At 59.5% G+C, this 54,399-nt stretch carries 57 protein-coding genes and 1 pseudogene (2 of these 58 cut by a window edge); 24 read left to right on the top strand and 34 right to left on the bottom strand.

Features of this window, described 5'->3' with window-relative positions:
• Positions 1-2,573, bottom strand: partial view of a bifunctional aconitate hydratase 2/2-methylisocitrate dehydratase gene (gene acnB / locus SynMEDNS5_RS12890; RefSeq protein ID WP_186586023.1) — the 5' portion only. It extends 10 nt beyond the left edge of the window; only the first 2,573 of its 2,583 coding nucleotides appear in the window; its start codon is at positions 2,571-2,573; its stop codon lies off the left edge, out of view.
• A gap of 113 nt (positions 2,574-2,686) precedes the next feature.
• Here acnB and SynMEDNS5_RS12885 point away from each other — a divergent pair, with 113 nt between their 5' ends.
• Positions 2,687-3,751, top strand: coding sequence for a 3-deoxy-7-phosphoheptulonate synthase (locus SynMEDNS5_RS12885; protein ID WP_186583720.1), 1,065 nt, complete (start codon positions 2,687-2,689; stop codon positions 3,749-3,751).
• A 119-nt stretch (positions 3,752-3,870) separates the two neighbouring features.
• The gene (locus SynMEDNS5_RS12880; RefSeq protein ID WP_186583719.1) at positions 3,871-4,191 is read left to right on the top strand and encodes a hypothetical protein; all 321 of its coding nucleotides are present in this window, start codon (positions 3,871-3,873) and stop codon (positions 4,189-4,191) included.
• Here the strand turns inward: SynMEDNS5_RS12880 and SynMEDNS5_RS12875 are convergent.
• The 4 genes from SynMEDNS5_RS12875 to SynMEDNS5_RS12860 all read right to left on the bottom strand — a co-directional run bounded on the left by SynMEDNS5_RS12875 (position 4,188) and on the right by SynMEDNS5_RS12860 (position 9,492).
• Positions 4,188-4,832, bottom strand: a complete 645-nt coding sequence (locus SynMEDNS5_RS12875) for a diacylglycerol/polyprenol kinase family protein (RefSeq protein ID WP_255440189.1) — start codon at positions 4,830-4,832, stop codon at positions 4,188-4,190. The genes SynMEDNS5_RS12880 and SynMEDNS5_RS12875 overlap by 4 nt on opposite strands.
• 4 nt (positions 4,833-4,836) lie before the next feature.
• On the bottom strand, positions 4,837-5,856 hold the full coding sequence (locus SynMEDNS5_RS12870; protein WP_186583718.1) for an RpoD/SigA family RNA polymerase sigma factor: 1,020 nt from the start codon (positions 5,854-5,856) through the stop codon (positions 4,837-4,839).
• Positions 5,857-6,032: 176 nt separating this feature from the next.
• Positions 6,033-8,171, bottom strand: a complete 2,139-nt coding sequence (ppk1, locus tag SynMEDNS5_RS12865) for a polyphosphate kinase 1 (RefSeq protein ID WP_186583717.1) — start codon at positions 8,169-8,171, stop codon at positions 6,033-6,035.
• Between the two features lie 97 nt (positions 8,172-8,268).
• Positions 8,269-9,492: an MFS transporter gene (locus SynMEDNS5_RS12860; protein ID WP_186583716.1), complete on the bottom strand. Its 1,224-nt coding sequence runs from the start codon at positions 9,490-9,492 to the stop codon at positions 8,269-8,271.
• A gap of 46 nt (positions 9,493-9,538) precedes the next feature.
• On the opposite strand from SynMEDNS5_RS12860, the gene SynMEDNS5_RS12855 reads away from it, so the two are divergent.
• The gene (locus SynMEDNS5_RS12855) at positions 9,539-9,997 is read left to right on the top strand and encodes a GNAT family N-acetyltransferase (protein WP_186583715.1); all 459 of its coding nucleotides are present in this window, start codon (positions 9,539-9,541) and stop codon (positions 9,995-9,997) included.
• On the opposite strand, the gene SynMEDNS5_RS12850 is transcribed toward SynMEDNS5_RS12855, so the two are convergent.
• On the bottom strand, positions 9,967-11,028 hold the full coding sequence (locus tag SynMEDNS5_RS12850; protein ID WP_186583714.1) for an anthranilate phosphoribosyltransferase family protein: 1,062 nt from the start codon (positions 11,026-11,028) through the stop codon (positions 9,967-9,969). The two genes, SynMEDNS5_RS12855 and SynMEDNS5_RS12850, sit on opposite strands and share 31 nt — an antisense overlap.
• A gap of 84 nt (positions 11,029-11,112) precedes the next feature.
• The gene (locus SynMEDNS5_RS12845; RefSeq protein WP_186583713.1) at positions 11,113-11,283 is read right to left on the bottom strand and encodes a cyanate hydratase; all 171 of its coding nucleotides are present in this window, start codon (positions 11,281-11,283) and stop codon (positions 11,113-11,115) included.
• A gap of 151 nt (positions 11,284-11,434) precedes the next feature.
• Between SynMEDNS5_RS12845 and cynS the strand changes: the two genes are divergently transcribed.
• The gene (gene cynS, locus SynMEDNS5_RS12840) at positions 11,435-11,917 is read left to right on the top strand and encodes a cyanase (protein WP_186583712.1); all 483 of its coding nucleotides are present in this window, start codon (positions 11,435-11,437) and stop codon (positions 11,915-11,917) included.
• Between the two features lie 74 nt (positions 11,918-11,991).
• Here cynS and SynMEDNS5_RS12835 read toward each other — a convergent pair whose 3' ends face one another.
• The 5 genes from SynMEDNS5_RS12835 to SynMEDNS5_RS12815 form a co-directional block, all read right to left on the bottom strand.
• On the bottom strand, positions 11,992-12,717 hold the full coding sequence (locus SynMEDNS5_RS12835; protein ID WP_186583711.1) for a HEAT repeat domain-containing protein: 726 nt from the start codon (positions 12,715-12,717) through the stop codon (positions 11,992-11,994).
• Positions 12,718-12,722: 5 nt separating this feature from the next.
• Complete coding sequence (locus tag SynMEDNS5_RS12830) at positions 12,723-13,610, bottom strand: formate/nitrite transporter family protein (RefSeq protein WP_186583710.1); 888 nt, start codon at positions 13,608-13,610, stop codon at positions 12,723-12,725.
• A gap of 30 nt (positions 13,611-13,640) precedes the next feature.
• A complete protein-coding gene (locus SynMEDNS5_RS12825) occupies positions 13,641-13,835 on the bottom strand; it encodes a hypothetical protein (protein WP_255440188.1) in 195 nt (64 codons plus the stop codon).
• 29 nt (positions 13,836-13,864) lie between these two features.
• Positions 13,865-15,406, bottom strand: a complete 1,542-nt coding sequence (locus SynMEDNS5_RS12820; RefSeq protein WP_186583709.1) for a ferredoxin--nitrite reductase — start codon at positions 15,404-15,406, stop codon at positions 13,865-13,867.
• A gap of 250 nt (positions 15,407-15,656) precedes the next feature.
• Positions 15,657-15,872 (bottom strand): hypothetical protein, encoded by a 216-nt coding sequence (locus SynMEDNS5_RS12815; RefSeq protein ID WP_370593548.1) that lies wholly within the window; start codon positions 15,870-15,872, stop codon positions 15,657-15,659.
• A 27-nt stretch (positions 15,873-15,899) separates the two neighbouring features.
• On the opposite strand from SynMEDNS5_RS12815, the gene SynMEDNS5_RS12810 reads away from it, so the two are divergent.
• Positions 15,900-16,559: a DNA mismatch repair protein MutS gene (locus SynMEDNS5_RS12810; protein ID WP_186583708.1), complete on the top strand. Its 660-nt coding sequence runs from the start codon at positions 15,900-15,902 to the stop codon at positions 16,557-16,559.
• The gene (cobA, locus tag SynMEDNS5_RS12805; protein WP_186583707.1) at positions 16,556-17,344 is read left to right on the top strand and encodes a uroporphyrinogen-III C-methyltransferase; all 789 of its coding nucleotides are present in this window, start codon (positions 16,556-16,558) and stop codon (positions 17,342-17,344) included. Before SynMEDNS5_RS12810 ends, cobA begins: the two co-directional genes overlap by 4 nt.
• Before the next feature lie 5 nt (positions 17,345-17,349).
• Here cobA and moaB read toward each other — a convergent pair whose 3' ends face one another.
• The gene (gene moaB / locus SynMEDNS5_RS12800; RefSeq protein WP_186583706.1) at positions 17,350-17,880 is read right to left on the bottom strand and encodes a molybdenum cofactor biosynthesis protein B; all 531 of its coding nucleotides are present in this window, start codon (positions 17,878-17,880) and stop codon (positions 17,350-17,352) included.
• A gap of 45 nt (positions 17,881-17,925) precedes the next feature.
• Here moaB and SynMEDNS5_RS12795 point away from each other — a divergent pair, with 45 nt between their 5' ends.
• Together SynMEDNS5_RS12795 and SynMEDNS5_RS12790 are read left to right on the top strand one after the other, a co-directional pair.
• Positions 17,926-18,189: a MoaD/ThiS family protein gene (locus SynMEDNS5_RS12795; RefSeq protein ID WP_186583705.1), complete on the top strand. Its 264-nt coding sequence runs from the start codon at positions 17,926-17,928 to the stop codon at positions 18,187-18,189.
• 4 nt (positions 18,190-18,193) lie between these two features.
• Positions 18,194-18,646, top strand: coding sequence for a molybdenum cofactor biosynthesis protein MoaE (locus SynMEDNS5_RS12790; protein ID WP_186583704.1), 453 nt, complete (start codon positions 18,194-18,196; stop codon positions 18,644-18,646).
• Between the two features lie 12 nt (positions 18,647-18,658).
• Here the strand turns inward: SynMEDNS5_RS12790 and glp are convergent, their stop codons facing one another.
• From glp to SynMEDNS5_RS12770, 4 genes are read right to left on the bottom strand one after another with little or no spacing between them, the layout of a single operon-like run.
• Complete coding sequence (gene glp / locus SynMEDNS5_RS12785) at positions 18,659-19,930, bottom strand: gephyrin-like molybdotransferase Glp (RefSeq protein WP_186583703.1); 1,272 nt, start codon at positions 19,928-19,930, stop codon at positions 18,659-18,661.
• Positions 19,911-20,387, bottom strand: a complete 477-nt coding sequence (gene moaC, locus SynMEDNS5_RS12780; RefSeq protein WP_186583702.1) for a cyclic pyranopterin monophosphate synthase MoaC — start codon at positions 20,385-20,387, stop codon at positions 19,911-19,913. Before moaC ends, glp begins: the two co-directional genes overlap by 20 nt.
• A gap of 22 nt (positions 20,388-20,409) precedes the next feature.
• Positions 20,410-20,634: a hypothetical protein gene (locus SynMEDNS5_RS12775; protein WP_186583701.1), complete on the bottom strand. Its 225-nt coding sequence runs from the start codon at positions 20,632-20,634 to the stop codon at positions 20,410-20,412.
• Between the two features lie 26 nt (positions 20,635-20,660).
• On the bottom strand, positions 20,661-20,822 hold the full coding sequence (locus SynMEDNS5_RS12770; RefSeq protein WP_186583700.1) for a hypothetical protein: 162 nt from the start codon (positions 20,820-20,822) through the stop codon (positions 20,661-20,663).
• A gap of 107 nt (positions 20,823-20,929) precedes the next feature.
• Between SynMEDNS5_RS12770 and SynMEDNS5_RS12765 the strand changes: the two genes are divergently transcribed.
• Positions 20,930-21,397 (top strand): nitrate reductase associated protein, encoded by a 468-nt coding sequence (locus SynMEDNS5_RS12765; RefSeq protein ID WP_186583699.1) that lies wholly within the window; start codon positions 20,930-20,932, stop codon positions 21,395-21,397.
• Here SynMEDNS5_RS12765 and SynMEDNS5_RS12760 read toward each other — a convergent pair.
• On the bottom strand, positions 21,378-23,606 hold the full coding sequence (locus SynMEDNS5_RS12760) for a molybdopterin oxidoreductase family protein (protein ID WP_186586019.1): 2,229 nt from the start codon (positions 23,604-23,606) through the stop codon (positions 21,378-21,380). The genes SynMEDNS5_RS12765 and SynMEDNS5_RS12760 overlap by 20 nt on opposite strands.
• 80 nt (positions 23,607-23,686) lie before the next feature.
• Positions 23,687-25,255 (bottom strand): NarK family nitrate/nitrite MFS transporter, encoded by a 1,569-nt coding sequence (locus SynMEDNS5_RS12755; RefSeq protein WP_186583698.1) that lies wholly within the window; start codon positions 25,253-25,255, stop codon positions 23,687-23,689.
• On the opposite strand from SynMEDNS5_RS12755, the gene SynMEDNS5_RS12750 reads away from it, so the two are divergent.
• The 4 genes from SynMEDNS5_RS12750 to SynMEDNS5_RS12735 all read left to right on the top strand — a co-directional run bounded on the left by SynMEDNS5_RS12750 (position 25,234) and on the right by SynMEDNS5_RS12735 (position 27,709).
• Positions 25,234-25,473 (top strand): hypothetical protein, encoded by a 240-nt coding sequence (locus tag SynMEDNS5_RS12750; RefSeq protein WP_186586037.1) that lies wholly within the window; start codon positions 25,234-25,236, stop codon positions 25,471-25,473. The genes SynMEDNS5_RS12755 and SynMEDNS5_RS12750 overlap by 22 nt on opposite strands.
• 36 nt (positions 25,474-25,509) lie before the next feature.
• Positions 25,510-26,094, top strand: coding sequence for a molybdenum cofactor guanylyltransferase (locus SynMEDNS5_RS12745; protein WP_186583697.1), 585 nt, complete (start codon positions 25,510-25,512; stop codon positions 26,092-26,094).
• Positions 26,091-27,134 carry a GTP 3',8-cyclase MoaA gene (gene moaA, locus SynMEDNS5_RS12740; RefSeq protein WP_186583696.1) on the top strand — a complete coding sequence of 348 codons (1,044 nt, stop codon included), beginning with the start codon at positions 26,091-26,093 and terminating at the stop codon, positions 27,132-27,134. The genes SynMEDNS5_RS12745 and moaA overlap by 4 nt, the downstream gene beginning before the upstream one ends.
• 83 nt (positions 27,135-27,217) lie before the next feature.
• On the top strand, positions 27,218-27,709 hold the full coding sequence (locus SynMEDNS5_RS12735) for a redox protein (protein ID WP_186583695.1): 492 nt from the start codon (positions 27,218-27,220) through the stop codon (positions 27,707-27,709).
• On the opposite strand, the gene SynMEDNS5_RS12730 is transcribed toward SynMEDNS5_RS12735, so the two are convergent.
• Genes SynMEDNS5_RS12730 through SynMEDNS5_RS12720 form a run of 3 tightly spaced genes read right to left on the bottom strand, consistent with a single transcriptional unit; the run spans position 27,697 to position 31,030 of the window.
• Positions 27,697-28,596 carry a transglutaminase family protein gene (locus tag SynMEDNS5_RS12730; protein ID WP_186583694.1) on the bottom strand — a complete coding sequence of 300 codons (900 nt, stop codon included), beginning with the start codon at positions 28,594-28,596 and terminating at the stop codon, positions 27,697-27,699. The genes SynMEDNS5_RS12735 and SynMEDNS5_RS12730 overlap by 13 nt on opposite strands.
• Complete coding sequence (locus tag SynMEDNS5_RS12725) at positions 28,581-29,564, bottom strand: alpha-E domain-containing protein (RefSeq protein ID WP_186583693.1); 984 nt, start codon at positions 29,562-29,564, stop codon at positions 28,581-28,583. Before SynMEDNS5_RS12725 ends, SynMEDNS5_RS12730 begins: the two co-directional genes overlap by 16 nt.
• Positions 29,558-31,030, bottom strand: a complete 1,473-nt coding sequence (locus tag SynMEDNS5_RS12720; protein ID WP_186586018.1) for a circularly permuted type 2 ATP-grasp protein — start codon at positions 31,028-31,030, stop codon at positions 29,558-29,560. The genes SynMEDNS5_RS12725 and SynMEDNS5_RS12720 overlap by 7 nt, the downstream gene beginning before the upstream one ends.
• Positions 31,031-31,229: 199 nt before the next feature.
• On the opposite strand from SynMEDNS5_RS12720, the gene SynMEDNS5_RS13225 reads away from it, so the two are divergent.
• From SynMEDNS5_RS13225 to SynMEDNS5_RS13220, 8 genes and pseudogenes are all read left to right on the top strand, one after another.
• On the top strand, positions 31,230-31,355 hold the full coding sequence (locus SynMEDNS5_RS13225) for a hypothetical protein (protein ID WP_255440182.1): 126 nt from the start codon (positions 31,230-31,232) through the stop codon (positions 31,353-31,355).
• Positions 31,345-32,775, top strand: a complete 1,431-nt coding sequence (locus SynMEDNS5_RS12715) for a sodium:solute symporter family protein (protein ID WP_186583692.1) — start codon at positions 31,345-31,347, stop codon at positions 32,773-32,775. Before SynMEDNS5_RS13225 ends, SynMEDNS5_RS12715 begins: the two co-directional genes overlap by 11 nt.
• A 10-nt stretch (positions 32,776-32,785) precedes the next feature.
• Entirely contained in the window at positions 32,786-32,926 is a 141-nt protein-coding gene (locus SynMEDNS5_RS12710; RefSeq protein ID WP_186586036.1) for a hypothetical protein, read from the top strand.
• A 176-nt stretch (positions 32,927-33,102) separates the two neighbouring features.
• On the top strand, positions 33,103-34,218 hold the full coding sequence (locus tag SynMEDNS5_RS12705; RefSeq protein WP_186583691.1) for an aspartate carbamoyltransferase: 1,116 nt from the start codon (positions 33,103-33,105) through the stop codon (positions 34,216-34,218).
• 9 nt (positions 34,219-34,227) lie between these two features.
• Complete coding sequence (asnB, locus tag SynMEDNS5_RS12700) at positions 34,228-36,252, top strand: asparagine synthase (glutamine-hydrolyzing) (protein ID WP_186583690.1); 2,025 nt, start codon at positions 34,228-34,230, stop codon at positions 36,250-36,252.
• A 104-nt stretch (positions 36,253-36,356) separates the two neighbouring features.
• Positions 36,357-37,637: a Zn-dependent hydrolase gene (locus tag SynMEDNS5_RS12695; RefSeq protein WP_370593598.1), complete on the top strand. Its 1,281-nt coding sequence runs from the start codon at positions 36,357-36,359 to the stop codon at positions 37,635-37,637.
• Positions 37,634-38,308: a DUF1028 domain-containing protein gene (locus tag SynMEDNS5_RS12690; RefSeq protein WP_186583689.1), complete on the top strand. Its 675-nt coding sequence runs from the start codon at positions 37,634-37,636 to the stop codon at positions 38,306-38,308. Before SynMEDNS5_RS12695 ends, SynMEDNS5_RS12690 begins: the two co-directional genes overlap by 4 nt.
• A 204-nt stretch (positions 38,309-38,512) precedes the next feature.
• Positions 38,513-38,608: pseudogene (locus SynMEDNS5_RS13220) on the top strand (ABC transporter ATP-binding protein); the annotation flags it as partial.
• Positions 38,609-38,627: 19 nt separating this feature from the next.
• Here the strand turns inward: SynMEDNS5_RS13220 and SynMEDNS5_RS12685 are convergent.
• Complete coding sequence (locus SynMEDNS5_RS12685) at positions 38,628-38,885, bottom strand: DUF1830 domain-containing protein (RefSeq protein WP_186583688.1); 258 nt, start codon at positions 38,883-38,885, stop codon at positions 38,628-38,630.
• 118 nt (positions 38,886-39,003) lie between these two features.
• The gene (locus SynMEDNS5_RS12680; RefSeq protein ID WP_186583687.1) at positions 39,004-40,299 is read right to left on the bottom strand and encodes a glycosyl transferase; all 1,296 of its coding nucleotides are present in this window, start codon (positions 40,297-40,299) and stop codon (positions 39,004-39,006) included.
• A 68-nt stretch (positions 40,300-40,367) separates the two neighbouring features.
• Between SynMEDNS5_RS12680 and SynMEDNS5_RS12675 the strand changes: the two genes are divergently transcribed.
• Positions 40,368-42,098 (top strand): alpha-amylase family glycosyl hydrolase, encoded by a 1,731-nt coding sequence (locus SynMEDNS5_RS12675; protein WP_186583686.1) that lies wholly within the window; start codon positions 40,368-40,370, stop codon positions 42,096-42,098.
• Entirely contained in the window at positions 42,095-42,916 is an 822-nt protein-coding gene (locus SynMEDNS5_RS12670) for an HAD-IIB family hydrolase (RefSeq protein WP_186583685.1), read from the top strand. The genes SynMEDNS5_RS12675 and SynMEDNS5_RS12670 overlap by 4 nt, the downstream gene beginning before the upstream one ends.
• On the opposite strand, the gene SynMEDNS5_RS12665 is transcribed toward SynMEDNS5_RS12670, so the two are convergent.
• The 4 genes from SynMEDNS5_RS12665 to queC form a co-directional block, all read right to left on the bottom strand.
• Positions 42,904-44,481 (bottom strand): APC family permease, encoded by a 1,578-nt coding sequence (locus SynMEDNS5_RS12665; protein ID WP_186583684.1) that lies wholly within the window; start codon positions 44,479-44,481, stop codon positions 42,904-42,906. The genes SynMEDNS5_RS12670 and SynMEDNS5_RS12665 overlap by 13 nt on opposite strands.
• Before the next feature lie 128 nt (positions 44,482-44,609).
• Positions 44,610-45,446 carry an aminotransferase class IV gene (locus SynMEDNS5_RS12660; protein ID WP_186583683.1) on the bottom strand — a complete coding sequence of 279 codons (837 nt, stop codon included), beginning with the start codon at positions 45,444-45,446 and terminating at the stop codon, positions 44,610-44,612.
• On the bottom strand, positions 45,443-46,756 hold the full coding sequence (locus SynMEDNS5_RS12655) for an anthranilate synthase component I family protein (RefSeq protein ID WP_186583682.1): 1,314 nt from the start codon (positions 46,754-46,756) through the stop codon (positions 45,443-45,445). The genes SynMEDNS5_RS12660 and SynMEDNS5_RS12655 overlap by 4 nt, the downstream gene beginning before the upstream one ends.
• On the bottom strand, positions 46,753-47,433 hold the full coding sequence (queC, locus tag SynMEDNS5_RS12650) for a 7-cyano-7-deazaguanine synthase QueC (protein WP_186583681.1): 681 nt from the start codon (positions 47,431-47,433) through the stop codon (positions 46,753-46,755). Before queC ends, SynMEDNS5_RS12655 begins: the two co-directional genes overlap by 4 nt.
• A gap of 33 nt (positions 47,434-47,466) precedes the next feature.
• On the opposite strand from queC, the gene SynMEDNS5_RS12645 reads away from it, so the two are divergent.
• A complete protein-coding gene (locus SynMEDNS5_RS12645; protein WP_186583680.1) occupies positions 47,467-48,009 on the top strand; it encodes an ecotin family protein in 543 nt (180 codons plus the stop codon).
• A gap of 30 nt (positions 48,010-48,039) precedes the next feature.
• Here the strand turns inward: SynMEDNS5_RS12645 and SynMEDNS5_RS12640 are convergent, their stop codons facing one another.
• From SynMEDNS5_RS12640 to SynMEDNS5_RS12615, 6 genes are all read right to left on the bottom strand, one after another.
• A complete protein-coding gene (locus tag SynMEDNS5_RS12640) occupies positions 48,040-49,287 on the bottom strand; it encodes an HlyD family secretion protein (protein ID WP_370593597.1) in 1,248 nt (415 codons plus the stop codon).
• Between the two features lie 7 nt (positions 49,288-49,294).
• Positions 49,295-52,168 (bottom strand): ABC transporter transmembrane domain-containing protein, encoded by a 2,874-nt coding sequence (locus SynMEDNS5_RS12635; protein WP_255440179.1) that lies wholly within the window; start codon positions 52,166-52,168, stop codon positions 49,295-49,297.
• Between the two features lie 99 nt (positions 52,169-52,267).
• A complete protein-coding gene (locus tag SynMEDNS5_RS12630) occupies positions 52,268-53,011 on the bottom strand; it encodes a peptidylprolyl isomerase (protein WP_186583678.1) in 744 nt (247 codons plus the stop codon).
• 45 nt (positions 53,012-53,056) lie between these two features.
• Positions 53,057-53,644, bottom strand: a complete 588-nt coding sequence (locus tag SynMEDNS5_RS12625) for a M23 family metallopeptidase (protein WP_186583677.1) — start codon at positions 53,642-53,644, stop codon at positions 53,057-53,059.
• A 39-nt stretch (positions 53,645-53,683) separates the two neighbouring features.
• On the bottom strand, positions 53,684-54,310 hold the full coding sequence (locus SynMEDNS5_RS12620; RefSeq protein WP_186583676.1) for a 7-carboxy-7-deazaguanine synthase QueE: 627 nt from the start codon (positions 54,308-54,310) through the stop codon (positions 53,684-53,686).
• A protein-coding gene (locus tag SynMEDNS5_RS12615; protein WP_186583675.1) for a CTP synthase crosses the window boundary here: on the bottom strand, positions 54,307-54,399 show its 3' portion. Its footprint extends 1,539 nt past the window's final position; the window shows 93 of its 1,632 coding nt (coding positions 1,540-1,632); its start codon lies off the right edge, out of view; its stop codon occupies positions 54,307-54,309. Before SynMEDNS5_RS12615 ends, SynMEDNS5_RS12620 begins: the two co-directional genes overlap by 4 nt.

Here is a 54,399-nt window from a genome sequence, read left to right as displayed (position 1 = left end):
GCCAGCACTTCGGCTTCATCGTCCGCGCTGATGGTTCGGCCCTGATCCTCGAAACCGGAGATCTGGTCAAAGTTGAGGTAGCGGTAGAGCTCATCGGAGAGCGGGTCGATCTTCTCTGCCGCGATGCTGCGGTACTCCTGAGGGCTTGGGATCCGGCCCAGTTGGGCGCAAACCGCTGCCAGTTCGGCACTGCCCAGGTAAACCTGGGCGCCCTTGCCAAGACGGTTGTTGAAGTTACGGGTGCTGGTGGAGAACACGGTGGTGTTGTCGTCCACCCGTGCCTGGTTGCCCATGCAGAGGGAGCAGCCCGGCATCTCCATCCGGGATCCGGCGGCTTCGAAGGTGGCGTAGTAGCCCTCGGCTTTGAGGGTTTCTTCGTCCATGCGGGTGGGGGGACAGACCCAGAGGCGGGCCTGGTTCGGGCTGGCGCCTTCCAGCACTTTTGCCGCGGCGCGGTAGTGGCCGATGTTGGTCATGCAGGAGCCGATGAACACCTCCTGCACCGGATCACCGGCCACCTCGCTCAAAAGCTTCACGTTGTCGGGATCGTTGGGGCAGGCCACCACCGGTTCGGTGAGCTCGTCGAGGTTGATCTCCAGCACCTCGGCATACTCCGCATCGCCGTCGGCACTGAGGAGCTGTGGATTGGCCAGCCAGGCCTCCATCTCCTTGATGCGGCGAGCCAGGGTGCGGGCATCGCTGTAGCCGCGGGCGATCATGTTCTTGAGCAAGGCCACGTTGCTGCGCAGGTATTCGCTCACGGTTTCTTCCGAGAGCTTGATGGTGCAGCCCGCGCAGGAGCGTTCGGCGCTGGCGTCGGTGAGTTCGAAGGCCTGCTCGAGCTTGAGGTCGGGGAGACCTTCGATCTCCATGATCCGGCCATTGAACAAGTTCTTTTTGTTGGCCTTCTCCACGGTGAGCAGCCCGCGTTGAATGGCCACCCAGGGAATCGCATTCACCACATCCCGCAGGGTGACGCCCGGTTGCAGGGAGCCGCTGAAGCGCACCAGCACCGATTCCGGCATATCCAGCGGCATGGCGCCGATGGCCGCGGCGAAGGCCACCAGGCCCGAACCGGCGGGGAAGGAGATGCCCAGGGGGAAGCGGGTGTGGCTGTCACCGCCGGTGCCCACTGTGTCGGGCAGCAGCATGCGATTGAGCCAGCTGTGGATGATCCCGTCACCGGGGCGCAGGGCCACACCACCGCGCTGGGCGAAGAAATCAGGCAGATCCTTCTGGGTTTGCAGGTCCACCGGTTTGGGATAGGCCGCGGTGTGGCAGAAGCTCTGCATCACCAGGTCGGAGGAGAAGCCCAGGCAGGCCAGTTCCTTCATTTCATCCCGGGTCATCGGCCCAGTGGTGTCCTGGGAGCCAACGGTGGTCATCAGCGGCTCGCAGCTGGTGCCGGGGCGCACGCCGGGCAGGCCGCAGGCCTTGCCCACCATCTTCTGGGCGAGGGTGAAGCCTTTACCGGTGTCGGCCGGTGCCGAGGGCCGGATGAACAGATCGGAGGGAGCGAGACCGAGCTTGGCGCGCACTTTGTCGGTGAGGGCCCTGCCGATCATCAGGGGAATGCGGCCACCGGCCCGCACCTCGTCGCTGATGGTGCTGGGCTTCAGCGCGAACCGGCTCACCACCTCACCATCCCGTTCGATCGTGCCCGCATGGGGCCGGATGGTGATCACATCACCGGTGTTCAGCACGGTGACATCGCATTCGATCGGCAGGGCGCCGGAGTCTTCGGCGGTGTTGAAGAAGATCGGCGCGATCTTGCCGCCGAGGATGACGCCGCCGCCTCGTTTGTTGGGTACGTGGGGGATGACATCGCCGGTGTGCCAGAGCACGGAGTTGATGGCGCTTTTCCTGGAGCTGCCGGTGCCCACCACGTCGCCCACGTAGGCCACGGGATGGCCCTTTTCTTTGAGGGTTTCGATCGTCTTCAGGCCGTCTGGATCGCGGGTCTCCAGCATCGCCAAGGCGTGCAGAGGAATGTCTGGTCGGGTGGTGGCGTGGGTGGCGGGCGAGAGGTCGTCGGTGTTGGTTTCTCCTTCCACTTTGAACACCGTCACCGTGATCGTGTCGGCCAGCTCCGGCTTCGAAGTGAACCATTCGGCAGTCGCCCAGCTGTCCACCACCTGCTTGGCGAAGCGGTTGCTGGTGGCCAGCTCCATCATCTCGTTGAAGGCGTCGTACACCAGCAGGGTTCGGCTAAGGCCTTCAGCGGCGCAGCCGGCCAGCTGCGCGTCGCTGTGTTGGAGCAGCTCGATCAAGGCCGCCACGTTGTAGCCGCCCACCATCGTTCCAAGCAGGCGGGTGGCCTCCAGTGGCGACACCAAGGGACTGCTGGACTGGCCTTGAGCGATGGCGCTGAGCCAGGTGGCTTTCACGTAGGCCGCTTCGTCGACGCCGGGCGGGATGCGTTCGATCAGTAGATGTAGAAGCTCCTGCTCTTCCCCTGACGGTGGATTCCCCAACAGCTCCGTGAGTGCCTTGGCCTGGTTTGCGTCCAGGGGCAGCGGCGGAATCCCAAGGGCCAAACGTTCGGCAGCGTTCTCGCGGTAGGTGCTCAGCATCAGAATCAGCACAGGAACGGACTTGCAGGCCATTCTCCTGCGTCACCGTCCCGATTCGGAAGCCGGCGGGTTTCCTTAGTTTGCGTAACCTGATTCAACCTAATTCTTTTGGTATGACCACCACACACGATCTCCACGTGGTGGATACCAGACCTCTGGTCCCTCCCGCCCTGCTGCATGGAGATTTGCCGATTGATGCCAGGGCAACGGAGACCGTTGCCACGTCGCGCAGTCGGATTCAGGCCATTCTCAGGGGTCTTGACCGGCGACTGTTGGTGATCGTTGGCCCCTGCTCTGTCCATGATGTGGATGCAGCGAGGGAGTACGCCAGCAGATTGGCTCCCCTGCGTGAACGTCATGCTTCTGAGCTCGAGGTTGTGATGCGTGTCTATTTCGAGAAGCCACGCACCACCGTGGGTTGGAAGGGCCTCATCAATGATCCAAATCTCGACGGCTCCTACGACATCAACACGGGGTTGCGCATGGCGCGCTCGTTACTGCTCGATTTGGCAAGGGATGGAATGCCCTGTGCCACAGAACTGCTCGATCCTGTGGTTCCCCAATACATCGCCGATCTGATCAGCTGGACGGCGATTGGCGCCCGGACCACCGAAAGCCAGACGCACCGCGAGATGGCTTCAGGCTTGTCGATGCCGATCGGCTACAAAAACAGCACTGATGGCAGCGCCACCATTGCCATCAACGCCATGCAGGCCGCGTCCAAACCCCATCATTTTCTAGGTATCAATCGCGAGGGGCATGCATCGATCGTGAGCACCACCGGTAATCCGGATGGACATCTCGTGTTGCGGGGAGGCAACCGGGGTACGAATTACCACCTCGAGGCGATTCAGGACGCTGCTGAAGAATTGAAAGCTGCGGGACTGCCTGATCGGTTGATGGTGGATTGCAGCCATGGCAATTCCAACAAGGATTTCCGCCGTCAAGGTGAGGTGTTGAAATCTGTGGCAGCTCAAGTGGAGGAGGGTTCAGCGCACGTGATGGGGGTGATGCTGGAAAGTCATCTTGTTGAGGGCAATCAAAAGATCAGCGCGGATCGATCAGCGCTGACCTACGGCCAGAGTGTCACTGACGCTTGCATCAGTCTTGAGACGACAGCCGAACTGCTGGAAGGTTTGGCTGATTCGCTGAAAAAAGTTGGCACTCGAGCTGCATGAGTGCCAACTTTCTGACAGCTTCGGGCTTGAAATAGACCTTGTTGTTGTTCAGTTCATCGTGAACTTTTCATCTGTTCGATTATTTTAATTTTGGGCAACTTCATCAAGAAGCTGTCGGCATGTTTGGGATTCGTATTCTCGGTTTTGGCGATTTGATGCGCCTGTACGAACTGGAGCGGGAAACCGGGCTCTGGGTTCAGGGTTTTCGTCCGCTTCAGCTCGATGCTCTTCTCGATTGGTCCGGTGGCGTTGCTGATCAGCAGCGTTGGGATCTGGATGCCTTGCATCAGCAGGTGATGCACTTCTGGGTTGATCGAGCAGGCGAGATTCAGACGTGGCAGGTCAGGCTCCGTTCTTTGCCGGATGATCAGTGTCTTGTTGCAGCCCTTGGCAGCAGCCGTGACTGGGGCCTGCATTTGGAACGGTTGCTGCGTGTCTAAGAGATCATCCAAGACCAGCTCAAGCCCACAGCGATCGGCACGCTGAGGTTGTCGATCCCCCATCGACTCAGTTGCTCTAGGCCAACGGCCAGAACACACACGATCAAAACGCGAATCGGCTGGAATGCGCTGTCACTGACCAACACGAGCATGGTCAGCACAGCAGCCGTGACCAGGGCCATTGTGAGTGTTCCAGCGACAGATTTCCGCTGTTGCCAGAGGCTCCAGGTTGGTGAGTGGAGACCGCGCCCAACCAAGCCTGCAAAGCCGTCTCCCAGGGCCATCACCAGCACTCCAGCACAGGCTGCGATGGCCTGCTCGGGCCAGAAGAGGATGAGAAGAAGAGTGATTGCCAGTCCATACGCCACTGTTCCATAGCTGTGTCGGTCGATATCCTCAACAGCCGGGAGTAGTCGCCAGCGATGGTTGATCGCGGTGATGACGGTGACTGACAGTGCGGCTGGAACAGCTACCCAGGCTGGAAGTTGCAGCCACCAGGCCAGGGGAACGACAGGTCCGGTACCGATATGAACGATTTTGCGACTGAGTTCCTTTTGCTCCGGCAAGACGCGTCGGCAAAGCACCGCAGCTGAGAGAACCAGAGCCATCCAGGCCCCAATCACCAGCAGCGACGGCACCAAAGGATCAGGCTGCCTGTTGCTGGTCGGTCATGGTGCGCAACTTGAGGATTGCTTTCGCTTCCAGTTGCCTGACGCGTTCCCGGGAGACATTGATCTGTCGACCGATTTCGGCCAGGGTCAATGGTTCGGCTCCATCGAGTCCAAAGCGCAGGCGAAGGATTTTCTGTTCCCGCTCGTTGAGTTGGGCCAGCCAGCCTCCGAGGTGTTCTTTCTGAATGCTGCGATCCATGCCCTCCATCGGCTCATCACCGTTGGGGTCTGGAATCAATTCTCCGAGCGTGCTGCGATCTTCTTCTCCCCTGGCGTGGGCATCGAGGGATGCGCAGGGTGCACTTTGAGAGATCAGTTCTTCGAGATCGCGTGGTTCGATCCCCATCGCGTTGGCAAGCTCGAGGCGATTGGGTTGACGACCGAAACGATGGGATAGCTCCCTGGTGATGCGGCGCATCTTCGAGAGCTTTTCGCTGATGTGAATCGGCAGACGAATGGTCCGTGCACTGTTGTCGATAGCCCGGGTCATTCCCTGACGGATCCACCAATAGGCATAGGTCGAGAATTTGTAGCCCATGGCGGGGTCAAACTTGTCGACCGCTCTCTCCAGGCCGATGGCTCCTTCCTGGACGAGATCTAGCAACTCCAATCCCTGGTTCTGATACTTCTTGGCAACACTCACCACGAGGCGAAGGTTGGCCGCCATCATCCGATCTCTGGCCCGTTTGCCCATGCGGATGCGATGACGCTGCCGAGGGGTGCGTTCATCATCCGGAACATCCAAGAGTTCCTTCATGGCCTGCACGTGATGCGCAAGCTCTATTTCCTCTGCAGCAGTGAGCAGGGGCACGCGGCCAATGCTGCTGAGGTAATAGCCAATGGAATCGGTAGAGAGTCGACCTGTTTGTCGACTCGAGCGATTTGACGTTGAGCGTGAACGTGACCCTGGATTGCGCTGGCTTGTGGCCGGCAAAACAGGTTCTTTGGAAGAGACCGCGGAGGCCTCAACCTCAGACTCCAGAGGGATCCCCATCACCCTGGCCTCCTGAAATTAGATTTGCGCGCAATTTAGCACTCGTTTAGGGGTGTGACCTCTGTGAATCGAAAGTCTTTCCGTAACTGCAAATGCATCGGCAAGGGTTTGATCATTCAACAAGCAGATGCGCAGTCTCCACTGGGTTTTTTGTTGCCGATTTAACTGAATTTCGCTCATTCATTCTGAGCGGGAACACCTTTTTTCCAGGTTTCAATGAGTTGAAGTTGAGAATTCCGCTCTGTGCCTTCGGGATGACGCTGCGTGAAATCGCCGTTGCTCTGCATATCAAAGGCGCCGCGGTTGTCGTCGAGGTAAACCTGCAGCAGTCGTTCGAGTTGTTCGCGTAGCGTCGGTTCTTCCACTGGAGTGACCGCTTCGACGCGTCGATCAAGATTGCGGGGCATCCAGTCAGCACTGCCGATGTAGACCTCAGGGTTGCCACCATTTCCGAACCAGAAGATGCGTGAGTGTTCAAGGAAACGCCCAATAATGCTGACCACGCGGATGGACTCACTGAGCCCTTTGCGGCCTGGGTAGAGGCAGCACATTCCACGGATGATCAATTCGATCGTGACCCCGGCTTGTGAGGCTTCATACAGCAGGGCAATGATTCCAGGGTCCACAAGGGAATTCATCTTGGCCCGGATGTGACCTCCCCGGCCCTGTTGGGCATGCTCGATCTCTCTGCGGATCAGATTTTCCATTCCCTTGCGCAGGGAAACGGGCGCCACCAGAAGCTTGCGGAACCCCTGCTGTTTGGAGAATCCCGTGAGGTAATTGAACAGCTCCACGAGGTCTTGGCCCAGTTCCGGTCGCGCTGAAAGAAGTCCGAGGTCGGTGTAAAGCCGCGAGGTTTTGGAGTTGTAATTTCCAGTTCCGATATGCACGTAGCTACGCAGGCGCTCTTTTTCCTTGCGGACCACCAGAACGATTTTGGTGTGGGTCTTCAGACCAAGAACGCCATACACAACATGCACGCCGGAACGTTCCAGATGCTTGGCCCATTGAATGTTGTTGTCTTCATCGAAGCGGGCCTTCAGTTCCACCAGGGCCATCACTTGCTTGCCATTCTCAGCGGCGCGAATCAATGCGGCGATGATCGGTGAATCCTTGGAGGTGCGATACAGGGTCATCTTGATGCCCATCACCAGGGGATCATCGGCCGCCTGGTTGATGAATTCCTCCACGGATGTGGAGAAGAGGTCGTAGGGATGGTGAAGCAAAACGTCGCGGCGCCGCACCACCGAGAAGATGCTTTCGAACTCTTCTTCTTTAAGGGACCCGTCCTCCAACATGCTCCGCTGCGCACGCCCGAGGATGGCGGGAGTCAGTCCTGAGTGGCTCTCATCCTTGATTTGCGGCAGGGGAATCCCCATCAGACCGAAGAGGTCGTCCAGGCCTAAAGGACCATCGACCCTGTAGAGGTCTTCCTCCTCAACGGACATTCCCTCCATCAGCATCTCGACCACGTCCTGGGGCATTTCATCGGCAACCTCCAGGCGTACGACCTCGCCACCCATCCGCCGTTTGCGCAAGCCCTGTTCGATGGCGATCATGAGGTCATCAGCCTCGAGATCCCTCAATTCCAGGTCCGCATCGCGGGTGACTCGGAAGAAATAGTGCCCTTCGATGGCCATGCCAGGGAAGAGCAAGCCCAGGTTGAATGCCACCACCTGCTCCAGAGGCACGGCGGTGTGAATCGGTTCACAATCACCGCTCGCGAGATCGGTGGGAATGGTGACGAAGCGGGGCAGGATCTTTTGAGGGACCTTCACTCGGGCGAGTTGGCGTTGACCGCTTTGGGGGTCGTGGATCAGAGCTGCCACATTCAGGCTCAGATTGCTCACGAACGGGAAGGGATGAGCCGGATCAACGGCCAGGGGGGTGAGGACAGGAAAGATCGCTGTCTGGAAGTAGTTGTCAACCCAGAGCCGCTGGCGTTCGTTGAGCTGTTCGTAATCCAGCAGATGGGCGCCGTGGTCGAGAAGCTGGATCTTCAGGCGGGAGCGGTAATGCTCCTGTTGCTTGTGCAGCAGTGGGGTGAGCTGCTCGCGGATCGCGAGCAGCTGCTCGATCGGTGTGCGTCCGTCTTCGCTGAGTTTTTCGATGCCGGCTTCAACCTGGGCCTTCAGGGAGGCCACCCTCACCATGAAAAATTCATCGAGGTTGTTGCTGAAAATGGCGCTGAATTTCGCTTGTTCCAGCAGTGGTGTCCGCTCGTCCAATGCTTGAACGAGAACCCTTTCGTTAAAAGCGATCCAGCTGAGCTCCCGGTTGATGTAGAGATCGGGAGAAAGAACTTTGTCACTCATGGCGTGACCAGTAAGGGAGCCGGTGCGCGCAACGTAGCAATCGTGGATTAACCGGAATGTGTTCTAGGAATCGAGCTGAGGCCGTTGTGGCGTCCGTTCAGACACTTCGACGGAGACGAGGCGTTCCGCCCACCAGCAGGGTCACGGCGATCAGCAACCCGGCACTCCCTAGGAAAGGACTGGTCTGTCCCAGCAGGTCATAGCTGAGTCCCGCAAGGGGAGGTCCGAGAAAACTGCCGAGACTCTGCAGGGCCTGCAGGCTGCCGAGGGCAGCTCCCTGACCTTCTGAGTTCAGACGCCTGGACACCAGGCTGCGCAGGCTTGGTGTCACCAACCCGGTGCCCGTTGCCAAAATCGCCACGGCACTGAAAACTCCTCGTTCCGCTTGTTCAACGGTTGTTGACGGAATCAGCAGGCAACCCGTGATCACTAGGCTGAGCCCGATCAGGGTGAGTCGCCACTCGCCAAGACGTTTCACCAGCGGGCCGATCAATCCACCCTGCACAACGGTGGCCACGATGCCAACGATCAGAAATGCCGTGCTGGCCAGTTCGGGACCCCAGTTGAAACGTTGTTTGAAATAGAGGACAAGGATGGCGGTGAAGCCGTTAAATGCTAGGAAAAACAGGAAAAAACTCAGACAGAGCCTTCCGACGGCGGGATTGGCCGTCACTTTGATGACTTGGGCCAACGGATTGAGCTCCCGTTTGCGCGGCATAGCCCTGCGTGCATCGGCAGGATGCGTTTCTGGAAGGAGCCCCAGAACCACCAAGAGATTCACCACTGCGAATCCAGTGGCGGCCCACACTGGCACGGTCACGTTGATGCGCGCGAGCTGCCCGCCCAGGAAAGGCCCCACGATGAAGCCGAGTCCGAAGGCCACACCGATGAGGCCGAAGGCTCGGGCCCTCTGCTCGGGAGGTGTGATATCGGCCAAGACCGCACTGGCGGTAGCGGCGGTTCCACCGCTCACGCCATCGATCAACCGCGCCAGAAACAGCAGCATGAGGGGCAATGAGGCACCGGCTGGCCAGTCGAGGCTTACGGTGAGGGCGAATAAACCCAGGCCCAGCACGGATCCGCTGACGCAAGTGGCGATCACGGGCCGACGGCCGAAGCGGTCACTAAGGGCTCCGATCAATGGGGTCGCGGCGAACTGGGCGAGGGCATAGCTTCCTGCCAGCAGTCCAAGGGTGCGTCCGTCTGCATTGAAGCTCGCCAGTAGGAAGGGCAGCAGCGGAAACACGATGCTTTCGCTCAACCTGTCGTTCAGGAGTGTCAGGAAGGCACTCAGCAGGGTGGGGATCCGAGGACGCTGCAATCTGGCTGCTCTTCAGAGGAGACTCACATTCCCACAGGCCCTGCTGATGGCTTTGCGACGCATTCGGCCCGCCGATGCCTTTCTGCTTCGAGAGATCTTTGCGGATGCCATTGAGAGTCAGGCCTCAGGGCTGTACACACCACAGCAGATCAGGGCTTGGATCTCTTTGGCCTGGCTCCCCGGCGTGCTGGATTGTGTGTTTCAACACGGTGACGGTTGGATCAGCGGCGATGGTGCTGCTTTTGCCATGCGGCAGCCGCAGGATCGGCTGGCGTTGTTGTACTGCCGTGGACGGGCGTCACGCCAGGGCCATGGCGCGGCACTGGTGAAACGGATTGAGTGCGATGCCCGTGCCGATGGGCTTGTGCACATCCACGCTGAGGCGAGTCTGTTAAGTCTCCCTCTGTTGGAGCGTTGTGGCTGGCGGTTTCTGAGGCTCGAGACGTTTACGGTCGCAGGCGTGCCATTCGAGCATCACCGGATGGAAAGGCAGCTGCACAACTGATCAAGCTGGTGCAGGGCTTTGCCTTCGTCCATCACGGTCGTGGCTGTCTCCAAAGCCGTCTCCAGACTGTCGCTGAGGCCTGCAAACCAGAGGTAAACGCCGGCGTTCCAGCGCAGGGAATCCTGCAGCGGTCCGCGGTTCTGCAAAGCGTCCATGGCCTGGGCCTGCCAGGTGGTGAGGTCCGTCCACTCCACATCGGTGGCATGGCAGCCATGATCTCTTGGATGCAGGATCAGCCGTTCTGTTTGTTCCCCAAGAACACGGGCTGTGATGCAGGCCCGACCAATCGGCAGATCGGTGCCACCTTCCAACCCTTTCACGGTGAAGAGATCGCTTTCACCGGCGAGTTTCAGGGCTTCCCAGGCTCGACTTTCGGTTGGGGGGTGGACAAATCCGCTGATCAGACGATGGTCCCCTTGATGGGCGGTCCAGAGCAGTTCCAGACTGGCCACAGGGGGGCGCTTGCCCAGTTCATCCCTGTAACTGATCAGGCTCTCGGCGATGGCGAAATGATCAGGCTGATGGATGAGGGCAAATCCTTGGTTGTGAAAGCCGTCTTGAACGGTTTCCAACGGCAGTCCACGTAGATCGAGCCCGAGGCTGCGGAACAGCTCAATGGCCGTGATGCCGTATTTGATCGGCATGCGCTCACCACCCTGCAGCACCACCGGCTGATTGCAGGCCAGCAGAACCAGGGTGGTGAGGGGATAGATCGGTGCTGTTCGGGTTCGTCCGTCGTAGGGCATGCCGAAGCACAGCGGCGGACGTTGTCCGGGGGCACTGCGCAGAACCGGCCCAAGTTTCCGGTAGGTGTCGAGCATTCCCGTGAGTTCCTGGGGCTCGGGACGTCGGATCCGGTGTGCAATTAAAAAGGCACCGATTTGGGCAGGAGTTGCATCCTGATGAAGCATGAGTTCAAGGGCGTCCGCTGCTTCTTCGCGACTCATGCCCTTGCTGGTGTGTTCACCGCTGCCAACCTTGCGAAGGTGCTGTTTGAACCGTTCACGACCGCTAAGAGCAGTGCTTGTCACGCGCGTTCAAGCAGATTGAATCAGTGTTCTGTAGCGCAGAGGGCATGGAGGTAGTCGTTGATACCAAAAACTAGAGGCGGAGACTCACGGAGAGTCAAAATAGGACAATCCAGAGAAGCTGCCGTGGAGAGGGTGATCAGGATTTTGGCGTCCATCGGCGTAATACAGCCGCTCGAGCACCAGGCTTGAAGCACCACTGGATTCAAGTTGCTGGCTGAACAGAAGGGAACTGAAGGAACGGAACAGTGCGCTCATAGCGGCGAGTCAGATGATTTAAATACAGCAGGGTTGCTTTGGCAATGCTGTGTCCAATGCGTCAAAATCAAATTGTCATTTTGGTCGTCATTGATGCATTTTGTGGGGCAGTGGTTGCGTGAGCCTTGCAGTTGCAAATTGCCTTTCCGGCATGACCTCCTCCACACTCTCGACCGCATCGCTCTCGGCTCCTTCTCAAAGCACTGTCACATCCAGTTTGATGGCAGCAAAGAAAGCCAAAGGCATGAGTTTCACAGATCTTGGATCAGCGCTTGGGCTCGATGAAGTCTGGGTAGCTTCCTTGTTTTATGGACAGGCCACAGCATCACCGGAGGAAGCTGAAAAACTCTCGTCACTGCTTTCGTTGGATCCCGCGATCACAGCGGCAATCCAGGAGTTCCCCACAAAAGGCAGTCTGGAGCCGGTTATTCCCACCGACCCTCTGATTTATCGCTTCTACGAGATCATGCAGGTATATGGAATGCCCCTGAAGGATGTTATCCAGGAAAAATTCGGTGATGGCATCATGAGCGCGATTGATTTCACCCTTGAGGTTGACAAGGTTGAGGATCCGAAAGGTGATCGAGTAAAGATCACCATGTGCGGAAAGTTCCTCCCGTATAAAAAGTGGTGAATCGGTTTTTAATACTGTGAGCTTTTAAAGGACATCGAGAGGATTAAAGCCCGGCATTGCCGGGCTTTTTGTTGTCAAGTTCGGAATTGTTGGTTCAGCTCACGATGTGCCAGCTTGCGTCGTTTTGGATCATCCACTGATTCACTGAGTTCGACGAGTAATTCTTGACTGGTGGAGGTGGCAATACACCCGAGGGCTCGGAAGGCCGCGTCGGCAATCACTTCGGAGTTGCTCATGCACAGCGCGGCCAGGCGATGACTAATGGCTCCGCCATCCCGGCGTTGCAGGACCCGAATGGTGGAGATCACAATCGGATCGCGACAATCATCCAGCAGATCAGAGCAGAGAGCGAGAAGTTCTTGATCCGTAAGTGTGTGAGCACGGAAGCTGATCAGTTGCAGGCCTATCTGACGGTGTTGCATTCCGGGGTGTCTGAGGCATGTGAGCAGGACTGAGTCAGGAACGTCGGCGCCCCAGCAGGACAAGGCCTGGAGCACACAAAGATGGTCATCGTCAAGATGGCTGGGTTCATTCAGCCGATGAAGTAGCCAGTCGCGTGCTTCACGTTGATGGCATAACCCTGCAGCAAGCACGAGCTCTTTCTGCTCACCATGTTGTTGCATGAGGCGCATGATGATCGGCCAGCCATTGGCCGCCAAAGATCCCAGCTTTTCGCAGAGCGCCTGACGCAGATCAGCAGAAAGGCTGGAGGAGTAAGACTCCTCCAGCCAGGAAGGCTCCAATGGAGCTCTGCGTGATCGCGCCAGCCGTTCCCAGAGGATGGCTTCGTCAACACTCATTGGGCTCAGCGCGCTCCCAGTTCAGCAGCAAGTTCGCGCTCCAGTTTTTCATCGTGTTCCTGCGGAAGCACGTTATCCATGGTGGTGCGGTGGGTGCTGTAGAAGAGCATGCCGATGAACACCATGCCGCCCACGATGTTGCCAATGGTGACGGGTAGGAAATTCCAGAAGATCACCTTGGTGTAAGGAACGCCAGAGCCAAGTATTGGTCCCGCTGTGTGCAGAAACTGATTCACCACGATGTGTTCCATTCCCATCGATTGGAACGCAGTGATTGGAAGCCAGCAGGCCAGGATCTTTCCTGGAACGCTTTTGCTGACCAGTGCCATGGTGACGCCGAGGCATACAAGCCAGTTGGCAACTACGCCGCGAAGGAACGCCAGGAAGAAGCCCATGCTTCCCAGTGCTTCATACTTTTTCTCAACGTTGATCTTGTTGAGAGCCATGATTTTCTGAGCCACAAGGTCCCAGATCGGCGCGCCGACATTATCGGCTGCTCCATCCATGGTCCCGCTGGTCAGGCTGATCGCCATGATCAGTGCGACGACAGCAGTACCGATCCAGTTACCGATCCACACCCAAGTCCAGTTGCGGAATGTGGCTCCCCAAGTGCAGCGACCTGCCCAGGTGGCCATGGGCAGCAGAGCGAAATTACCGGTGACCAGTTCCATGCCGAAGAGCACGATGCTGGCGAAGCCGAAGGGAAACAGCAAGGAGCCGACAAAGGGCGCCTTCACGGTGATGCCAACGGTGAGGGCCAGGATCACTGCCAAACCAAGGATGGCGCCTGAATAGAAACCACGCAGCAGCAGATCTTTGATGCTGACGCTCGACTTTTTGCCGCCGGCGGCAATCATGCCGTCGACAAGTTCATTGGGGAGAACGTAATCCATCAGTCTGTTTCAGAAGTTGGGTGTGTGAATTCAGCTAGAGATGCGGTTCATCAGCTTTGAGAAAAGGTCCTTGCCACCATCGTTGTGAGTGATGGTTTTTGGTGCAGTTCCTTGTGCGCTTAGCCAATTAACGAACTTGGAGAAGATGTCTGTTGGTTGTGCCATGGTGAAAGAGAGCGATCCGTTTTGAAGCGTGACGGCCGTGACTTCAAAAGGAAGCGTCACGGCATAGCAGCTTCATTCGTAAAGGGGGCTCAGCCTTTGACTGTTGCTCCGAATTGCTCGACCAGCAGATCCTTCAAAACAGTTTTGATCTGATCGGCAGGAATCGCTTTCTCTTTCACTTCACCCACCGTTGGGTTTTCTCCTTGGGAGCCTCCAGTGGTGAGCATGTATCCCTCACCCATTACCCCCTCGCTGTTCTTGGCCTTGGTCCCGGTGAGCCCGATGGCGCCCATAAAGGCCTGGCCACAGGTGTTGGGGCATCCGGTCCAGTGGATCTTCACTTCTTCTGGGAGGTTGAGCTCCTGGTCGAGCTCTTGGGCGATCATTCGGGCCTGGTCCTTGGTGTTGGTGAGGCCGAAGCTGCAATAGGTGTTTCCCGTGCAGGACACCGTTCCCGCTGCAATTAATCCTGGCTCTAAAGGAAAACGTTGCAGCAGGGGATCCGCTTTGAACGCTGGAATGGTCTCATCAGACAGGCCCACGACGATCACGTTCTGATCTTCGGTGAGCCGCACTTCTCCACTGCCGTAGTTCAAGCTCGCGGTCGCAAAATCGTGCAGATCCTGAGCCGTCAGGCGACCCACTGGTACGTGCAGGCCTGCAAACGATAATCTCTCCTGTTTCTGTGGATGGATTCCGTAATGGGAACGGGGCGTAGTGGCAAAAACGGAACCTGGATCCGGGGTTAAAGGTCCGAACAGTGTCTCCACTTTGGATCGGAAGGCATCAATTCCCACTGCATCCAAGTAGAAGCGGAAGCGACCTCTGGGACGCTTGTCTCTCTCGCCGTTGTCTCTCCAGAGTGAAATCACAGCATCGGTCATCCGGCAGATTTCGCTTGGCTTCACCCAGGCATTGAGGGGAATGGCGTAGGCATTCATTTGTGATGAAAGAATGCCGCCGATCCACACGCCAAAGCCCATCTCACCATTTCGTTCAACGGGATGGAAGACGATGTCGTTGTGAAGGAGGAAATTATCTTTGGCGCCTGCGACGGCCGTATTCCATTTGCGCGGCAGGTTGGAGTAATCGGAATTGCCTTGACAGTTGTTGGTTAGAAAGTTCTGGAGGTCCGTGGTGTATTGACGGGTGTCAACAATCTCATTGGGATCGATTCCAGCGAGCGGGTTTCCAGTGACATTGCGTGGGTTGTCGAATCCTGATTGGATTGAACTGAGACCTGCTTCCTTGAGACGCTTCAGGATTTCGGGCAAATCATTAAGGAGAACCCCGCGCAGTTGCAAATTCTGACGCGTGGTGATGTCGCAACTGCCGCTGTCGCCGTAGCGCTCAACAATCGATGCGACGACACGCAATTGCTGTGCTGAGAGAACACCGTTTGGAACCCTCAGGCGAAGCATGAACTGTCCTGGCGTTTTGGGGCGCCAGAACATTCCGTACCACTTCAAGCGAAGTTGGAGGTCTGTTTCATCAACTTGTTCCCAACCGATTTCTGCAAATTTATCGATCTCAGGGCCGACCAGAAGACCATCCTTCGCGGCCTTGTTCTGCTCGATCTTGTTGAGCTTCTTGCCATCCAGATAGGGCCTGGAGGGAGAGCTGATCGTCATGATCTTTGTAAAGAAGGGACAGACTGATCACTTCAAACAATGCGTGAATCAATCGATGTTGGACCCATGGTCCGAGAGCGTGTCAAAAAGAAAGTGACGCCCATGTGTAGTGAACCGGTTCGTTGTGTTGCTGTCGGTAGCAGTTCAAACACTTTTAGGCCCTGTTTGCCTCGGCGTCTGGACGGCCAAAGTGTCACTTCAGCTACAGCTTGGACGCAGCTGCAGCCGTAGAAGGCACCCTGCTGCGTCTTCAGTATTGGCGTCCAACTTCGCCAAGCATCCGCACAGCTCCGTGCCTCAACATCTGCCAGACCCGCTTCATGGCGGCGAAGTCCCGATCCAGTTCGCTCTGAAACCGGTCCCTGTTCATTCGATGCTGAGTCTCCGGGAGATAGCGTTCACTGATGCGCATTCGTTCGGAACGCGCCTCCATTGCGGCACGGTTGGAGTATCGACGAGGGGTCATGGAACTGAATTTGGTCATCACACAACGATGACAACAGCCTCTTCTGCCTCCAGGGCGTGGCCATTGCTACCAAATAGCGTTTTGCAGCCTCAGCGTGCAATCCGTTTGGTTGTTCATGGCCGTGCCGGTGGCGAGGTTCCAGAGGCCTTGCGACGGCTTTGTCAGAGTGTTCAGGCGCGTCGCCATGCACCTGTCGAGCTTGAAGTTCTCACCGGAACTCCATCTCCGGGCCGATCAGACGAGTCCCTGTGGCTGGTGCCCATGTTGCTGTGGCCTGGCGCGCATGCGCGCGTTGATGTTCCGATGATCCGCAGTCGCCTCCAGAGAGAAGGCCAGACCGTGACACTCCTGCCATTTCTGGGTGCGTGGACGAGCTGGTGGAGCCTGGTGAATCAGGCGCTTCAACTGCATGTATCAACAACGGGTGTGTTGATTCATCACCCCCTCCGCCCAGGATTGGCTGATCGCTTCTTAGCCCAGCTCTCCGTCCGGTTGGGACGTCCACTGGTGTCGTTTGATCAATGGCCCGAGTACCAACAACGCCACCCTGGTTCCCAGCCGCTCACCCTGGCGCTGGCTCCAAACCGGATGACTGAGTCCTTCGGAGACGCTGGAGAATGGCCCCCTTTGCTGCACCATCCCCTGATCCGTCAGGGCCTGATCGATTTGCTTGTTTCCCTGCCGTGACTACTGCTGATCATTCTGGAATCGTTTATCTCGTTGGTGCTGGTCCGGGAGACCCGGAGCTGCTCACGCTGAAGGCTCACCGCTTGTTGAGCTCCTGTGATGCGCTGGTTTATGACTCGCTCGTGCCACGAGAGGTTCTGGATCTTGTGCCAGAGCACTGTGAACGTCATTTCGTGGGGAAGCGGAGGGGGCACCATTCCGTTCCGCAGCCGAGCACGAACGCAGTGCTTGTGGAGCTGTCGGCTCGTCACGCTTGTGTGGTCCGCCTGAAAGGTGGCGATCCTTTCCTCTTCGGTCGGGGTGGTGAGGAAGCAGCGCATCTCGTTAAACACGGCGTGCGGGTGGAGGTCGTGCCTGGGGTGACCGCGGGGATTGCAGCACCGGCCTACGCGGGAATTCCCGTCACCCACCGGCGCGCAGGGTCTTCGGTCACGTTCGTGACCGGCCACGAGGAGATTGACAAGCGCCGACCCTCGGTGAACTGGCGTTCCCTGGCGTCTGCGAGCGACGGCCTGGTGATTTACATGGGGCTTCACAACCTGCCACGCATCGCTGATGAGCTGATGGCTGGAGGGCTCAGCCCCGACACTCCTGTGGCCGTGATCCAACAGGGAACTGTGGCTGGACAGCGTTGTCTGGAGGCCGTGCTGTCGGAAATCGCTGAACGGGCGCGTCAGGAACAGTTCGCATCCCCGTCCATCGTGGTGGTCGGCGATGTGGTGAAGGAGCAGATCAGCGCCTGTGCACCTGAGCCTGCGGCCGTCACCATGCCCATTCCCTTTTAAGGGGATCAGGCTGGATGGTCGGCAGATTCTTTGAGGCGTTCCCGAATTTGCGCCAGGTTGCAGGGTCGGGTCTGCGCATTGAGCTGCGCTGCGATCAGTCGGTCCCAGGCTGTGGTGACGGCATCGAGGGATCCGGGCAACACGAACACAAAGGTTCCGTTGGCGACGCCAGCGAGGCAGCGGCTCTGGAGTGTGCTGGTTCCGATTGATTCAAACGAGAGCACACGGAAGAGTTCGCCAAAGCCTTCCATGTGTTTGTCCAGAAGCGGGCTGATCGCTTCCGGGCTCCCATCCCGTCCCGTGAGTCCTGTGCCACCGGAGCTGATCACCACATCCACGGTCGGATCGGCGATCCACTGGCTCACCGTTGCTCTGACCTGATAACGGTCGTCGGCACAGAGCTCCCGGCAACACAGTTGATGGCCTGCGTTGACCAAACGTTCCTGCAGCCGGTCTCCACTTGGATCCGTTGCGAGAGTCCGGCTGTCTGAGATCGTCAACAGGGCGATGGACAGCACGCGGATCCTGCGGGGCATCGGACGTAATCAACGCTAGAACCTTGTCGGTGAACAGTTGTGCTCATGGGTGAGACGCGATTCAGCGGTGCGTGCACGGTGCAGGTGCTTCTCTTCGCGTCTCTGCGTGATCGAGCAGGTTGGTCGAGTCGACCGTTCACCCTTTCATCGCAGACGGAGTGCACGGCCCGCGACATCTGGCAGCTGCTCGATCTCGGCGCTTGGCCCGATGGTGTGCGTGTCGCCGTTAATCAGAGCTTTGTCACTGCGGATCATCCGTTACAGGAAGGAGACGAGTTGGCGTTTCTTCCCCCATTCACAGGAGGTTGAAGGGATGGAGAGTGCACACGATGCCGTGCAGGTTGCAATACATTCCCAACCTTTTTCTGCAACCGATCAGCTGGATGGCTGGCTTCAACGCGCAGCTTCAGCTGCTGCGGCCACGGCCGTGTTTATGGGGCATGTGCGGCCTGAAACCATGGATGGTGCTCCGCTTGAGGCTCTGGAACTCAGCCACTACCCAGGCTTGTGCGAGCGCTTGTTGCTGAGCTTTACCCAGCAACAACTGCGCGATCACGGCGCACAGTCCGCCCTGGTGTTGCATCGTGTCGGCCGACTGTCCCCAGGCGAGCTGATCGTGTTGGTGGCTGTCAGTGGAGATCGTCGGGGACTGGTCCAGCGTTGCTGCTCTGACTTGCTCGAGTCGTTGAAACACGAGGCACCGTTTTGGAAACGGGAGTGGAGTGGTGGAGTTGGCACGTGGCTCGCTGCGAACACTCCGCTCTGAACCGTTAACGCGTCAAAGAATCCGTCGTCGCAGCAGTTGGCCCCACACGTGTTGACCGATTTCTAAGGAGCCTGAGTCCGCGGGGATCTCCACGAGGAGATCCGCGTTTTGAAGAGATCCGATGCGCGAAGAGGCTTGGGACCCATCGATGCGCGCGAGCAGTTGTCCGTCTGGGCTGCAGTCCAGTGATGCCCGTGCCAGTTCCGGTCGTCCGGGTTTCCGCCGGTAGGGGGTCGCCAAGCGCACGTGCACTCTGGGCAACAGTTCAGGATTTTGCTGACCTTCAAGGATTTGCAAGGCTGGCCAGAGCAGCTGAAGAGCGGTGATGGTTGCTGCGACTGGGTTACCAGGCAACCCGAAAAAAGGCACCGCATCGCCGATCCAGCCGAAGGCGAAAGGGCGCCCTGGCTTAAGAAAAAGTTTCCAGAACTCCACCTGGCCCAGTTTCTGCATCAGAGGTCGGATCCAGTCGCTATCGCCTGCCGACACGCCACCGGTGCTCACGAGCACGTCGCAGCTTGCGGCCATATCCAGGATGGCTTGTTTGAGCAGGTGGCATTCATCGGCGACCAGCCGGCAGTCCACCGCTGGGTAGCCGAGACGTTCAAGCATGCCTCGTATCAGCGTGCTGTTGCTCTCCCAGATGGCTCCGTTGCTGCGTTCCTCTCCTGGTGGAACGAGCTCATCGCCCGTGACCAGAACGCCGATCCGAGGCCGTCGATGCACGTTCACGTGGGAGATACCGCAACTCGAGGCACGTCCAATGTCGGCCACACCGAGGCGTTCACCAGGGGCGAGGAGCAGGGAACCTTGGCTGCATTCCTCGTCTGCGGGTCTGATCCAGGGGTTCGAGGATGCGTCCCTGACCAGGCGGATGGTGCTGTTCTGATTGGCAATCAATTCCTGGGGAAGAACCCATGCAGCTCCTTCCGGAAGCGGCGCCCCCGTGAGGATCCGGATCGCTTCGCCGCCATGCAGCGTCTGCTGGTAGGGATCAGCAGGCGCTGAGCGCCCTACCACTGTCCAGCTGTCTCCGGCGTTGGGTTGGCAGTCTTGGCCCAAGGCATACCCGTCCATGATCGACGCGCGAAACCCAGGCACATCGGCCGGGGCCTGGACGGCGTCGGCAATCACCCGACCTAGAGCGCCTCGAAGCGGCATCACCTCTGACGTGACGGTTGTCAACCGGGTTGGTCTGGCTCTCAGCGCATCCAGGATCCGTTGACGTGCTTCGTCGAGTGGAAGGCCCTCACGGCCATAGGGCTCAGCGCCTCCAGTGGCCATGGCGACCCCCGTCTTTTTCGAGCAGCTGAATCTGCCGGATCGACATGCCTGGATCCACCGACTTCAACATGTCGTACAGGGTGATCAGCGCGGTTGACACGGCGGTGATGGCCTCCATTTCCACACCGGTCTGCCCGGTGGTGCTGCAGGTGGCCTGGACACGCAGTCCAGGCAACTGCTGGTCGGGTTTGATCTCCACCGACAGTCCACTGAGCGGAAGTGGATGACAGAGAGGAATCAACTCAGCTGTTTTCTTGGCTCCCTGAATGCCAGCGATGCGGGCAACGGCGAAAACATCTCCTTTGGGACTGCTTCCGTCTAATACCGAGTCCAACGTTGAGGCCTTCATCAGCAGCTCACCGGAGGCTGTAGCCGTGCGCTTGGTGAGGGCTTTCTCGCCCACATCCACCATATGCACCTCACCGTTGCTGGTGAGGTGCGTGAGTCGGTCAGACATGCAGGCTGAAATCAGATGGAATTCAGTTGGATTCGCTGGTACCCAGTACGGACCACATCGCGGCCTGAGAAGCGATCACAGGCTCAACATTGCTTGCCTGGCCAGCGTTCACCGAAGGGCGGGCTGCCGAGGTTTGGCTGCGAACCATCTGAACAGCAAGGGAAGCAACGATGAAGGCTCCAATGAATCCAGCAGCGATGGTGATCGGGCTGCGAGTGGCTTGGCCGGAGGAGGTGCTGAAGGTCATCCTTTGAGTTGATGCGAATCAGACCATCATGGAGACACGCTGTAGGAACCGTTACCGAACGCACTGAAAGTTTTCAAAGTTGTTCCCTGCTCCTGATTGATCACAAACAGGCCGGAGGCCAGTCCTTCGGATGCGAGCCAGCCATGGGCAGAGCCAAACAACAATCCAAGGGAGAGGGCGAAACGCATCCGGCTAACCAACGAGATACTGAAGTTTCGATGGTTTGGATCAAACGCTTCGTCGTGGATGTCACTGTTTTGAGCTAAAGAAGAAAAAACGGTTGTTCCTGATACCAATGCGCAGGCAACTTGATCAGTCGCGGCATTGTTATGCCTTTGAACAGGATTTCATTGGCTCCTGGCGCTGCATTCCTCTGTGTGTCCGCCGCAAACTCGATCTGGCTGGCGTCAAGCTCAGGCTCAGCCACTGGCTTGCGATGTCTCATGCGCAACGCCAGGTGTTGGTGGATTGGGACGATGGGCCCCAGGAGCTGAAGCGGATGCGCGATCACTTGCGCCTCTGCACCGCTGCCATGGCTGATGGGGTTGTGAAGGATCTCCCGCCATGCACGCAGGAATCCTGGCAGCAATCCGAGGCTCTGCCTGAGTCTCTTCTGGAGGCTGCGAGGACGAGGAAGGTTGACCTTTCACTGCATCACTGGAGGGATCTCTGCGAATTGGACCGTTTTGCGCTCTGCAAGTTGGCGCGGCCAGGCCATGATCACCACAACCTGGACGCTGCATTCAACGAAGTGCTGGGGTGAGCCGCCGCCGCAGGTTCTCCAGAACGCCTGTGTCCTGTTGCGTCGGTTTCACCACCGACACCGCTGGGGCGACGATCACGGCAGAGGCTTTCAGTTCCGGTTGTTTGGAGATCGGGCAGGCCTGATTGTGCATGAGTGCATTGGCTTCGCAGGCTTCGGCCTGGGTAAAGCCCCAATGCATTGGTAAGAACACCGATCCCACGCGGATCCGTTCCGACACGCAGACCCGCGCGGTGAGCGTGCCTCGACGGGATGTGATGGCTGCCAAGCCGTTGTCTTCCAGACCAAAGCGCATGGCATCGCTGGGATTCATTTCAAGGCTGGGTTCGGGATGCATGGCGTTCAGGCGCGGGACTTTGCCCGTGCGCGTCATCGTGTGCCATTGGCCGAGATAGCGACCCACTGTGAGCACCAGCGGGTACATCTCGCAGGGGGGTTCTGCCAGACCCAGGGGTCTGTCTTGTTGAAATCTGGCCCGACCACTGGCCGTTGGGAATCGTTTCTTTTCGTAGAGACGTTTGGAGGTTCTGGATGGGCCTTCACCCTTGGGATAGGGCCATTGCTGCGGGCCATGCTCCTTCAGCAGGGAATGACTCAGTCCCGACATGTCGCAAACGCGGGCCGCCGTGAGCGAGGTGAACTCCTCATACACCTCTGCAGCTGAGTTGTAGGAAAACTGGTCGACGAAGCCGAGTCGTCGTCCGAGTTCTGCAAACACTTCCCAGTCCGCTCGGCTGTCGCCATGGCGGGGCCTGAACGCTGGGCACAAGGTGACCCGCCGTTCTGAATTGGTCATCGCTCCGCTCTTTTCACTCCATTGGGCTGCCGGCAGAAGCAGATGGGCGTAATGAGACGTTTCGGTGTCGGCATAGGCTTCGCTCACTACCACGAGCTTGCAGCGTTGCATCGCGGTTTTGACGCGTTCGAGGTCCGGCATGCTCACCAGTGGGTTCGTGGCAGCCACCCACCAGAGATCGAGCTCCCCCTGTTCCATCGCTTCAACTTGCTTCCATGCATCCAGTCCTGGTTGGGCAGCGATGGATCCAGGGGCAAACCCCCAGGCCTTCTCAACCGTATTGCGGTGCTCCGCATTGGTGACCAACCGGTAGCCGGGAAGCAGATGGGCGAGGCCGCCGGCTTCGCGTCCACCCATGGCATTCGGTTGACCAGTGAGTGAAAAGGGGCCTGCACCGGCTTTGCCGATCTCCCCAGTGAGCAGGTGCAGATTGATCAGCCCTCCCACAACGGCGGTTCCTTCGCGCCGTTGGTTCACGCCCATCGACCAAAGGCTCAAAATTCTTTCCTTTCGGCTCCAAAGCCTGGCCACTGCACGCAGGTCCTTCTCGGCGATGCCGCAGAACTTGCTGGTTTTTCCTGGTGTCCAGGCCTTGATTGTTTGGGTGAAGGCTGCGAAGCCTTCGGTGGCGCTATCGATGAAGTCGCTGTCGAAGCCGTTGTCTTGAAGCACCAGCCGCGCCAGGCCATGCAGCAGGGCAAGGTCGGTGCCAGGGGCAAGCGCGAGGTGGTGATCGGCAATTTTGGCTGTGTCAGTGCTTCGGGGATCGACCACCACGATGGTGAGTCCCTTGGGATCACGCTTTTTGCGTTTCAACAGGCGTTGGAACAGCACCGGATGGCAGTCGGCTGTGTTGGTGCCGATCAAGAAGGCCACGGAGCAGTGATCGAGATCCTCGTAACAGCAGGGTGGACCGTCGGAGCCGAGGCTGCGGGTATAGCCGGCCACGGCTGAACTCATGCACAGCCGCGAATTGGCATCGAAATTATTGGTGCCGAGGGCGCCCTTCAGCAGTTTCTGAGCGATGTAGTAATCCTCGGTGTGAAACTGCCCGGAGCCGTACATGGCAATGGCATCAGCCCCCTTGCTGGCCAAGGTGGAGCGAATGCGTTCGGTGAGGAGGTCGAACGCACTGTTCCAGCTGATGGCCTGAAACGGATCAGCCAGTGTTGCTCGGTATAGAGGCTGGCTGAGGCGTCCTTGTCCCAGGGTCTCTCCAACCGTGGCACCTTTGATGCACACCTGTCCGTGGCTGGATGGGTGCTCGCGATGACCGCGTGCACTCCACATCGGATTGCCTTCGGCGTCTCGTTTTACCGCTTTTCCGGCTTCTCCTGGAGGCAACAGGTCCAGCCCGCAGCCAACGCCGCAGTAAGGACACTGACTTTGCACAGACGCGGTGATAGGCGACATGGCAGCAATCCGATGAATTGAGAAACCCCCAATGCCAGTGGCATCGGGGGTGGTCACCATCCGAAGATGGAGCTGAGGTGTTAGCCAGCCATCGAGGGAGTGCCCTCAGTGGCGTTTTCACCTTCGTGCAACTCAGCGAAGGAGCCCTTGGGTTCCTTCAGGAAGAAGAAGCAGAAGAACGCGACGATCAAACCAGCAATTCCCAGGATCTGGAAGAAGGCGCTGTTGGAAGCTGCAATCGTTTCAGGAGTGGGTTCACCAGCACCCCCCATCCAAAGTGGAAGCAGGCTGAAGATTGTGAGGTAGGTCACTGCACCGACGTTTCCGTAGGCACCAACAAGGCCAGCAACCTGACCGGTGACGCGACGCTTCACCAGAGGCACAAGAGCAAATGTGGCGCCTTCTCCTGATTGCACGAAGAAGGAAGCGAGCATGGTGATTGCGACGGCGATCACGATGCCCTCGGTGCCAGTAAAGGTCCCGGGCTTGATCAGACTCATGATCAGATAACCGACACCAAGACCTGCTGTGAGGAAACCCATGGTGTTTTTACGACTGCCAAGTTTGTCGGAAATCAGTCCGCCGGCCGGGCGAGCCACCAGGTTCACAAAAGCGAAGCAGGAGGCAAGAATTCCAGCCGTTGCTTTCGGCAGATCGAATGTGGTCTCGAAGAAGGTTGGCAGCATGGAGACCACGGCCAATTCAGAACCGAAATTAACGATGTAAGTCAGCTCAAGAATAGCAACCTGTTTGAACTCATAACGATCCTCCTTGGGGTACACCTTGGTCCCCATAATCAGCTCTCTGTTGGTGCGGATGATTCCCCAGGTTTGAAAGACAAACCAGATCAAAACTGCGAGGAGAGCGAGAGGATAGGTGGATGCGTTGAGGAAACCTACTTTTTGAAGTCTCCAGCACAGCACGCAGAGAATGGCTGCGAAAGGAATATTCATGCCCAGAAGTCCCCAGAAATCACGCATGCTGGTTACTTCGAGACCTGCGGTTCGCTCAGGGCGCTGATACACCTTTCCGGGTGGTGTGTCCGTTACATTGCAGTAATAGATCACGCCATAGACGGCTGAAATAATGCCCGTCAGAGCAATTGCGCCACGCCAGTTCAGAACATCTCCAGTTGGCAATGTGAAACCGCCGGAGAAGGAGAGCCAACCAGCAAGGCCTACCAGGGTGAGAGCAGAGAATGCGGATCCGAAGTTACCCCAGCCTCCATAAATTCCTTCAGCGAGACCAATTTCCTTGGGGGGAAACCATTCGGCAACCATGCGGATGCCGATCACAAATCCTGCGCCAACGATGGATAGCAGCAGACGGGCTACGACCAGCTGGTTGAAATCCTGCGCCGATGCAAACATCAAGCAGGGAATCACCGAAAACACCAGAATGGCGGAATAGGTGAGTCGGGGACCAAATTTGTCGAGCAGCATGCCGATCAGCACGCGTGCAGGGATGGTGAGTGCCACATTGCAGATGGCCACGGTTCTAATCTGACCAACCGTCAGCCCGAGATCGGCTTTCACGGTGGTTGCTAGAGGAGCGAGATTGAACCAGACAACAAAAGTAAGAAAGAAGGCAAACCAGGTGAGATGCAGTGTTCTGTATCTCCCCTGAAATGACCAAAGTTCGCCAAGCATGGGGTTTGGTTGGGATGAAGAGTCAAACCCCGGCTTCAAAAAGAATGCGCTCAGGATTCAAAATGCGGCGCTCATGCAGACCGCTGCCTTATTGCACCATCCGTGATGGCGTTCTTCGGTTGCATTTGCTACGAAATCTGGGGGTTGCTCAGTTGCTGCAGGCGTCACAGAAAGACATTGCTGGCAAAGGAGTAGTTGTTGTTACAGAAGTGGCTTGACAGAGGAGGGATAGGTAGTTGGTTGAATAGCTGTCTATGGCTCGTTTGCTTCGTGCTGTGGTCTTCGCAGGAGGCGCCAGCCAGAGAATGGGATCAGACAAAGCCTTGCTTCGCCATCCCAATGGAGACAGCTGGTTGGTCGCAACGGTCAACCTTCTGCGCTCAGTGGATCTTGAGGTATGGGTGCTCAGTGGTCATGGCAGCCACCGGAATTGTCTTGCCGGCCAACCCGGCGTGACCGTTCAGGCTGAGCCTTGGGCACCGGCAGGCCCTTTGCAGGCCTTCAGTTGTGTGTTGTCCGAACGGGAGGATGAAGCATGGCTCACCCTTCCTGTGGATATGCCCGGTCTTCGCCGCAGCACGCTGCTGTCGCTTTTGGGGCATTGGCATCAGGCCGAAGGCTTGGCCTTGGTTGCAGAGGGTGGTGATCGCTTGCAGCCGTTGTTCGGTGTGTATCCCTGTGGAGCGCGCAGTAGAAGCACGCTCGATCAGGAGCTGGCCGAGGGACGCGGTCGATGGTTTGGTTGGTTGGAACGGATTGACTACACCACGTTCACCTGCCCAGACAGGGATCTGATCAATGTGAACCGGCCAGACGATCTGGCAGCGTTGATGCGATGAGCGCCACACCAGCTGAGTTCGATCAATGGGGCCGACCGTTCGGCGTTCTGCGGATCTCCTTGACCGCCCGCTGCAACCTGGCCTGTTCGTATTGCTGCCCGGATGTGAAAGATCCACCGGGATTATTGGATCTAGATCAGCAGCTTCGTCTGATTCGTGTTGCCTGTGGTTTAGGCCTCCAGACGTTGCGCCTGACGGGAGGTGAACCCCTTCTCAGCAATCGCTTGTTGCCACTGCTTGAGGCGTTGGCGGCAGGCCGTGCTGACGCCGCCGATCCCCTCGCTCGCTTGCGGGACGTGGCGTTGACCACCAATGGGGTGTTGTTGACACTGGAGAAGGCCCTGGCCTTGCGGGCTGCCGGTTTGGATCGCATCACGGTGAGCTTGGATGCCCTGGAAGGAGAGGTGGTGGCCAAGATGGCCGGTCTGCGCGGCGGGACTCGCGCTGGCGAGCAGCTGGTTGAGCAGGTTCTCGGTGGACTCACGGCAGCGCGAGACGCTGGATTTGACCCTGCATGCGGAGGGCTCAAGCTCAATGCCGTGATGCGACGAGGACTGAATGACGCTCAATTGCTGCCACTGGCTCAGCTGGCCCGGGACCGAGGGGTGGAGCTGCGTTTGATCGAATACATGGACGTGGGGAACCGCAATGGCTGGGCGCCGGATCAGGTGATCTCTGCGGAGGAGATGATTCAGTCCATCGATGCACGATGGCCATTGCAGTCGATGCCGCGTCGGGCGGGTGCCACGGCCCGCCAATGGCGCTACGTAGATGGCCGTGGTTGCATCGGAGTGATCGCTTCGATCACAGAGCCCTTCTGCGGGGATTGCAATCGTTTGCGTGTGACCGCCGATGGTCAGGCTTACACCTGTCTGTTTGCCTCTGAGGGCACGGATCTTCGTCCCTTCCTTCAGAGCGAGGAGGCCTTGGAGGCTGTTCTTCGAGGACTCTGGCGGCAACGCCGTGATCGCTACAGCGAGGAGCGTCAGGGGATCACCGCTTCAGCCCGTCATGCGGAGATGGCGTATCTGGGTGGCTGAAACGTTGCCGATGCCACCGTTTTCCTTAGCGGAGGCCTGTACAACACGAACGTCGTTGTTTGCCGTTAGCGGACACATCAGGGATGTTCGAATTGCTGTCCTACGAGCGCTTCCGCGACACACCTGCGGTGCGTTTCTTTGACGTGACGGTGGACACGTCCAATGCCCGTGATCTGGTGATCCACAGCGGGCCAGCGATCAGCCCACCCGATGATCCAGATAGCGGTGCCTGGCAGTTCTATTTGCACCCTCATCAGGAAGACAATCTTCTAGCGGCCAGTGGTGGTCGTACGTTTTATCTGGTGAATCTGGCTTGGACGAAGCCGTTCCACATCGTTCGTCTCCAAAGTGGCGGCGATATTTTGCGCATTCCCCCAGGGACCTTTCATCGCTCGGTGTCGGACCCCGACGGCTCCGTGGTTCTTAATCAGGCGGTTCGGGAGGAGGGGGTGTCGTTGCTGCAGGAGTTCCGCGTTTACAACAGTGCGCGCATTCCGGCTCTGATGGCTGTGACATCGATCCAGGCCCAGCCTCCACGTCTTCATGGTGTGGAGCCCCTGCTTCAGGCGGCCTGAACCACTGTTTCGATGGAAGCAGCGCGAGGTTTCGGCTCCACAACGGCTTCGATGCTCCATGTGAGTTGGCTTCCTATGGCCATGGGGCCGGTGAAACTGCCCTGTACAGCTGCACTGAGATCCGGTTTTGAGGAACTGGCCAGCACGATGTAGCGCTCGTCGATCTCGGCTCCTGCACTTGGATCAAAGCCGCGCCAGCCGGCTCCGGGAAGATAGATCTCGGTCCAGGCGTGCAGGTCGTACTGCTCAGGAGCTGGCTCCGCCAAGTGGTATCCACTCACGAATCGGGCCGGCAGTCCGACGCTGCGGCAGCACTCCATCATCAGCATCGCCAGATCGCGGCAGGATCCAACCCGCTCGCGCAGGGTGCGGCCCGCTGGCCAGGCCGGGCCCACATGCCGCTGGGTGTATTTGACCCGGTCCTGAATCATCTCCATCAGCTGGTGGAGAAAAGGCAGCACTTGCTGGTTGCCTCCCATCAAGGCGTCCTGAGCCAGTTCCACCGCTGAAGGATCATGCTGTCCGTTGGGTAACCAACCCTCCAGGGCACCCAACAGGTCATGGTTCAACTGACCTCTGGGGTAGGGAAGCGGAGGCTCAAGACCGTTGAAGCAATCGAGCAGGGGAGCGGCTTGGCGGGTTTCCACCAGGCTCCTGGCTTCCAGCTGAAGCGAAGCGGTCGCACCTTGGAAGCGCACTCGCTCGATCGCATCACCACTGGCTGCCAACAGCTCATGGCTGTGAACAGGAACCGGTGAGATCTGCAGGGAATGCTGAATCAGGCGTTGATGGCCCTGGGCACGGGGTCGCAGACAGAGGCGGTGTTCCCCCAGTTGAACCGGTGCCTCGTAGCGATAGTTGAGACGGTGGATCAGCTCAGCGCGCATGACGGGTCGGTGGGAATGGAGCCGAAGTCGGTGGTGGTGAAGTAACGACGGTGGATGAGTTCATGCAGCTTGTTGAGGTCGCTCTGCAGTTGATCCACAGCCTCATGCAGTCCCCGTTCGATCACAGCATCGATGCGGACATAGCTCCATTGGGCCAACAGCTGGCCGCGTAGGCACTCCAGATCATCCGGAGGACCTGCATGGGGTCCTGGCCGGATGCGTTCCAGCGTGGCGTTGATCTCCTGCAGACAGAAGCGGACCGAGCGGGGAAAGATCGGATCCAGCAGCAGGAATTGTGCCACCGATGCTGGTGTGATCGCCTGCTGAACGCTCTGGCGATACATCTGATAAGCCCCAGCTGTGCGCAGCAGGGAGATCCACTGCAATTCATCGAGAACGCCGCCCACCTCCGTTGGCGTCGGCAACAGCAGGAAGTACTTCACATCGAGGATGCGTGAGGTTTTGTCCGCCCGTTCGATCAGCCGTCCCAGCTGGCTGAACAGCCAGGCCTGATCGCGACTGAGAGTCACATTGGTGATGCCGTAGAAGAGCTGACATCCACGTCGGATGCTGCGCAGTTGCTCTTGATCCGGTTCCTGCCAGAGCGCTTCACCGTCTTGAACGTTCCAATAGAGATCATTGAGTTGTTCCCACATTTCTGTGGTGATCACATCGCGGATTTGGCGAGCGTTCTCGCGGGCATTGGCGATGCAACTGACGATGCTGTTGGGGTTGTTGCGATCCAGCAGCAGAAAGCTGACGACGTCCCGTGGCGTGCCCTGGGGATAGGCCTCGTCAAAACGCTTGCGGTCTCCATTGGCATCCACCAGGGGAAGCCAAGGCTCAGCGCTGCCGGGGGGGCAGTCCAGGGCCATGGCTTCGCTCACTTCCAGAAACCGGGAGATGTTCTCGGCCCGCTCGACATACCGGTTGATCCAGTACAGCGAATCGGCCACACGGCTCAGCACGGCACGAGCTCCGGGTTGCCGGCCTTTACGGCGCTGTCGCTGACCACCCAGGTGTCCTTGCAGCCGCCCCCCTGGGAGGAGTTCACCACCAGGGAACCGCGTTTCAATGCCACTCGAGTCAGGCCCCCGGGGCTGACCCAGTCGCTCTTACCCCTCAGTACGTAGGGGCGCAGATCCACATGGCAGGGGTACAGCTCTCCTTCACTAAGGGATGGAACTGTGGACAACTGAAGGGTGGGCTGGGCGATGAAATTGCGCGGGTGTGCTTTGATCTTCACCGCGAAGTTCTCAATCTCCTCAGTGCTGGCGTGAGGCCCGATCAACATTCCATAGCCGCCGGCTTCGGCGACTGATTTCACCACCAGCTCGTTGAGATGCTCGAGCACAAAACGGAGGTCGTCGTCCCTTGAACAGAGATAGGTGGGAACGTTGTCAATGATCGGTTCTTCGTTGAGGTAATACCTGATCATTGCCGGCACGTAGGCATAGATCAGCTTGTCGTCGGCGACTCCGCTCCCAGGGGCGTTGGCGATGGCCACCCGACCGGAGCGCATGGCATCGATGAGCCCGGGGACACCGAGCATCGAATCACGCCGGAAGACATTTGGATCGAGGAAATCGTCATCGATGCGCCGGTAGATCACATCCACAGGTTCCCGGCCGGCAGTGCTGCGCATCCAGACGCGTCCGTCCTCACAGATCAGATCGCGGCCCTCCACCAGGGCAATGCCCATCTGTTGGGCCAGATAGCTGTGCTCGAAGTAGGCGCTATTGAACACGCCCGGGGTGAGCAGCACTACCCGTGGGGCATCACTCCAGGGGGCCAGATCCTGCAGCGTGCGCAAGAGATGGGAGGGGTAATCGTCGATTGGCTGCACTGTGCGGCCCGCAAACAGGCTCGGGAACAACCGTTTCATCACCCGCCGGTTCTCTAGGAAATAAGCCACGCCGGAGGGGCAGCGCAGGTTGTCCTCCAGAACCCTCCAGGTGCCGTTGCCATCGCGGATCAGATCCAGACCGGAGATGTGGCACCAGCGGTTGAGCGGCACGGTGATGTCCTGCATCTGGGGCCGCCAGCCCTGAGAGCTCTCCACATCCTCACGGGGGATCACGCCATCGTTGAGGATCCTTTGGGGTCCATAAACGTCCGCCAGAAACTGATCAATGGCCTCCAGGCGTTGCACCAATCCGCGCTCCAGAACGGACCATTCCTGACGGTGAATGAGTCTTGGCAGCGGATCGAAGGGCAGAATCCGCTCTCCGCCATGCAGACCTGATCCGTTGAGTCGGAAGGTGGCGCCGAGGCGTCGCAACAGGTTGCTCGCTGATGCATGACTGCGATTCAGCTCCGCCAGCCCCATGGCGCCGAGGGAGGACAGCAGCGGCTCCAGATCAGCACGGGGAGCGGACTGTTCTCGGCAGAAATATTCGTCGTACCCCTGCGTTGGTCGGTACTCGGTGAACATTGCCTGAACATGTAACAGATTCATCCAAAAACTCGAGCAAGCCGCTGCGGGTTGTGATTGCTACACATTTCGAGATTGGAGGCATCAAGCCACTGGCAGCCTGTGATTCAGGTAGCCCTGGCGACCTTGTGATCAGTCGGTGGAAGCTTGCGAACACCGCGATTTGCTTGTCTGAGATCTGCTGAAGAGGACATTCGTTTTGGATGACAATCTCTGGGCTGGACTGATCTTTGCCCTTGGTGCTGCAGTGACCCTGGCCACAGTGGCGATGATTCTTGCCGGTCATCTTCGCTGCCGTGATCGGGGAGCGTCGGATGTCCGCTGACGCTGCCCCTTTTCTGGCACCAGGGATTGCATGGGCGCTTGTGGTGCTGTTCTCCGTGTTGTGGATTGCGCTAGGGATCGCCTGGGGCCGCCGCGGCAAAGGTGATGCCGACGATTTCATGCTGGCGGGCCGCAACATCGGGTTGGCCTTGAGCACAGCCACTTTGATGGCGTCTTGGGTGACGGGCAACACCACCCTTCTGGCCCCGGAATTCGGCTACAGAACAGGCCTCTGGGGCATGTTCAGTTACGCCTTGGCAGGACTGGGGTTGATTCTGTTTGCGCCATTGGCATCACGCATCAAGCAGCTGATGCCCAACGGACGCACCAGTGGCGATTTTATTCGGCTGCGCTATGGACGCTTGGCTTGGTGGGTGTTCATGGTGATCACTGCCGTGTACACCCTTGGCTTTCTGATGACCCAGGCCATGGGAGCTGGCCTTTTGCTTCAGGCTTTATCCGGGTTCGACTACCACGTGGGCATGGTGGTGGTGATCGGCGTCGCAACGGTTTACACGTTGTTTGGTGGCATGCGGGCGGTGATTGGAACCGATTTCATCCAATCGCTGTTGATCATGGTGTTGCTGGCGGTGGTGGCGGTGCTGGCGTTTCGTCAGTTCTCGATGCCCGAGGTGCATGCTCGGTTGGTCGCCGAGCACCCCGACCGGCTTGATCTGCTGCTTCCCGCCGGTCTGTTGATCGCCTGGAATTCCGCTCTGTTCTCAATGGGTGAGGTGTTTCACAACAACATCTGGTGGTCGCGGGTGTTCGCCAGCCGCCGCGGCGTGGTGATGACCTCGTTTGTGCTGGGGGGCCTGGCCTGGATGAGTGTCCCCCTGGTAACCGGCTCGATTGGTCTGGTCGCGCTGGCGCGGGATCTGCCGCTGGAGCAAGTGAACATGGTGTTCCCTGTGATGGCGGCCAATCTTCTTGGGGCTGGCGGGGCCGCTCTGGTGTTTGTGGTGGTGTTCGCGTCACTGACCTCCACCTTGGATTCGCTGTTGGCGTCCACTGCGGATCTGCTGGCTGAAGACGTTTATTTCCGCTTGCTAAGTCCTCAGGCGAGCGATGCGCAGCTCAAGCAAGCGGCACGGCAGATGGTGGTGCTTCTGGCCGTAGTCACTTTGGCTTTGTCCTGGCCGCGGCTGGACTCTCTGGCGACGGTGTTGTTCTTCACTGGTTCGCTGGTGGCCTCAACGGTCTGGCCTGTGGCCTGCGGTCTTTACTGGTCATCTGCAAGTCGGGCTGCGGCGATCGTGGCCATGCTGGCCGGCAGTGTCGTTGGTCTGACGGCCTACGTTTTGATTGCTCCTTATTGCGCGGCCGTGTTCTCCGCGGCTGTCTCTGCCGTCGTGATGGTGGTGGGTAGTCGTTGCCAGCCGGAACGGTTTGATTTCCATTGCCTGCAGGAGGAGGGGTAAGGCCATGGTTATGTCGTTGCTGCTTACGGTTTTGGTGGATCAACACTGGTTCCGTGTGGTTCTGGTGGGAAGCCAGGTGGCGCTCGTTGGTTCTGTTCTTACGTTGCTGTTGATCTGGTGGATTGAGTGGAGAGGTGGTCGCGTCTGGTAAGTGTTCGTGCCGAACATATCGACCCACTTTTGTATTGATCCAAACCATTTTTTGGAGAATTATCTAAAGAACTTGTGCTGTGGTGGGGCGGCAGTTGGCGTCCGTTGTTAATGAGGGATGATGTGATTCACAGCACACCACGCGATCTGGCAAGTCGGGTGTTGATGCAATGACTTATGGCACAACCCCACATAGCCGTGGTCGAGGAGGCATCGGCGCCACTTCGATTCCAACCAATGGGTCCCGACGTGTTCGGCCAAAACCAGCCTCAAGAGCTTCTGGCCTCCATCACAGAAGATGGCGAGCCGTTGTTGGATCTTGTCGACCAGCATGTGGTTTCGATTCAGGCGTTTCGCTCCGAAACCCTGCTCCAGTTGTTCCGATTGGCTGCCAAATTCGAGAGCAATCCGGACCGTTACTGCCGGCACAACACTCCGCTCACCGGCAAGATCCTGATCAACGCTTTCTACGAGCCCAGCACGCGGACGCGTCTCTCTTTCGATAGCGCCTGGCATCGCCTCGGCGGTGATTCAATCAACATCACCGATCGCAGCACCACAGGCATCGCCAAAGGTGAGTCGTTGGAGGATATTGCGCATATGTTCAACAACTACGGCGACTGTGTGGTGCTGCGCGACAGCAACCCAGAGGCCGTTTACGCCATGACATCCACCCTGCGGATTCCGATTATCAATGCCGGCAATGGCATTGATGAGCATCCGACCCAGGCAATGGCGGATCTCTACACGATTTTCAAGTGGCGTCCGAGCCTCGCCAAGACGGAGGTGTCACCCAAGGACCGGATCCGCATCGGGGTGATCGGTTTGCCGTCGCGGATGCGCACTGTGCGTTCATTGCTGCGGATCCTCAGCAAATTCCCTCAGATCCTTGAAGAGGTGGTGGTGATTCATGCGGCCGGGGTGGAGTCGGAAGCGCCTTTGTTTGATTCGGGCCAGCTGGAGGAACTGGAAGCGAGCGGGATGTCCATCCGCTGCAGTTCAGATCTGGCTGCTGAGATTCCCGATCTCGATGTCGTTTACATCAATGCGATCGCCTGGGTTGGCGACAGCTATGAAGTGCACGGCGGTGGATTTCGTCTCACGCGGGATCTGCCGTTCAAGCCGGAGGCGATCGTGCTGCACCCCTTGGCCCGAGGCCCCGAGCTGAGCACCTGTTTGGATGACACGCCGCACAACTGGTACTTCAGCCAGGCGCGTGGGGCGGTGTTTCTGCGCATGGCATTGCTCACCTGCATGGTGAACCGTGCCGAGCGGGTGATGGATGTGATCTGAGGCGAACTGATGTGCGGAATCGGAGGTGTCTTTCTGGCGGATCGTCGTCAGACGTTGGATCGTCAGTTGTTGGTGAACATGGCGGCCATTCAGTCCCATCGGGGTCCGGATGGTTTCGGTGTGGAATGCATCGACGCTGCTGGTGTCGGCTTCTGTCATGCCCGCTTGTCGATCATTGATCTGAACGAATCGCGGGCGAGGCAGCCCTTCCTCAGCGACGACCGCCAGGTGCTGATGGCGCACAACGGCGAGTTCTACGACTTCCAGCGCATCCGGGCTGACCTCACGGCCCAGGGGGCGCGCTTCCGCACCAAGAGTGATTCCGAGATCTTGTTGCGCCTGTATCAGCGGCAAGGTCTCGAGTCCACGTTGCCCTTGCTGCGGGGGGAATTCGCCTTCGCCTTGTTTGATGCCGTGGACGACTGTCTGTATCTGGTGAGGGATCGCTTTGGCATCAAGCCCCAGTACTGGACGATGACGCCGGAGGGAGTGGTGTTCGGCTCCGAGTTGAAGGTGCTGTTTGCCCATCCGGCTGTGGAGCGACGTTTCACCTCGGAGGGTCTGTTTCATCAGTTGATGCAGACCATGGTTCCTGGAACGACCGCCTTTGCCGGGGTGCACCAGGTTCAGCCCGGGCATGTGCTGAAGGTGCAACGCAGGGGTGACCGGCTTGAGGTGTCGGAGTCCACCTATTGGGATGTTGATTTTCCCCGTTTGGATCAGCGGGACAGCACCCTCACCGAGGCCGATCACATTGCCAATGTGCGGGCTGCTCTGCTGGAAGCCGTGGAGATGCGGATGGTGGCGGATGTGCCGGTTGGTTGTTATCTCTCCGGCGGCATCGACAGTTGTTCGATCCTCGGTCTGGCATCGGCGGTGAGTCAGGGTCCCGTCAAGGCCTTCACGATCGGATTTGATGATGTCCGCTACGACGAAACACCCATTGCTGCCGAGATGGCGGAGGCCACTGGTGCTGAACAGGACGTGATGCGTCTGTCCGGTCGTGAGTTGTACGGCCACATGGAACAGACGCTCTGGCACACCGAGCGCACGATCTACAACACCCTGGCTGTGGCCAAATATCTGATGAGTCGCCACGTCAACAACGTTGATTACAAGGTCGTGATGACCGGGGAAGGCTCAGACGAGCTGTTCGGTGGCTATCCCGCCTTCCGGCGCGACATGTTCCTCCATGGTTTGGATGATCTGCCGCAAAGCGACCGCCAGGATTGGGAATCTCTGCTTCAGACCAACAATTCCCTGGTGCAGGGAGCGATGCTGGCGGCTGATCAGGTGGATGATCCCTACCTTGATGCCGTGGTGGGGTTCACCCCCAGCTGTCTGCAGCCCTGGCTGGCCTGCGCGCCGCTGGTGCCGGATCTGCTTGCTGACGAGCACCGTCAGGCGTTAGCGGAGTATTCGCCGGGTAAGGCGATTGCCGATCAGTTGAATCCCCAGCAACTCGAGGGTCGCCATGCCCTCGACAAGGCTCAGTACGTCTGGATCAAAACGATGTTGGAAGGCCAGATCCTCACCTGGGGAGGGGATCGCGTCGACATGGCCAATTCCATGGAGGCACGGCCGGCTTTCCTGGATCATCATCTGGCGGCTGCAGCGGTGCAGGTGCCTCCGGAGCTGCGGATCAAGGGCAAAACCGAGAAATACGTGCTGCGTGAGGCGATGGCGGGCTTGCTGCCGGAAGTGCTTTACAAGCGCGAGAAATTTGCCTTCATGGCTCCTCCCGCCCACACGGAGCCTGAGAAGTGGGCGCAGATGAAGCAGTTAGCTGATGACTACCTGAGTGATGAGGCGATTGATGCGGCTGGGTTGTTGAGCAAACAGGGAGTGCGTGCCTTGTTTGCGCGCCACGACGACCCTGCCACCACAGACGCCGAGCGGGTTCAGATGGACGCCGTGATCAACCACCTCTTGGGTGTGCAGATGTTGCATCGGATGTTTGTGGCGGCTGATGTGCCAGCCCAAGCTCGTGAGCAGGCCGATCACCTCGGTTGGCGGGTGCTGATGCCCGTTTGATTTCTTTGGTGAGCGTTAAAACGTCGCATTGACGACAAGTTCAATTGGGTTTCAAAGCGAAAGTGACATTTGGTTTGAACTGAAGGTCACGATCCTTGCCCGAGCTGCTGATTCATCGCTCACAAATCGCTCCAGCTGATGCTGATCGGGAGTGGTTAGGAGCTCTGCCTCGGCGGGACAGGTTGATCGATTCGCTCGAGTCCATGGCGGCCATCGGCCTTCAAGGAGATGGAAGCGTTTGCCGCCGCGGGTTTAGTCCGGCGGACGTTCAAGGCCGAGACCAGCTCGCGTGCTGGATGCAAGAGGCCGGCATGCAGGTGCGTGTGGATGCCGCTGGCAATTTGATTGGCCGGCTCGAGGGGCAGGACCCGTCGTTGCCGGTGCTGATGACGGGTTCGCACTTGGACACGGTGCCAACAGGTGGTCGTTTTGATGGTGTTCTAGGCGTCTTGGCGGGCCTGGAATGCGTCCGTGCCCTGAGCGATGTGGGGCGGCGTCTACGACACCCCCTCGAGGTCGTGGCTTTCGCTGATGAAGAGTCGACCATGGTCGGCTGTAAGGGCATGGCTGGAACGGCATCGATGGACCCCTCGGCTTACACCACAAGCAACGGGGACCCGATTGACATCAACCTGGAACGAATCGGTGGTCACTGGTCATCCCTGCCCTCGGCGGCACGACCTGATTCAGCCGTTGCAGCTTTTCTTGAACTGCATGTTGAGCAAGGTGCTGTGCTCGAGCAGCGGCGCGATGCCATTGGCATTGTTGAGGGCATCGTCGGGCAGAGACGTTTCAGCATTCATGTGAAGGGTCAGGCCAACCATGCCGGCACAACGCCGATGGGGCTCCGTCATGATGCCCTCGCCGCTGCTTCCCGGATTGTGCTGGCGGTGGAGGAGATGGCTCGGTGTCATCCCGGTGATCCGGTGGCGACGGTGGGGCGTCTGGAGGTTTGGCCCAATGCCGCCAACGTCGTTCCAGGCTCCGTGTCGATGACGGTGGACATTCGTGATCTGGATTCCACTGTTCTGGACCAATTGGTGTCCTGCCTGCAGGAGGAGTTGGAATCCATCGGCTTGGCAACCGGCTGTGCAATCCGGTTGGAGCCGCAGTTTCAGGTGTCGCCTACACCCGCTGACGCGCTGGTGATGGCCACGATTGAAACAGTGGCTGAAGATTTGGGGTTGAGTATGAGTCGGCTGCCGAGCCGTGCCAGCCATGACGCCCAAGAGATAGGGCGGCGTTGGCCCATGGGAATGATCTTTGTGCCCAGCCGCGAAGGTTTGAGCCATTCAGCAGCTGAGTTCACCAGTGACAGTCAGTGTCTTTCAGGAACCGCTGTTCTCTTGCACACCCTTGAACAATTGGATCGTGTGCTCTCATGACGTTCTCGATCGTTGCTCGTGATCCCAGCAATGGTCGTTTCGGTGTTGCCGTTGCCACCTGTCATCTCGCAGTGGGCTCCACGGTTCCCCACATTCGCTCTGGAGTGGGTGCAGTTGCGACACAAGCCCACACCAATCCATATCTAGGAATCTGTGGCCTGGAACGGCTCGAACAGAGTGCTGATGCAGATGTGGTGCTGGCCAGCTTGCTTGCAGATGATCCACTCCGTGAACGCCGCCAGTTTCACCTGATTGATGCACAAGGTCGAACCGCTGTCTGGACGGGGGGGGACTGTGGACTCTGGGCTGGGCATCGCCATCGAATGAATCTTTCTGTGGCTGGCAACTATCTGGTGGGCGAGACGGTTCTCACATCCATGGAACAGGCTTTTCTGGCAAGCGATCCATGCTGGAAGTTGGGTCGCCGTTTGATGACGGCACTGATGGCAGGTGAAGCTGCCGGAGGTGATGCTCGTTCTCCGTATTCAACTTCAGCTGCGCTGCAAATTAGTGGAGAAGCAGCGTTTCCATTATTAGATCTGAGGGTGGATTTTCGGGATTCGGCAGTTGCCGAACTGATGAACGTGTACGAACGAAGCCAAGAACTCTGGGCTCAACAATGGCGTGATTCGTTTGCAGAATTGCCGCAATTAAACCGTCTCGTTGCCTAAGCAGTATTCATTGTGAATGAATTTTGTCCAACTCAGGGCGATGCCAGCAATATCTGCTTCGTAGGCAAGCTGATGCATGCACAAAGTTGCAAAAACTACTCTCTAGGTTCATTGCCAGAGTTTTTACGCGCGGGACTGGGGTCTGTGCCTCAAGGGAGGGAAGTCATTCCTCAATGAAGCGACAGCGCGATGTATCGCTTCTGAAACCGGCATTACGCAATGCAGCGTGGAGGAATTGTGGCCCGTGGTCTAACCAGTGAATTAAGTCAGTCGGTGGTCGATCAATTTCTCAGTGTTTGATCCAATCTCATTCGATCGTTCAACATGCCCATAGAGACGCTGTAGGAGACTCCTCGGCTGATTTTTCGTTTAATGCATAATCGGATACATCAGCGCGCACTTGGAGCATCTGTCCTTGAGGTGACATCTGCCAGATCTCCAGTCTGCTGCTGAGAGGTGCCTCAAACCAGAACAACTCCTGAGGCATGACAACCTTTTCTCGATAGAAATGCCCTTCACCAATGCACTTCAGAATCACCATCCGGTCGGTGTCGTTGCTGTACAAGCACTCGATCATGAGTTTCAAAAAAAATCAGTCTTTCAATGTCGTGTTTTTGAGTTGAAAAAAGTGTTGGTTTGGCGACCGAAAATCAATTGCTTTAGCTTTTCTTCATGACTCATGCTTGTGCTTGCGCTCAGGCCGCAGTGCTGGTGGCTGAGCGGCGTTCAGCGGGGGGTGTCACGGTGGGGCAATTGGGCCGACGTGGACGCCTTGCTCCCTGACTGCGCAAGGTGGGCGCTCGGTCGGCACGTCCCGCCAGGGCGAGGTCGGAGGCAAAGGACGGGTTGCAACTCTGCAACCTCGACCAGCTCGGCAGTTGATGGGCGATCGGCGATGCCATCAAAGACGTGAGGCCTGGCCTCAGGAGTTCGGAGAAGCGATGGACCGCCAGTTCTTCTCCATGTCGGTCGTAGGGCAACCGATTGATCGCTGAGTCGAGTCCGAACTGACGCACCCGATCTTCGCCAACCCGCCGGTACAGCACCTCCAAGGTCGGCAGCTGATCCATGGACACCACGCATCCCTCGTGCTCCATCAGGCTGCGCAACACCGTGCAGAAGATTTCGCTGGCCATGCGCTGCAGTCCCTCGTTCGGCCGTTGGCCCAGGCTCTTGTGCTTGTGATCGAACAGACCCAGGTCCACCTGGGCGATGCGGCTGGGTGCGACGTGCCGATACACCTCTGAGAGCAAGCCCATTTCCAGGCCCCAGTCCGACGGGATGCGCAGATTCATCGCGAGATCCCTTGTAAAGGCGAACTCCCCTGCCAATGGATAGCGAAAGGTCTGTAGATAACGCAGGTAGGGCAGTGGTCCGAAGATCTGCTCCAGGCTCGTCAGCAACGGACCAACAAACAACCTGGTGGCTCGGCCTTGAAGGGCTTGGGTTTCCAGTGAAAGCCGGCTGTAGAACGCTTTCACGTAGGCCATCCCGTGGGATGGGTCGAGTAGGGGTCTGAGCATCCGTTCCGGATAGCCCGAACCGAAGGTGCGGATGTCGGCGTCGAACAGGCCGATCACTTCCGCGTGCTGACAGGCAACCCCCAGGCCTTGCCAAACCGCCCAGCCCTTGCCGGGAGGGCCTGTGAGATCGAGTCCGTGCTGCTCCATCGACGGGAGGATGTCGCTCACAGCCGGACCGTTTGTCCAGTGCACATGCACGGGGAATGGCATGCCCGCGAAGAACGCCTCTGCAGCTTTGACATCGGCTGCGCTGTCCGCTGACAGGGCGATCACCAGATTGGACAGTCCCGTGAGCGAGGACAGCGTGTCGCGAATCAGGCGCAGAGCGGGTCTGCTGAATTCCTCCATCAGACAGGGGATCAGCAGAGCGGTTGGTCTCTGCTGGAGCTCCTTGTTAAAGGCAATGGCGTTGAGATTGCCCAGGCTGTAGTCGTGAACCGTGGCGATCAGGCTCTGCTGAAAATCCATGCGGTGTGCGATGCAACAACGGAAAAAAGGCGGCTGCTTCATACCTGAGGCGGTTCAGGTGAAACAGAGTGCAGCTTCAGAGCGAGCAAACGCTGGGAAATCTGCTGAGGAGCCTTTACTCAGATCATCCTTCCGGGGATCTCGAGACGTTGTCGTCGCAATTGCTGCAGATTCTCGGCTCCACATCGGCGAATGGCGAAATCCGCACCAAAGGCAATCCCTGGAGTGTCGACGATGTGGTGCTGATCACCTACGCCGACACGGTCGTTGAGGCCGATCAGCCGGCCTTGGTGAGCCTTCGCACCTTTTTGAACAGCCAGCTCTCTGAGTTCGCGGCGGTTCTCCATGTGTTGCCGTTCCTGGAGGCCTCGAGCGATGGCGGATTCGCGGTGGCCAGTCACGAACGTCTAGAGGAACGCCATGGTGATTGGAGCGATCTCGCTGATCTTGCCCAGGGGCGCAAGTTGATGGCTGATCTGGTGTTGAACCATGTGTCGGCCTCCCATCCCTGGGTGCGCCAGTTCTTGCGCGATCAGGAGCCGGGTCGGTTCTGCGTGTTGGAGGCGGGTCCTGATCCCTGTTGGGACAACGTGGTGCGTCCCCGCAGTTCCGCACTGTTCACCAAGCTCCAGGGCCCCATCAGCATGCGTCAGGTCTGGACCACGTTTGGGCCCGACCAGGTGGATGTGGATTGGCGCCACCCCGAGGTTCTGCTCGGATTCACCCGCCTGCTCGCCCGCATGGTGGCTCATGGGGTGGGCTGGATCCGTCTGGATGCGGTGGGGTTCGTCTGGAAGGAACCCAACACCACCTGTATTCACCAGCCTCAAGCCCATCAGCTGGTGGAACTTTTGCGTCAGTTGCTGACGATCGCCTGCGCCGACGGAGTGGTGGTCACGGAAACGAATGTCCCTGAACAGGAGAATCTGTCGTATCTGCGCACGGGTCGAGAGGCCCATCTGGCCTACAACTTTCCCCTGCCACCGCTGCTGCTTGAGGCGGCTGTCAGCGGCTCCGCTGAATTGCTCAATCGTTGGCTGTCGCGCTGGCCGTCGCTACCGGAGTCGACGTCGTTGCTTAATTTCACCGCCTGTCATGACGGCGTGGGGCTGAGACCGTTGGAGGGATTGATGCCGCCGTCACGGTTGAGGGAGCTGTTGATCGCGTGTGAGCAGCGCGGGGGTCTGGTGAGCCATCGCCGGTTGGCCGATGGCACTGAAGTGCCCTACGAAATCAACATCAGCTGGTGGAGCGCCATGGCCGATGGGGGCGTTGACCCCAGCTATCGGCAGAGGGAACGCTTTCTGCTCACCCAGTTGATGGTGCTCGCTCTGCCTGGAGTTCCGGCGTTCTATCTGCCGGCTTTGCTCGCCACCGCCAATGACCTCGGTCGCTTCAGGCGCTCGGGGCATCGACGGGATCTCAACCGACCCCAGTTCAAGCAAAGGACGCTGGAACGTCGTCTGCAGGATCCAGACAGTGATGCCTCAGCCGTTTTGACTGCGCTGAAGCAGGCACTTGCGGTGCGGGCAACGCTGCCGGCGCTGCATCCGGATGGCCAGCTTCAGGTGCTGACCCCAGACCGGGTGGATCGTGTCGTGTTGCGCCGTTCCCACGCAGGTCATGACCTTCTGGCGGTTCATAACGTCACATCGACCCGTCTCAGCCTGGATCCCTCCGGACTGCTCGACCAGGAGGATGCATCACTCTGGGTCGATTGCCTCAGTGGCCGCACCCTGGAGCCCTGCAAACGCCATCTGTTGAACCCTTATGAGGTGCTCTGGCTGGTGAGGTCATGAAGACAACCCTGAGGCGTCAGTGGTGGGTGGTTACCGACCTCGATGGCACGTTGATGGACCATCGCTACGACTGGGCACCGGCTCTGGGCACGATTCGTCTGCTGCAGCGTCGGGGTATTCCCGTCATTCCATGTACGAGCAAAACAGCGGAAGAAGTCCGTCGTTTCCGTGAACAAACCGGACTTCGGGATCCTTTCATCGTCGAGAATGGGGGAGCCATTCATGGTGAGAACGCCGATGGGAGCCCCTGGCAGCAGCGGCTCGGTCCGTCATGGCAGGAGCTGCGCCCACAGCTCTCAGTGCTGGCACGGGATCTGGGGCAACCGTTGCAGGCGCTTGACGATCTCAGTGATCAGGACGCCGATCGCTTGCTTGGCCTGGGCGGGGAAGCACTGCGACAGGCCCAGCGTCGGGCCTGCAGTGTGCCGTTCGTTTCTCCGCTGGATGCCGAGTCCCGCAGGCGCCTGCAACAGCTGGCGAAGGCCCGTCAACTTGCAGTTGTGCAGGGAAATCGCTTGGGGCATCTGCTGGGAGCCGACGTCAGCAAAGGCCGGGCCCTTGCGGTGCTGAAGCAGCGCCAGGGAGCGTCTGAGGTGGCTGTTCTGGCTTTGGGTGATTCGCCCAATGATCTTCCTTTGCTGCACGCCGGCGACCGCTCGATCGTGGTGCCAGGGGTGGATGGACCGCATCCCGACCTTCAGGCCGGACTGGCGGATGGTCGTTTCAAGTTGGCACCGGCCCCCCATGCGCTGGGGTGGTCTGCAGCCGTTGAGCGCTGGCTTCCAGGACTTCTCGATGACGTGAATCAGGTGGATTGAGTGCTGCCTGTCGGTTGTGTCAGCGGCGTGAGCGCATGGGGTGAGGCATCCTTCAGCGCACTGTTCACCGCCAGTGGCATCACCCCTAGAGCCAGACCTGCCAGCACGGAGAGGTGCCAGCCCATGGGCAATTCCAGGGGCTGGCCTGTGCTGAACAGTTCCATATCAAGAATCAACAGACCGAGATACAGCGCCCACCACAGTCCGCTTGACAGCTCGATCGGCTGGCCTTTCCAGGCGTTGCTGAGGGCGTAGATCAGGCTGGGAACCGCAATCACCAGCACGGCTCCCTCCAAAGCCTCCCGCCCGCTCCAGCTTGTCGCCCAGGTGGCCATCACGAAGGCCATGCCGCTGAGCAGCCAGGGGCAGGGAATCTGAAAGCGCCTGGGAGCGTTCGGCAGTTGGCGGCGCAGGGCGAGCAGGCTCACCGGGCCCATGGCCAGGGCGATGATCAAGGTGGAGGTCAGAAAGCTGACCACGTCCTGCCAGCTCGGCGCCAGCCATAGAAGAACGGTGCTGATCACCAGGCTGCTGATCAGCGACCAGTGGGGGACCCCCCGACTGTTCAAGCGCCCGAGAGCGCCCGGAAGCAGTCGGCACTCTCCCATCATCCAGCTCACCCGTGCGGAAATCCCCAGGTAGGCCATGCCTGTGGCACCGGGGGAGGCCACGGCATCGATGAGCAGCAGGGTGGCTATCCAGCCCAGGCCCAAACCTGTGGCCAGCGCCACGAGCGGACCCCCATGGGCACTGAGGCTGAGACGGCTCCAACCCTCTTGCAAGGCCTCCGGTGGGATGCTGACCAGAAAGCCGAGCTGCAGCACGAGATAAATCAGCAAACACAGGCCCAGTCCGACCCCCATGGCAAGGGGGACATTGCGCTGGGGATCGCGCACTTCCCCGGCGAGGTCCATCGCCGTGCGGAAACCCAGCAGGCTGAACAGAATTCCGCCGCTACCGATGGCATCCACCAGCGTGTCTTGCTGCCCTGGTACCGGCAGTTGCAGATTGCTCCAGTGGCCTGACATCAGCATCAGGCTGATGGACACCAGCAGGGGAACGACGAGTTTCCACAGGGTGAGACCGTCGATCCAGCGCGCCAGTTGGCTGACGCCTGCAAGATTGATCCAGGTGAACAGCACCAGCAGGGCCACCGCCACAAGCTGGCCGGCGCCCGTGAGGTACTGAGAGCTGCCCACATCGCGGGTGAGCCAGGGCAGCACGCTCGAGAGGTATTGGAGCAGGGCCAGCACTTCGATTGTGGGCAGCGACACGTAGGAGATCCAGGCGCTCCAGCCGCCGATGAATCCCGACAGGCGTCCGTGGCTGAGCAGGGGCAGCTGGGCCAGGGCTCCGGAGCTGCTCACCAGAGCGCCCAGCTCAGCGAACACCAGAGCGAGAAGAAAGGCCATGACTCCGCCGATCACCCAGGCCAGCAGGCTTGCGGGGCCTGCGATGCGGGCACAGAAATAGGGAGCGAACAGCCAGCCTGAGCCGATGGTGCCGGTCACCACCGTAAGAATCAGGGAGTTGAGGCCCAGGTCGCGTTTGAGGGTCGCTGCCAAGGATCAGGATCTTGCGGAGGGTCTGCCTTCGCAAAAGGTTGGCAGACGCTCCGACGCGGTGCATGCGTGCGGGCAAAAGCACGTTTACGCGTCAGTTAAGTAACTGATACAATGCGAATACGTAACACCTAAGCCTGCAGGAGCTCTCTCCAGAGCTGCTCCGGATTCGAGCACGGTTGCAATGCCTGTGCATTGAGCATCTGCAGGGGGCGGCAGCTGAGGCTGTTGATGAGCAGAGCTAGGTCCCCTGTCTGCAGGTCGGGGCCAAGGTGCGCCTCCACGGCCAGACCCAGCTCCAGAGCCCGGGCCCGCATCACCCCGGGCAGGCAGCCGCTGCTCAGAGGCGGTGTGATCCACTGGCCCTGCCGCCGCAGGAGCAGGTTGGCGCTGTCGCCACAGCAGAGCTCTCCGCTGGTGTTGCGCAGCAGGGCCAGTTCGGCGCCGTGCGTCTGGGCTTCCCGGCGGGCCTGGATCGCCTGGCCGTAGGCAAAGGTTTTGCAGCGGCTCAACCGGCTGGAGGCGTTGCGTTGCTCCTCAACGCTGATCCAGGCCTGGGCAGGGGTGAAGCAGGGGTGATGGCGCTGCAGGGTGAGCCAGAAGCAGTGCGCGTCGCGATCGGGTTCGCCAGGGGGCAGGCCGATGCCCCGCTCGGCTGCTTGGCCGCGGCTCCAGTTCAGCCGCAGGGCCCCCGCCAGGCCTGGACCGTTGAGGTCTGCTTTGGCGATGCCCTCTTGGATCAGCAGATGGAGCCAGGACTGGCTGGGTGGCGGTGCCATCCCCAGAAGGGCTGCGCTGTGCTGCCAGCGCTGCAGGTGGGCGTCCAGCAATTGGGCGTCCCCGTTAAGGACGAGCACGGTTTCAAACAGACCGTCCGCGAGCTGCAACCCCCTGTCCGTCAAGGGGAGACCCAGGGTCTTGGCTTCACTCCAGTGGCCGTTGATCCATCCCAGTACCGGAGCGCTCATGCCAGCGCCTCCAGCAGGGGCAGCAGTTTCCAGTTGAGTTCCTCCGCCTCTTCTGCAGGATCGGAGTCGGCCACGATCCCGCATCCCGCGTGCAGACGGAGCTGGTGGTCCTTGCGCAGGAGGGAGCGGATCAGGATGTTGCTGTCGAAGCCGCCATCCCAGTCGATGTGCAGGATCGAGCCGCAGTAGGGGCCTCGGCCCAGAGGCTCTAGCTCCTGCAGTCGCTGGCAGGCGCGCAGCTTGGGAGCGCCCGTGATCGAGCCCCCCGGCCAGCTGGCTTCAAGCAGATCCACCCAAGTGGTGCCGGCGCGCAACTGGCCGGTCACCACCGAGGTGAGGTGATGCACACGGGCATAGCTTTCAAGCCGTACCAGGTCCGGCACCTGCACGGATCCCGGTTTGCAGACGCGACCGAGATCGTTGCGCAGCAGATCCACGATCATTACGTTTTCGGCCCGGTCCTTGGCGCTGCACACCAGCTCCGCTGCGAGGGCATCGTCGATCAAGGGGTCGGCATGGCGTGGACGGGTGCCCTTGATCGGTCGGGTCTGCACAGCGCCCTCCGGATTCACTTGCAGGAACCGCTCTGGGGAGGTGGAGAGCACCGCTTCGCCGGCGGCCGCTCCGCCGCCGATCAGCACACCGCTGAATGGGGCCGGGCAACGTTGACGCAGGCGTTCGTACAGGTTGAGGTTGCTGATCGGGTCTTGCAGCTCGGCACTGGCACAGCTAGTGAGATTCGCCTGAAACAGATCGCCACTGGCGATCAGTTCGCGGATGCGCATCACCCCGGCCATGAAGGCTTCACGGTCGCTTTGGCGTTGCCAGGTGCAGCCCAGCGGCTGCTTCGTGCTGGCTTCGGATGGGATGGCTTCGATTGGCTGGGTCTCCAGCAGTTGTGCCATCGCGGCATGGCGAGAGGGGTCGATGCCTTCCAGGTGAAGCTCTCTGGCCTGCAGGTCAAAGCGCAGCACAGGGTCGTGGCGGGCGATCCAGAGGCTGGCCATCGGGTCCCGGCGCCATGGGTTGCCGGGTTCTGTCCAGGCGGCGGCGTCGTAACTCAGCCAACCGGTCCAGTGCCCCGCTGTCAGCTCCCGCAGAGTGGTGAAGGGATTGCGGGCGCCGGAATCTCCAGGCAGGCCGCGGCAGCAGTGCTGCTCGACGGGGTCCACCGCCAGGGTGATGCGTTGCCCGAGGGGGCCACCGTCACCATCGAGCCAGACCAGTCCCTGCTCACCGTGGTGGCGGGCCAGCGCCGCCGCCGCTCTGGTGGGGTTGATCCAGGGCAGTCGCCTGCGCAGCAGGGTCATCGGCTGTTGCTGCTGCAGAGATCAGGGCGACCGGCATCCCGCAGCGCGGCATCGCGGATCCGGCAGCTGTCACACACGCCGCAGGGGTGATCACCGCCGCTGTAACAGCTCCAGGTGCGTTCGATCGGGACCCCCAGGCGTAGTGCTTCTTCCACAATTTTTTGTTTGCTCCACACCACCAGTGGTGCCCATAGGCGCGGGCCCCGACCTTCCCGGCCCACCTTGCTGCTGAGATCTGCCAACGTCTGAAAGGCGTTGAGGTAATCCGGTCGGCAATCCGGATAGCCGGAGTAATCCACGGCATTGATGCCCAACACCACTTGTGTGGCACTGCGGGCTTCCGCCAGGCTCAGGCCGATGCTGATGAACACTGTGTTGCGACCGGGCACGTAGGTGCTGGGAATCGTGCCCTCCCGGACCCCATCGGTGGGAAGAGATTGCGTTGTGTCCGTGAGGGATGACCCTCCCCAGCTCGCCAGGTTCACGCTGATGATGTGATGTTCGAACAGGTTCAGGACCTGGGCGATCTCCTCAGCGGCCTGAAGTTCCCGGCGGTGGCGCTGGCCATAATCGAACGACAGGCCGATCACGCGATAACCGGCTTCCTGAGCCAGCGCAGCGGCAGTGGCGGAGTCGAGCCCTCCGGAGAGCAGGGCGATCGCGGTGGAATCGGTCATGCTGGGCATTCTGTTGCCGCACGGGTGTCGACGATGGCCTTCTCTCAGTCTCTGACGACGATCTCCAGGGCTTTTGCCGGGGCCTCCTTGATCCTGGTGAGTGCTCTCGACCCCGTGGCAGCAATCCCCCGCTTGAACCTGAGCGGTTATCCGCAACCGGCACCGGGATTGCAGCGCTGGGTGATCCAGCCGTCCGGGCTGCTGCCGAAGACCACCGATCCGCTGGTTTCAGCCCATCCGCTCGACTGGCGCATTCAGTTGATCGTGGGCCAGGAGGTGACCTTGGATTGCAACCTTCAGAGGTTGTCCGGTCCTGGGATGACCATGCGCATGCTGCCCCAGGCGTCGGGCAAGGCCCTGTTTGAAGTGGGGGGACCGTTGCGCGTGATCAGCACCAAAAAGGCTTGCCCACCTGGAGAGCCCGTGAAACGCTCGTTCCTCTCCCTGGGCCTGCAGCCCTATCTGGTGCCTTACAACCCGTCATGGCCGATTGTGGTGGATTTGCCAGAGGGTGCCGAACTGCGTTGGCGCCTCTGGAAAGCGGAAACCCGCCAGCAGAAAGCAGTGAAGCTTTGAACAGCCCTTTGGGCTGATTGGCCTGGGGGCTCAGAGCTGCCTCAGGGAATCAGTTTTGCTTTGGAATGTATTCAGCAGGAGCTGCAGATAGCTGACGCTGCGCAGTTTGATGTTGGCCGTTAGCGACATGCCCACCTGCAGAGGTAACTCCTTGCCGTCGTTGAGTTTGAGTTGCTGGCTATCAAGCTTGATCACTGCCGGATAGGTGTATTCCTGACGCATCTGCTGGGGGTCAGGGGCGAGGGCGTCCGAGCCGACCGCTTGCACGGTTCCGGCCAGCACGCCGAAGTCTGTGGCGGGGAAGGAATCGATGCTGATATCGGCTGGTTGGCCAGGGCGTACGAAACCGATCTTGTTGCTGGGGATCTCCACATCGGCTTCCAGGGTGTTGAAGGGAACCACCTTCAAGGCCACCTCCGATGACATGGCCTGGGAGACAAAGCCGGGGTTGTTGAGTTTGAGATCAAACACGATTCCATCCACCGGAGCGCGCAGGGTCTGGTTTTTGTTGGTGACCCGCACGTCGGTGAGGTTCGCGTTCAGCTGGGCCCGTTCGCTGCGCAGTCCTGCGAGCTCGGCATTGAGTTGTTCAATCTGTTGATCGATCTGGTTGATCTGACGGCGTCCATCCAGATCCCGTTTGGTGAGTTCGCCCTTGAGCTCCTGCACCTTGTTGCGCTGTTGCAGGTATTGAATGTCTTGCACGGCGCCCTCCTTGGCCAGGCTTGCCAGGCGCGTGAGAATCTCTTGCTCGAGTCCGAGATTGGCCCGGGTTGTGGCCACCTGTTCCCGGTTCAGTTCTTCGGTGCGGACGCGCTCCAGTTTTTTGAGCTGCAACTGCTGCTCTTTCTGGCTGATTTGGGTTGTTTTTTCTTCCAGCCCTTGTCTGAGTGATTTCAGCTGTTCAGCGGAACTTTCTTGATCGAGGCGGATCAAGGCCTGCCCCTTGCTCACCCGTTGGCCACTTTTCACCAGGATCTCCTCCACCACGCCACCGGGCGGAATGCGCACATCCTTCACGTTGCCCACCGGTTCCAGTTTGCCCTTGGCCACCACCACTTCCTCGGTGCGGGCAACGGCGAGCCAGCCGATGCCCAGTGCGGTGGTGCCGATCAGGGTCCAGGTCACCGTCTTCATCCAGAAGCGGCTTTGCTGCAGCACGTTTTCCTGGTCGGAAATCGTGGTGATGCGGCTTTCAAGGGCTGAGCGGGCCTGCTTCACCAGCTTCCCGGCCGGGCTGGACTGCTCCTGATCGTTCGGTCCGTTGTTGGGATTCATGGTCATGTCAGCTGGCCTCCTGCTGGCGATAAAGGGCGTAGTACCGACCGCGACGGTCCATCAATTCATCGTGGGTTCCCTGCTCCACCAGGGCTCCTTGGTGCATCACCACAATCAGATCGGCTCGGCGCACGGTGGACAGACGGTGGGTGATGAAGAAAACGGTGCAGTCGTGCAGAGCCTGGATCAGGTTGTCGCAAACCTTGCGTTCGGTTTCATAGTCCAAAGCGCTGGTGGCTTCATCCATCACCAGAAGCTTGGGATTGGCCAGCAGGGTTCGGGCGATGGCGATGCGCTGCCGCTGCCCACCGCTGAGGGAGGCGCCCCGCTCGCCCACCGGTGTGCTGTAACCGGCTGGCAGCTCCATGATGAAATCGTGGGCACAGGCCACTTGCGCGGCGAGCACGATCTCTTCACTGGAGGCATCCGGCTGGGTGAGGGCGATGTTCTCGTTCACGTTGCCGGAGAACAAGAGGGGATCCTGGGGAACGATGCCGATCTGGCGACGCAGCGAATAAAGCTCCACTTTGTCGATGTCGTAGCCGTCGATCAGGATGCGGCCCTGATCTGGTGAGTACAGCCGCGGTAGCAGTTTCATCAGGGTGCTCTTGCCGCTGCCGCTCTGTCCCACGATCCCCACGAAGGTGCCTGCTTTGATCTGCAGGGACACGTCGTGCAGCACCGGTGGGGTGCCGGGGCTGAAGCCGAACGTGAGGTTGTCGAAGCTCACGGCGCCCTCGATCGGTGGCAGGGGCACCTTGGCTTTGTCCTGATCGTCTGATTCCTGGGGGGTGTCGATCACATCCGCCAGGCGCTCAAAGCTCACGCGCAGTTCCTGGATCGTCTGCCAGATCGAGGACAGGCGCAGCAGTGGTTGGGTGACATAGCCGGAGATGATCCGGAACGCGATCAGCTGGCCAAGGGTGAGATCGCCTGATAGCACCAGGGTGGCGCCCACCCACAGCACAAGCAGCTGGGAGATCTTCTGGAGCACCTGGGAGGTCTGGCTCAGGGCCGTGCCGGTGATTGTTTTCTCAAAGCTGCGGCTGATGTACTTCCCGTAGCGCTCCTGCCAGGTCCAGCGGCTGATCATTTCCACGTTCTGGCTTTTCACCGTTTGAATTCCGGTGAGCACCTCAACCAGATGGCTTTGGGTGGAGGCGTTGGCCTCGGCGGCCTTGCGGTATTGGCGCCGGAACAGGGGGGCACCCAGCAGGGTGAGTCCCACCTGGATCGGCAGAACCGCCAGGGCGATCAGGGTGAGCAGCCAGCTGTAAATCAGCATCACCACGATGTAGATCAGCGAAAAAGCTGCATCCAGAACCGTGGTGAGGGCCTGGCCGGTGAGGAAGTTGCGGATCTTCTCCAGCTCACTGATGCGCGACCCGAGCTCACCCACCGGTCGTCGGTCGAAATAGCCGAGGGGGAGGCGCAGCAAGTGGTCGATCACCTCCGCACCCAGCCGCTGGTCGATGCGGTTGGTGGTTTCCGAGAACAGATAGGTTTTCAAACTGCCAAGGACCCCCTCCAGCAGGGTGACGGCCACCAGGGCGAAGCCCAGCACCTGCAGGGTGTCCAGGCTGCGCTGAGAGATCACCTTGTCGATGATCACCTGAATCAGCAGGGGGTTGGCCAGGGTGAACAGCTGCACCACAAAGCTGGCGGTCAACACCTGAATCAGCACCCCGCGGTAGCGCTTCAGAGCTGGCCAGAACCAGGAAGGGCCAAAGGTCTGTTCCGGTGTGGTGCTGGTGCGATCCAGCAGCAACAGATCGATGCCTTCGGGGAATGCGTTATCGAGCTGCTCGGCATCCAGTTCCACGAACCCTTGGCTGGGGGAGGCGAGCACCAGTCCGCGCTGATCGCTGCGAACGGCAAGGGCAAACGCCTCCCCCCAGGGCACCAGGGTGGGAGTCTGCAGGCGCAATCCCATCCGAGCGGCCACCTTGGCGCCGGAGACATGCAACCCCAGGCCTGCTGCAATCTGTCCGCAGAGCCTGAGGGTGGGCGTTTGCCCCCGGCGCAGCTGATCGCGCAGCACCCGCTCGATGGCATCGCGCCGGAACGGAAGCTTCATCAGCTTCGTGAGCATCTGGAAACAGGCCAGGGTCTCCTCCACCACCCCTTCGCCGGCCACGAAGAAATCGCGGTTGTCGGTTCCTGGTTGATTGAACCGACTCACCGGTGGACGGAGCGGTGCCTGGGGAATGTCACTTCGGCTCAGGGCGCTGTCTGGGGATGGACTGATCACCTCCGCTTCGAGCAGGGTGTCAGCTGCTGCATCGGGCTCGAGGTCCTGTAATGCTGTTGCCGGAAGGGCAATCAGGCGCAGGGGCCAGCCATGGCGGTCTGCCGGAAGGGCCGCGATCGCATCGGTGTCCTGCAGTTCATCGCCTGGTGTACCGAGATCCGGATTGTCCGGACTGCTGGCGAGGAACAGGCGCTGTTGCGCGCTCAGTGCTGACTGCACAGCTGAGCTGTCCGAGGCCTCGAGGAGGTGGGCCAACGGCAGCAGTTCACTCAGCCAGCTGCTGAGGGAACGGGATTGCTTGGGGGACCTGTTCAGCAGGTTCTGCAGCACAGCGGCTAACTCCGCCTCCCAGAGGTGATGACGGCAGCTGGCGGCAATGGCTGCATCGCTCTGTATCAACTCGAGAAACTGCTCATCGCTCAGGCAGCGCGCAACGAGCTCCGAGGCGGCGCGAACGTCTTCACAGCCGGCACCGCGGAGTAGCGAGGCCACACCGATCACGCTGCCGGCTTCGAGTTTGGTGAGAGTGCTGAGGCGACCGTCCTGTTCACCGAGCAGCCGAGCATTCCCCGTTTCGATTAGCAGAACCTGCCCGGGAATGAAGCGGCCTTCGCAGAGCGGTTGTCCCAACTCGTAGCGCTGTGCTTCCCCCAGCTCGCGAAATTTGGCGCGTAGGGCACTGAGTCCGTTCGACGTTGCGAGTTCCAGGGTTGTGCAGTTGCGCTTTATCTATTTTCCAAGATTTGAAAACGATTTCATGACTGAAATTGTTTGCATTTGCAACCAGTTCTGAAGCAGTTCCTCCGCCATCCTCTGACGCATGGCGTCATCAAAGCTGGCTTCGTGGCGCTCCTCCAGCCGGGTGACCACCCACCACTGTTCGATCAGCATCGGCTCCAGCACCACGCCCGGGGTGGCTGTGCGCAAAGCAGTACGCAGTCGGGGATGGGCGCGCATGAGGCTGGCCGGTCCGACCAGACCACTGCTGCTTTTTTCCGGCCCCTCGCTGTGATCTTTGGCCAGGCTTTCAAAGTTGGCTTCGCCAGCTTCCAGCTGCAGGTACAGCTCATGGGCCATGCCCGAGTCCTTCACGCGCAGCAGGCTGTAGGTCGCTTGATCCAGGGCTTCCTTGCGCTGAAGGAACCGAGCTTCAGCCTGAACTCCGAACCAGTCGAGGGACAGCTTGGATAATTTCAGGGGGAGGCTGAGTTGATGCAGCAGTTCCTTTCTGTTGAGGCTGCGCTCCTCAAGCCAGCTGTTCAGGGCGGCTTCGTCATTGAGCTGCTCCTGCCGGCAATGGTTGATCAGGGCTTTCTGCACCAGCTCATCCGGCGGCGTGAGCTCGACGGTTGCTTGTTCCATCAGTTGGCGGCGAACCAGCGAGTGCAGCAAGTCGCTGCGGCGCAGCAGGTCGAGGGTGTCGGCACCCAGGGCGGCGAGAGAGGCCTGTACGGCTGGCTGGAGATCATCCATCGGCCGAACCTAGCGGGGTTAGATGTGGGATTTCAGCGTTGTCCTTCAGTGGGGAAGGAGCGGTGCCAGATCAAGGGCATAGGCCTGCCGTCCCTGCAGGTGTCGCAGCTCCACGTGCAGATGGTCGGTGCTGGCTGATCCGCTGCGGCCAACGCGGCCGATGCGCTCACCGGCCCGCACCAGCTCACCTGGCCTCACATCTGCTTTCTGCAGGTGGGCATACACGGTCTGCCATCCCCGGCCATGGTCCAGCAGAACAGTGAGGCCGTAGCCACTGATCGCCTGAACCAGGTGCACCCGCCCGGAGAGCATGGCGAGCACGGGTGTGGCGGCCGGAGCGATCAGGTCGTGTCCCACATGCATGCGCCAGCGCTTGCGCTGGTTTGAGTAGCGCCAGCCGTAGGGCTGCACTTCTTCGGCGGGCCGGTCGAGTGGATAGCTCAGCCGCAGCGACTCCCCCGGCCGGAAGGGCCTGTGGGAGCTGGGTAGCTGCCGGGGCCGCGAGGAACTGAGCAGCGCCAGGTTGGAGACCCCTGTGCGCTTCGGCACCCGTTGCGGGGGCTGCGGTTGTGCGTGCCCATGGAGCCCATGGCCGCTGGCCAGCATCAGTGCCATGAGCAGCGCCAGGCGCATGGGGGCATCCGGTGTTGATGACCTGCCGGTTGTATCGGCTCAACGCACCCCAAGCCACTTGTGACTTTGCAGGCTGAGTCGCCAATGGCCGTTGCGGCGTGCAGCATCGAGCGCAAGCTGTTGCCCTTCAGCACTGTCCCATCCGGGTTGCAGCAGCCAGGTGGCCTGCGGCGCTTGCGCTGCCACCACGTCAGCGAACAGCAGGTCGGCGGGATTATGCACCACCACCTTCAGTTCATGGCAGCAGCTCAGTAGCTCCGCCCGGGGAGGCGCGTGGCGTTTCGGCGAAAGGGTGATCCAGTCGGGATCACCACTGAGCGGGTCGACACCGCTGGTTTCCAGATGCAGCGGCAGCCCGCAGGCGCTGCGCAGGGCCTGCGCGAGGGCGTCGAGGTTGTGATGCAGCGGTTCGCCGCCTGTGATCACCACAAAGGCCGCACCGTCGCTGGCTGCAGCCGCTGCTTCGGTGGCAAGGCTCTGGAGGGGCCTCAACGGATGGGATTCAGCAGGCCAGGAGTGTTTGGTGTCGCACCAGCTGCAGCCCACGCTGCATCCCGCCAGGCGGATGAAGAAAGCACTGCGGCCGGCATGGAGACCCTCTCCCTGGAGGGAGTGAAAGGTCTCCACCACCGGGAGAGAGGCGGAATCCGGCGGACCCTGACTCACGCCGTGGCCTTGATTTCGCTGGGACTGTTCGGCAGTCGTTGTTGGGCGGCTTCGATCAGGCCACGGAAAAGGGGATGGGGTTGGCCTGG

This window comes from Synechococcus sp. MEDNS5 (genome assembly GCF_014279875.1).
Taxonomy (GTDB): Bacteria; Cyanobacteriota; Cyanobacteriia; order PCC-6307; family Cyanobiaceae; genus Synechococcus_C.
Note: the sequence above shows the minus strand (reverse complement) of the source record. Positions and strands in the feature narration are given on the sequence as shown.

What these genes read in the sequence shown, in the direction of transcription:
- SynMEDNS5_RS12820 (WP_186583709.1), bottom strand. Translation starts at nt 15,406, where the DNA reads ATGACGATCAGCTCTCCCTCCAGGCCCTATCTGGATGGCAAGAAGCTC.
- SynMEDNS5_RS12810 (WP_186583708.1), top strand. Translation starts at nt 15,900, where the DNA reads ATGACAACAGCCTCTTCTGCCTCCAGGGCGTGGCCATTGCTACCAAAT.
- SynMEDNS5_RS12760 (WP_186586019.1), bottom strand. Translation starts at nt 23,606, where the DNA reads ATGTCGCCTATCACCGCGTCTGTGCAAAGTCAGTGTCCTTACTGCGGC.
- SynMEDNS5_RS12630 (WP_186583678.1), bottom strand. Translation starts at nt 53,011, where the DNA reads ATGGATGATCTCCAGCCAGCCGTACAGGCCTCTCTCGCCGCCCTGGGT.
- asnB (WP_186583690.1), top strand. Translation starts at nt 34,228, where the DNA reads ATGTGCGGAATCGGAGGTGTCTTTCTGGCGGATCGTCGTCAGACGTTG.
- SynMEDNS5_RS12770 (WP_186583700.1), bottom strand. Translation starts at nt 20,822, where the DNA reads ATGCGTTTCGCCCTCTCCCTTGGATTGTTGTTTGGCTCTGCCCATGGC.
- SynMEDNS5_RS12775 (WP_186583701.1), bottom strand. Translation starts at nt 20,634, where the DNA reads ATGACCTTCAGCACCTCCTCCGGCCAAGCCACTCGCAGCCCGATCACC.
- SynMEDNS5_RS12750 (WP_186586037.1), top strand. Translation starts at nt 25,234, where the DNA reads ATGACCAAAGTTCGCCAAGCATGGGGTTTGGTTGGGATGAAGAGTCAA.
- SynMEDNS5_RS12795 (WP_186583705.1), top strand. Translation starts at nt 17,926, where the DNA reads ATGGGTGAGACGCGATTCAGCGGTGCGTGCACGGTGCAGGTGCTTCTC.
- SynMEDNS5_RS12815 (WP_370593548.1), bottom strand. Translation starts at nt 15,872, where the DNA reads ATGACCCCTCGTCGATACTCCAACCGTGCCGCAATGGAGGCGCGTTCC.
- SynMEDNS5_RS12705 (WP_186583691.1), top strand. Translation starts at nt 33,103, where the DNA reads ATGGCACAACCCCACATAGCCGTGGTCGAGGAGGCATCGGCGCCACTT.
- SynMEDNS5_RS12670 (WP_186583685.1), top strand. Translation starts at nt 42,095, where the DNA reads ATGAAGACAACCCTGAGGCGTCAGTGGTGGGTGGTTACCGACCTCGAT.
- SynMEDNS5_RS12835 (WP_186583711.1), bottom strand. Translation starts at nt 12,717, where the DNA reads ATGAGTGTTGACGAAGCCATCCTCTGGGAACGGCTGGCGCGATCACGC.
- moaB (WP_186583706.1), bottom strand. Translation starts at nt 17,880, where the DNA reads ATGCCCCGCAGGATCCGCGTGCTGTCCATCGCCCTGTTGACGATCTCA.
- SynMEDNS5_RS12845 (WP_186583713.1), bottom strand. Translation starts at nt 11,283, where the DNA reads ATGAGCGCACTGTTCCGTTCCTTCAGTTCCCTTCTGTTCAGCCAGCAA.
- moaC (WP_186583702.1), bottom strand. Translation starts at nt 20,387, where the DNA reads ATGTCTGACCGACTCACGCACCTCACCAGCAACGGTGAGGTGCATATG.
- SynMEDNS5_RS12685 (WP_186583688.1), bottom strand. Translation starts at nt 38,885, where the DNA reads ATGATCGAGTGCTTGTACAGCAACGACACCGACCGGATGGTGATTCTG.
- moaA (WP_186583696.1), top strand. Translation starts at nt 26,091, where the DNA reads ATGAGCGCCACACCAGCTGAGTTCGATCAATGGGGCCGACCGTTCGGC.
- SynMEDNS5_RS12655 (WP_186583682.1), bottom strand. Translation starts at nt 46,756, where the DNA reads ATGACCCTGCTGCGCAGGCGACTGCCCTGGATCAACCCCACCAGAGCG.
- SynMEDNS5_RS12625 (WP_186583677.1), bottom strand. Translation starts at nt 53,644, where the DNA reads ATGCGCCTGGCGCTGCTCATGGCACTGATGCTGGCCAGCGGCCATGGG.
- SynMEDNS5_RS12885 (WP_186583720.1), top strand. Translation starts at nt 2,687, where the DNA reads ATGACCACCACACACGATCTCCACGTGGTGGATACCAGACCTCTGGTC.
- SynMEDNS5_RS12745 (WP_186583697.1), top strand. Translation starts at nt 25,510, where the DNA reads ATGGCTCGTTTGCTTCGTGCTGTGGTCTTCGCAGGAGGCGCCAGCCAG.
- SynMEDNS5_RS12640 (WP_370593597.1), bottom strand. Translation starts at nt 49,287, where the DNA reads ATGAATCCCAACAACGGACCGAACGATCAGGAGCAGTCCAGCCCGGCC.
- SynMEDNS5_RS12790 (WP_186583704.1), top strand. Translation starts at nt 18,194, where the DNA reads ATGGAGAGTGCACACGATGCCGTGCAGGTTGCAATACATTCCCAACCT.
- SynMEDNS5_RS12855 (WP_186583715.1), top strand. Translation starts at nt 9,539, where the DNA reads ATGGCTTTGCGACGCATTCGGCCCGCCGATGCCTTTCTGCTTCGAGAG.
- queC (WP_186583681.1), bottom strand. Translation starts at nt 47,433, where the DNA reads ATGACCGATTCCACCGCGATCGCCCTGCTCTCCGGAGGGCTCGACTCC.
- SynMEDNS5_RS12690 (WP_186583689.1), top strand. Translation starts at nt 37,634, where the DNA reads ATGACGTTCTCGATCGTTGCTCGTGATCCCAGCAATGGTCGTTTCGGT.
- SynMEDNS5_RS12870 (WP_186583718.1), bottom strand. Translation starts at nt 5,856, where the DNA reads ATGGGGATCCCTCTGGAGTCTGAGGTTGAGGCCTCCGCGGTCTCTTCC.
- ppk1 (WP_186583717.1), bottom strand. Translation starts at nt 8,171, where the DNA reads ATGAGTGACAAAGTTCTTTCTCCCGATCTCTACATCAACCGGGAGCTC.
- SynMEDNS5_RS12660 (WP_186583683.1), bottom strand. Translation starts at nt 45,446, where the DNA reads ATGAGCGCTCCGGTACTGGGATGGATCAACGGCCACTGGAGTGAAGCC.
- SynMEDNS5_RS12755 (WP_186583698.1), bottom strand. Translation starts at nt 25,255, where the DNA reads ATGCTTGGCGAACTTTGGTCATTTCAGGGGAGATACAGAACACTGCAT.
- cynS (WP_186583712.1), top strand. Translation starts at nt 11,435, where the DNA reads ATGACCTCCTCCACACTCTCGACCGCATCGCTCTCGGCTCCTTCTCAA.
- SynMEDNS5_RS12715 (WP_186583692.1), top strand. Translation starts at nt 31,345, where the DNA reads ATGTCCGCTGACGCTGCCCCTTTTCTGGCACCAGGGATTGCATGGGCG.
- SynMEDNS5_RS12765 (WP_186583699.1), top strand. Translation starts at nt 20,930, where the DNA reads ATGCGCAGGCAACTTGATCAGTCGCGGCATTGTTATGCCTTTGAACAG.
- SynMEDNS5_RS12720 (WP_186586018.1), bottom strand. Translation starts at nt 31,030, where the DNA reads ATGTTCACCGAGTACCGACCAACGCAGGGGTACGACGAATATTTCTGC.
- SynMEDNS5_RS12830 (WP_186583710.1), bottom strand. Translation starts at nt 13,610, where the DNA reads ATGGATTACGTTCTCCCCAATGAACTTGTCGACGGCATGATTGCCGCC.
- glp (WP_186583703.1), bottom strand. Translation starts at nt 19,930, where the DNA reads ATGGCCACTGGAGGCGCTGAGCCCTATGGCCGTGAGGGCCTTCCACTC.
- SynMEDNS5_RS12880 (WP_186583719.1), top strand. Translation starts at nt 3,871, where the DNA reads ATGTTTGGGATTCGTATTCTCGGTTTTGGCGATTTGATGCGCCTGTAC.
- SynMEDNS5_RS12680 (WP_186583687.1), bottom strand. Translation starts at nt 40,299, where the DNA reads ATGGATTTTCAGCAGAGCCTGATCGCCACGGTTCACGACTACAGCCTG.
- SynMEDNS5_RS12710 (WP_186586036.1), top strand. Translation starts at nt 32,786, where the DNA reads ATGTCGTTGCTGCTTACGGTTTTGGTGGATCAACACTGGTTCCGTGTG.
- SynMEDNS5_RS12735 (WP_186583695.1), top strand. Translation starts at nt 27,218, where the DNA reads ATGTTCGAATTGCTGTCCTACGAGCGCTTCCGCGACACACCTGCGGTG.
- SynMEDNS5_RS12645 (WP_186583680.1), top strand. Translation starts at nt 47,467, where the DNA reads ATGGCCTTCTCTCAGTCTCTGACGACGATCTCCAGGGCTTTTGCCGGG.
- SynMEDNS5_RS12730 (WP_186583694.1), bottom strand. Translation starts at nt 28,596, where the DNA reads ATGCGCGCTGAGCTGATCCACCGTCTCAACTATCGCTACGAGGCACCG.